The following is a 40,885-nucleotide window of genomic DNA, read 5'->3' on the forward strand; positions in this document are numbered from 1 at the left end:
TCGGCGTCGCGCAGCCGCATCAAGGACACCGACTTCGCCAAGGAAACCGCTGAGCTGACCCGCACCCAGATCCTGCAGCAGGCCGGTACGGCCATGCTGGCCCAGGCCAACCAGGTGCCGCAGGGCGTGCTCAGCCTGCTGCGCTGATCCACGGCAAGAAGGCGCCGCTACCGTCGGGTTGAACCGACGGTAGCGGCAACCCGACAGCCACGGCGTACTCAGGTGCCGGCCATGCCCGGCCCGGGAAGCTTCCCGAACCGGCTTGGCATCGCCCGCCCCTGCGGACCTCTCTTTCAGCGTTGTGCATTTTGACTGTACGTACCGGGCGGCTTCGTCTCCCCCCGATTGTCAGTAGCCTGATCCCTCCCCTGCATTGGGGGAGGGTTTTTTACAGACCCCCGGCAGCCCGCGGTGAACCCACCCGCACCCTGCCCCAGACCTCCTGCAACCGGCGTGCCAGAACCGCCCCACCAGCCAGTGGCACGGCGCGTGCATCAACGAAGTCCTCAAGACCCAGCGGCACAGGCCGCTATTTTCGTTGACGACGGGCCGCCGTACGACGGCCAGGCCCGTATACCAGGAGAAACGACGTGGCAGACTTTGGATACGGTGGCATTGGCTCAGGGCTGGACATCTCCAGCATCGTCAACCAGCTGGTCGCAGCGGACCGCAAGCCGGCCGACAATGCGCTGAACCTGCAGCAGTCCAAGACCAAGATGCAGCTGTCGTCGCTCGGCACGGTCACCTCGGCCTTCGACAAGCTGAAGACCGCCCTGACCGCATTGAAGGCCACCACCGCCTTCGACACCCGCACGGTAACCGCCTCCGGCAAAGCACAGCCAGGCAATACTGAGGATGTGCTGACGGCATCGGTGGCGCTGTACGACCTCGGTACCAGCAAGGCGGCCGCAGCCAACGGTACCCACAAGGTCGAGGTGAAGAACCTGGCGTCGGCGCACAAGCTGATTGCCGACACGTCGGTTCCCAAGACCGATACCTTCGGTGCCGGAACCTTGACGCTTACCGTCGGCGTGGGTGACAAGGCCAAGACGATGAACGTGCAGGTGGAGGAAGGCGACACGCTTACCACCGTCCGCAACAAGATCGACGCCGCCGGCCGCAAGGAAGGCGTGCAGGCCACGCTGATCAGCTCCGGCGACAACCAGTACCTGTCCATCGCCCAGGAAAAGACCGGCGCGGCCAGCGCGATCAAGCTGGAATACGCCGGCAGCGATCCCAAGCTGGGCGCGCTGGTCGGCAGCCTGAAGGAAAACAGCCCCGCCAAGGATGCGCTGCTGACCATTGACGGCGTGGAAGTGGTGAGTGCCAGCAACACCGTGACCGACGCGGTGCCAGGCCTGACCCTGAACCTGAAGGTGCCGGGCCTGAGCACGGTCGTCATCAGCACCGACACCACGGCCGCAACCAAGGTGATGCAGGAGTTCGTCACCGCCTACAACGCGGCCGTCGCGGCGATCAACACCGAAACCAAGTACGACCCGAAGACCAAGGAAGCCGCCGCGCTGACCGGCGATGCGCAGATGCGGGGTGCGATCGCCCAGCTGCGTTCGACGATGTCCGGTGTGCTCAAGGACCTGGCAGGCGACCAGCTGGATGCCAAGGCACTGGGCCTGCAGACCCGCGGCTATCCCAATGCCGATGGCACCCTGGTGCTGGACAGCACCAAGTTCGCCGCAGCCCTCGCCGCGCAGCCGGAGAAGATCCGCCAGGCGGTCACCGGCGATACCGGCGGTGCCGGCCGGCTGTATTCACTGGTGGACGGCTACGTCAGCACCACGGTTGGCAAGGAAGGCGCCTTCGTCGCCCGCACCAAGGGGCTGAACACCACGCTGGACAACATCGACAAGCGCCGCAAGGACCTGGACGCGCGCATGGTCGGTGTCGAGGCCCGTTACAAGAAGCAGTTCGTGGCATTGGACAGCCTGATGGGCAAGCTGCAGCAGAGCAACACCGCCCTGCAGCAGCAGCTGGCCCAGTTGAACCGCTGAGGAAACACGCACGGCGCTCAAGTTTGGCGCCGTACGCACCGATAACGGACGCAACAGCAATCATCGCAGTGCCGGCGTCAACGGTCCCTTCGACCGCACCCCGGCACCCCGCGCAAGGGAGAATCACGAATGTACGGTTCCAGCCGTCAGTACGCCGAGCAATACCGCCAGGTGGGTGTGACCAGTGCGGTCGCCGATGCCGATCCGCACAAACTGGTGGCGCTGCTGCTGTCTGGAGCGCTGGAGCGCGTGCGCCGTGCACAGGCCACCCTCGACCAGGGCGACCAGGCCGGCAAGGGCAAGGCGATCGGCGAAGCATGCGCGATCGTCGCCCACCTCAACGGCTCGCTGGACCATGAAGCCGGCGGCGAAATCGCCGGCAACCTGTCGGCGCTGTACGACTACCTGCTGCAGCGCCTGACCGAAGCCAACCTGCACAACGACCGCGCCGCGCTGGACGAATCGCTGCAGCTGCTGGGCGAGATCGACGGTGCCTGGAATGCCATTCCGCACGAACAGCGCCGTCCCGCGGCGATGGCGCCATGAGCCTGCTTGAACTCAACGCGCAGCTGGATGCCTTCGAGAAGGCCCTCGACGAAGAGGCCTTCGAACAGGCCGACAGCCTGCTCGATGGCCATGACAGCACCCTGCACGCACTGCTGAGCCAGCCGCTGGGCAGCGCCGACCACGCGCCGCTGTCGGCCCTGCTGGAGCGCCAGCAGAGCCTGCTCGGCCTGCTGCGCCAGCGTCGCGACGCAGTCTCCGTGCAGATGCAGGACGGCCGCCGCTCCCTTCGCGCCGCGCATGCCTACCTGCAGGCAGAATCGCTGGCATGACCGTGCTGCCGACCACGTCCCTGCACCACCCGGCTGAAAGCGAGCTGTTCGACGAAACGCTCAGCTGTGAACTGGCCCTGCCCGCCGAGTTCCAGGCCGGCAGTGCAGTGGGCCGGACCAGCAGTGCCGAAGGCCTGCTGCGCAGCTTGGCACTGGTCGAAGACAGCCGCATCGACGAACACGAGGAACGCAGCGAAGCCAGCTTGCAGCTGCAGCGCCTGGAAGCCAAGGTGGACCTGACCATGGTCCTGCTCGGCCGCCTGATCCGCCAGCAGGGCCAGGAACCAACGCTTCGCCCGGTGCGCTGGTCGCGCCGTGGCATCCGCCTGCAGCTGGGCCCACGCAGCGGCAGCACGCCCGGCCAGGCCGGCGTTGTCCGCCTGCAACCCAGCGACTGGCTGCCCGACCATATCGACCTGCCGGTGGAAGTCATCGCCGAAGCGGCCGATGGCGGTGGTGGTCACTATCTGTGGCTGCGCTTCCATCGCCTCGGCGATGGCCTGGAAATGGCGATGGAACGGCATCTGTTCCGGCTGCACCGCCGGCAGGTGGCCGAGGCCCGCCGCGCACGCTGAAATCTGCCACCATGCAGGCGGACGGACAGCCCTTGGCGTGCCCGTTCAGCTAAGTTAAGGTGGACCCCCCTCCCCAACCTCCAGCGTGCCTGTGCGAGTTCTCATCGTCGACGATCACACCCTGGTTCGCGCCGGCCTGGCGCGGCTGCTGCAGGGGTTTGCCGACGTGCAGCTCGTCGCCGAGGCCAGCAATGCCGAACAGGCACTGCAGATGGCCCTGCAGCACGCACCGGACGTGGTGTTGATGGACCTGTCGCTGCCCGGCCGCACCGGCCTGGAAGCGCTGAGCGACATCCGCCTGCGCGCACCCGGTACGCGCATCGTGATGATGACCATGCACGACGACGCCGCCCACGTGCGCGACGCTCTGGATCGGGGTGCCGTCGGTTTCGTGGTCAAGGATGCCGCACCGCAGGAGCTGGAACTGGCGCTGCGTGCCGCGCATGCCGGCCAGGTATTCCTGAGCCCGCAGATCTCGGCCAAGATGCTGGCGCCGATGCTCGGTCGCGAAAAACCGACCGGCATTGCCGCACTGTCGCCGCGCCAGCGCGAGATCCTTCGCCGCATCGGCAAGGGCGAGAGCAACAAGGAAATCGCCGCCGATCTTGGCATCAGCGTCAAGACGGTGGAGACCCATCGCGCACGCATGATGGAATCGCTGGGTTGCCGTCGCGCCAATGATCTGCTGCTGCTGGCCGCGCGCCACCAGCACGAACTGGAATGACGTCCCCGCGTCGGCGCTAACGCCGCAGCGCCACTGGCAGGGCTGGCGCCGAAATACCGTCACCCACACGCATCCCGACGGGATTCCGTACAGCACGCACGACCTGCCGCCGTGGCCGCTGACCATGAATCAATGACTTGGCGCGCATGATCGTCAAAATCCCGCGCTTGTGTAGGGGCTTTCCCTACACGGTGTCGGGAACACCACCAACACCTTCAGGAACCCCCCGATTCCGCCCTTGCCGGATCAAAAGCAAGATGTGTTCCACAAGGCGTCGGGGAGCGGCGCCGGGGAACCACGATGAAGGCTTCACTCTCGACCCAGCTGGGCCAACAACTTCACCTCACCCCGCAGTTGCTGCAGTCGATCCGGCTGCTGCAGCTCGACGGCCTGCACCTGGAACAGGAAATCCAGCGCCTGCTGGACTCCAATCCGCTGCTGGAAATCGAAGACGCCGAAGCGCCCGCCGCCGAAGCTACCGATCCGGCCACCACCACGCTGGATACGGCCGCGTTCGACGAACTGCCCGAATCCTCGATGTGGGAGGTGTCCGGCGCCAACTGGCAGGACGGCGACGACGACCGCATGGCGCGCATCGCCGCTGGCGAGTCGAGCGACCCGCAGCTGCGCGTGCTGCAGCGCCTGGCGCTGGACCTGGACGAGCACGAACTGGCCGTGGCCGCCTTCTGGCTGGAACACTGCGACGATGCCGGCTACCTGCAGGCACCGCTGGCGCAGCTGCAGCTGCTGGCCAGCGCGCAGTTCGACATCGATGCCGACGGCGTTGAAGCTGTCCGCCAGCACCTGCTGCAGGGCGAGCCGGCCGGCATGGCCGCGCAGGACCTGCGCGAATCGCTGCTGGCCCAGCTGTGCAGCCTGCACGGCGTGGTGCCGGCCCGGCATCTGGCTGCGCGCATCCTGCAGGGCGCGCTCGATGCCTTGGCCGCGCACGACTACCCCGCCCTCGCCCGCCAGCACGATGCCGAGATCGAGGACGTGCGCGAAGCCGTCCGCCTGATCCTGTCGCTGCAGCCGCGCCCGGGCGACAGCCTGCTGCCCGAGCGCAATGCAGTGGTGGTGCCGGACGTGGTCGCCTGGCACGCCGACGAACAATGGAAGGTGGCGCTGAACCCGGCCACCAGCCGCCGGGTGTCGATCAACAGCCAGTACGAACAGGCTCTGGCTGACAGCGGTGAGGCTGCGCCGGCCCTGCGCGAGATGCTGCAGGAGGCACGCTGGTTCAGCCGCGGCCTGTCGATGCGTTACGACACCCTGCTGCGCACCGCGCGGGTGATCGTCGAGCGCCAGGCAGCCTTCCTGGTGCGTGGCGAGGAAGCCATGGCACCGCTGACCCTGAAGGAAGTGGCCGAAGAAATCGGCATGCACGAATCCACCGTTTCGCGCATCACCACCGGCAAGTACCTGCAGACCCCGCGCGGCACCTTCGAACTCAAGCACTTCTTCGCCGTGCGCCTGGAAGGGGCCAGCGTGTCCGGCCAAGCGGTCAAGGCCATGGTCCGCCGCCTGATCGACGCCGAACCGGCCGGACGCCCGCTGGCGGACGAGGCCATCGCTGGCCTGCTGTCCCGCCAAGGGGTGAACATTGCCCGTCGAACCGTCGCAAAATACCGCGAACAACTGGATATCGCCCCGGCCCGCGAACGGCGCCGGGTCAACGCCAGGCAACCGCAGCTGGCCCGGGTGGGCTGAAAAGGATGTTGGACATGAACAAGCTCACAGTTCTGCTGGTCGATGACCACGAGGGCTTCATCAACGCGGCCATGCGCCACTTCCGCAAGATCGACTGGCTGCAGATCGTCGGCAGCGCCGGCAACGGCCTGGAAGCGATCGAACGCTCGGAAAGCCTGCGCCCGCAGGTGGTGCTGATGGACCTGGCGATGCCGGAAATGGGCGGCCTGCAGGCCACCCGCCTGATCAAGTCGCAGGATGATGCCCCGTACATCGTGATCGCCAGCCACTTCGATGACGTCGAGCATCGCGAGCACGCACTGCGCGCCGGCGCCGACAACTTCGTCAGCAAGCTGTCCTACATCCAGGAAGTCATGCCGATCCTGGAAGGCCTCAGGGAGGAACGGTCGTGAGCGAATCGCGCATCCTGGTACTGGACAACGACGCGGTGCGTGCCGAGCGCACCGTGGCCCTGCTGGAATTCATGGACTTCAACCCGCGCTGGGTTTCCGACGCGGCCGATTTCGACCTGACGCGCCAGCGCCAGAACGACTGGATGGCGGTGATCGTCGGCAGCCTGGACGACAGTGCCGCCAGCACCGCACTGTACGCCTGGCTGGGGGGCAGCAGCCTGCCGCCGCCGGTGCTGCTGGCCGACGGTGACGCGACTGCGTTCGCGCAGCGGCATGGCCTGCACGAAGCCAACATCTGGCCGCTGGAAGCACCGCTGCGTCACGCACAGATGGAAGCCCTGCTGCGCCGCGCCAGCCTCAAGCGCCTGGATGCCGAACACCAGGCCGGTGCCGTGCAGGACCAGGGCCCGACCGGCAACGGTCCGGCGGTCAGCGCACTGCGCACGATGATCGAGCAGGTCGCCGCGTTCGACACCACCGTGCTGGTGCTGGGCGAATCGGGCACCGGCAAGGAAGTGGTCTCGCGCAGCATCCACCAGCGCTCGCCGCGCCGCGATGGCCCGTTCGTGGCGATCAACTGCGGCGCGATTCCGGCCGAACTGCTGGAAAGCGAGCTGTTCGGCCACGAAAAGGGCGCCTTCACCGGCGCGCTGACCGCGCGCAAAGGCCGTTTCGAAATGGCCGAGGGCGGCACCCTGCTGCTCGATGAGATCGGCGACATGAGCCTGCCGATGCAGGTCAAGCTGCTGCGCGTGCTGCAGGAGCGCAGCTTCGAGCGCGTCGGCGGCAACCAGACCATCCGCTGCAACGTGCGGGTGATCGCCGCAACCCATCGCGACCTGGAAAGCCGCATTGCCGATGGCAAGTTCCGCGAGGACCTGTTCTATCGCCTCAACGTGTTCCCGATCGATGTGCCGGCCCTGCGCGAGCGTCGCGAAGACCTGCCGGCGCTGGTGGAAACCATCGCCACCCAGCTGGCCCGCACCGGCCGCGGCGAAGTGCGCTTCACCCCGGAAGCGCTGCAGGCGCTGGCCGGCTACGAGTGGCCGGGCAACGTGCGCGAACTGACCAACCTGGTCGAGCGCCTGGCCGTGCTGCACCCGGGTGGCTCGGTGCGCGTGCAGGACCTGCCGGCACGCTACCGCGGCGACGCCGCGCTGGCCGTACCCGCTGTGATCGCGGCCGCTCCGGTGGTCGCCAGCGAAGAACGCCTGGACCTGCGCAGCTTCTCGTTCCACACCCCGGGCAGCGGCAACCAGCCGTCGCTCGAGCATGGCATCGCCGTCAACCGCGCCGCAGCGCCGGCCGCGTTGCCGGACGACGGCCTGGACCTGCGCAACCACATGGCCAACATCGAACTGGGCCTGATCAACGAAGCACTGGAACGCACCCAGGGCGTGGTTGCCCACGCCGCCCAGCTGCTCGGCCTGCGCCGCACCACCCTGGTGGAAAAGCTGCGCAAGTACGGCATCGAACGCGAAGCGGCCGAACTGGCCAGCTGACACGCGTTACCAGCATGAAGGGGGCACGAACGCCTGGGCTTGCCCGGGCGTTGGTGTTTGTGGGGGTCCGCCTGATGCGCGGGCGGGCCCGACGGGTCCATGGCAGCGGCCGGATTGCTCAGTAGATCCACGCCATGCGTGGATGACGGGCGACGGTACCGAGAATATTTCGCTGCATTTGCACGTTTTCCTACAGACAACGCAACCGCACCGCGGAGCATGGCAAGGACGTCCCAACGAGGTTCCGCCATGCATCGCCTGACTCTGCTTGCCGCCCTGCTCTGCCCGGCCTTGGCCGCAGCATCCAACTGCACGCTGCCCACCACACTCGACCAGCGTCAGTTCACCAACCTCAGCGATCCGCTGTACCAGCCAGATAATCCGAATGCCGGACGCATGGTGCAGGTCAGCTTCGGCAGCAATCAGTACGTGCTGCACATCCTCGGCACCGACCTCCGCATCGGCGGCAGCTACCGTTACCAGCAACTGGCTCCGCACATTGCGGAAATCCAGATGACAGAAGCCCACCCCGCCGGCCCCGCCCGCTACACCCTGCTGCTGACCTGCCTGACCGACCACCAGGGCCGCTTCATCTACACCCAGCACGACGGCCCCATCGCCCCACGCCAGCGCCAGAATTCCGGCCGCTGGACCCTGCAGCCATAGGCCAAAAAACCGACGCCGGTGAAATGACGCGTCACGCATCCCAAGCGCCATCCACCCATGCCGCGGATCAAGCGTGTCGACCAAGGTCGACACCCACCAAGAGCAGCGTGCCGACCAACGGTCAGCACCCACCAACAGCAGCGTGTCGACCAAGGTCGACACCCACCAACAGCAGCGGGAACCTGTCGAAGGCGGGATGGGTCCGGTTGCGGGGGTGTCCGCGGCATGGATGCCGCGGCCAAGCCCCCATTGACGGGTTCACGGCGTCCCCCGCAACCGGACCCACCCCGCCATCCCTCAGGAGACCCGCTTTGGCTGTCGCTGTTGAGGTTGCCGGCCAGCGGCCGGCACTACCGCGGGGCGCGGGGTGCAACCCCGCAAAGCACCACCCCCTCACTTCACTGAACCGATCAGCCATTTCGGCACGGCACTTGCACTAGCTCCAGCAGACACCCCCATCCCTGTTTCTGGAACCGTTGCAGATGTCCCACTCCGTCACTTCGATCCTTTCCCAGATCCGCTCCTACCAGACCCAGGTGGGACAGCCCGCGCTCAACCCGCTGGCCGAAGCGCCGCGTAGCAATGCCCTGCCGGGCACGGTGCTGGATGCGCCGCAGGTCCAGCCTGCCAGCTTCACTGAAACCCTGCGCGGCGCCATCGCCGGCGTCAACGATGCGCAACAGAAATCCGGCGCGCTGGCCAAGGCCTTCGAACTGGGTGAACCCGGTGCCGACCTGGCCAAGGTGATGGTCGCCTCGCAGCAGTCCCAGATCGCCTTCCGCGCCACCGTGGAAGTCCGCAACCGTCTCGTCCAGGCCTACCAGGACGTGATGAACATGCCGCTGTAAGGATAGAACCGCATGGCCCTGTCGCTCTCCAAGGAATCCCTGAACGCCGAAAAGGCGGGCCAGTGGTTCGATCGGCTGCAAAGCCTGCAGATCACCCGTCGGCTCGGACTGATGGCGATGATCGCCGTGGCCGTCGCGGCCGGGCTGTTCGTGTTCTTCTGGTCGCAGAAGCCGGGCATGGTGCCGCTGTACACCGGCCTGGACCAGAAGGCCACCGCTGAAGCGACCGATCTGCTGCGTGCCGCACAGATTCCGTTCCAGCTGGACCCGGCCACCGGTGGCATCACCGTGCCGGAGAAGAACCTGCATGATGCCCGCCTGAAACTGGCGGGCTCGGGCCTGACCGACAGCGGCAAGCTCGGCTTCGAGCTGATGGAGCGCGACCCCGGTTTTGGTGTCAGCCAGTTCGTGGAAAGTGCGCGCTACCAGCACGCGCTGGAAACCGAGCTGTCGCGCACCATCAACACGCTGCGCCCGGTGCGCGATTCGCGCGTGCACCTGGCCATTCCCAAGCCCAGTGCGTTCACCCGCCAGCGTGATGTGGCCAGTGCCTCGGTTACCCTTGAACTGCGTGGCGGCCAGCAGCTGGAACGCAGCCAGGTTGATGCGATCGTGCACATGGTTGCTGCAGCCATTCCCGATCTGGCGCCGGAACGGGTGACCGTGGTCGACCAGAGCGGTCGCATGCTCAGCGTCAGCGACCCCAACAGCGAAGCGGCCGTCAACGCCGCCCAGTTCGAACAGGTGCGCCGCCAGGAAACCTCGTTCAACCAGCGTATCCGCGAGCTGCTGGAACCGATGACCGGCCCCGGCCGGGTCAACCCCGAAGTCAGTGTCGACATGGACTTCTCGGTGACCGAGGAAGCGCGCGAGCTGTACAACGGCGAGCCGCAGAAGCTGCGCAGCGAGCAGATGAGCGAGAACACCAGCAGCACGCCGGGCCCGCAGGGCGTACCGGGTGCCACCAGCAACAGCCCGCCGGGCCAGGCCGCCGCACCGGCCACCGCGCAGGCACCGACCGAAAGCAGCAAGAACGCGACCCGCAACTACGAGCTGGACCGTACCCTGCAGCACACCCGCCAGCCGGCCGGCCGCATCAAGCGCGTGTCGGTGGCGGTGCTGGTGGACAACGTGCCGCGCGCCGGCGCCAACGGCAAGGTTGCACCGCAGCCGCTGTCGGCGGCCGAACTGACCCGGGTCGAGGCACTGGTCAAGCAGGCCGTCGGTTTCAGTGCCGAGCGTGGCGACACCGTGTCGGTGATGAATGCCCCGTTCGTGCGTGACACCACGCCGGTGGAAGGCCCGGCCTGGTGGGAACTGCCGTGGGTGCACGATGCCGGCCGCATGCTGCTGGGTGCGCTGGTGGTGATGGCGTTGCTGTTCGGCGTGCTGCGCCCGGCACTGCGCGGCATCACCGGGCAGAACCGCAAGAACGAAGAACTGGCGCTGGAACCGCACACCGCGGACGTGCAGCTGGTCGATGACGATGGCACCCCGCTGCCGGCGCTGGGCGCCGACCGGGTCAGCCTGGGCGGGCCGGAAGCGCTGGCCCTGCCGGTGGATTCTTATGAGGAACGATTGCGGATGGCCCGTGAAGCCGTGAAGACCGACTCCAAGCGCGTGGCCCAGGTGGTCAAGGGCTGGGTGGCCAATGACTGAGGTCGCGCCCCTGACCGGCGTGCAGCGCGCCGCCGTCCTGCTGCTGTCGCTGGGTGAACTGGACGCGGCCGAAGTGCTGCGCCACATGGAGCCGAAGGAGGTGCAGAAGATCGGCATCGCCATGGCCACCATGTCCGACATCACCCGCGAACAGGTGGAACGGGTGATGGACCAGTTCAGCCAGGAACTGGGCTCGAAGACATCGCTGGGCGTGGGCTCGGACGACTACATCCGCAACATGCTGGTGCAGGCGCTGGGCAGCGAGAAGGCCGGCAACCTGATCGACCGCATCCTGCTGGGCCGCAACACCACCGGCCTGGACGCACTGAAGTGGATGGACCCTCGTGCGGTGGCCGACCTGGTGCGCAACGAGCATCCGCAGATCATCGCCATCGTGATGGCGCACCTGGAAACCGACCAGGCTGCCGACGCGCTGAAGCTGCTGCCCGAGCGCACCCGCGTGGACGTGCTGCTGCGCATCGCCACCCTCGACGGCATTCCGCCCAATGCGCTGAACGAACTCAACGAGATCATGGAACGCCAGTTCGCCGGCAACCAGAACCTGAAGTCGTCCAACATCGGCGGCGTGCAGTGCGCGGCCAACATCCTCAACTTCATGGACAGCGGCCAGGACCAGGCGATCCTGGGCGAGATCGCGCGCATCGACGCCCCGCTGAGTGGCCGCATCCAGGACCTGATGTTCGTGTTCGACGACCTGGTGGACCTGGACGACCGCGAGATGCAGCTGGTGCTGCGCGAAGTGAGCGGCGAGCGACTGGGCCTGGCCCTGCGCGGCGCCGACATCAAGGTGCGCGACAAGATCACCCGCAACATGTCCCAGCGTGCAGCCGAGATCCTGCTGGAAGACATGGAAGCGCGCGGCCCGGTCCGCCTGTCCGACGTGGAAGTGGCGCAGCGCGAGATCCTCGCCATCGTCAAGCGCATGGCCGATGAGGGTACTGTCACCATCGGCGGCAGCGCGGAGGCGATGCTGTGAGCAACGTCGTGCGCTGGCTTGCCCCGGACCTGCTGGCCCAGCCCGAACCGGTGCTGGACCACGACGAGGCCTTCGAACTCACCGAGCCGGACCCGGAGCATGAGCCCGAGCCGCCGTTGCAGCTGCCGACCCTGGAGGAGATCCAGGCGATCCAGGACAGCGCCGAGAAGGAAGGTTTCGACCAGGGCCATGCCGATGGCTTCAGCCAGGGCCAGGCCGAAGTGCGCCGCTTGGTCGCGCAGATCGAGGGCATCCTCGACAACTTCGGCCGGCCGCTGGCACGCCTGGAAAATGAAGTGGTCGGCGCCCTCGGCGAACTGGCAGTACGCATCGCCGGTGCGCTGGTAGGCCGTGCCTACGAGGCCGATCCGGCGCTGCTGGGGCAGCTGGTCGGCGAGGCGATTGACGCCGTCGGCGGCAGCAACCGCGAGGTGGAAGTACGCCTGCACCCCGATGACATCAACGCCCTCGCCCCGTTGCTGACCCTGTCGCCGCAGCAGCGCCTGGTGCCTGATACCAGCCTGAGCCGTGGCGACCTGCGCGTGCATGCCGAAGCGGTACGCATCGACGGCACCCTGGAAGCCCGCCTGCGCGGCGCGCTGGACGCCGTGATCCGCCAGACCGGAGCCATCGCATGAATACCAATACCGCTTCGCAGCCGTCGCCGCCGGCCGACTGGGCCGTGGCCCGCAACCTGCGCCTGGCCAACCGCCTCGACGGCCTGAAAGTCGACACCGCGCACGGTCGCGGGCTGATCCGCGAAGGCGTGCTGCGGCGGGCGGTCGGCCTGACCCTGGAAGCGGTCGGCTGCGAAGCGCCGCTCGGCGCCAGCTGCAAGGTGGAAGTGGTTGACGGCGGCTGGGTCGATGCCGAAGTGGTCGGCTTCGCCGGCGAACGCACCTACCTGATGCCCAGTGCCGAACTGCACGGGCTGCTGCCGAATGCGCGGGTGGTGCCCTCGGCACGTCGTGGCGGCGTGGAAGTGGGCGAAGGCCTGCTCGGCCGTGTCATCGACAGCGATGGCGTACCGCTGGATGGCAAGGGCCCGATCCGCGCTGAAGGCCACGTCGGCATGGCCGGCGTTTCGATCAATCCGCTGGCGCGCGAACCCATCACCCAGCCGCTGGACGTGGGCGTGCGCGCGATCAACGCGCTGCTGCCGATCGGCCGCGGCCAGCGTGTGGGCCTGTTCGCCGGCTCCGGCGTCGGCAAATCGACGTTGCTGGGCATGATGACCCGCTACACCGCCGCCGACGTGATCGTGGTCGGCCTGATCGGTGAGCGTGGCCGCGAAGTGCGCGATTTCGTTGAAAGCACGCTGGGCGAGGAAGGCCTGCGCCGCGCGGTGGTAGTGGCCAGCCCGGCCGACCGGCCGCCGCTGGCCCGCCTGCATGGCGCCTACCGTGCCACGGCCATCGCCGAATGGTTCCGCGACCAGGGCCTGAACGTCCTGCTGCTGATGGATTCGCTGACCCGCTTCGCGCAGGCGCAGCGCGAGATCGGCCTGTCGGTGGGCGAGCCGCCCACCACGCGCGGCTATCCGCCCTCGGTGTTTGCCAAGCTGCCGGCACTGGTGGAACGTGCAGGCAACGGCGCCAAGGGGCGCGGTTCGATCACCGCCTTCTACACCGTGCTGACCGAAGGCGACGATCCGCAGGATCCGATCGCCGATGCAGCGCGCGCGATTCTTGACGGCCACATCCTGCTCTCGCGCCGGGTGGCCGACAGCGGCCTGTACCCGGCCATCGATGTGGAATCGTCGGTCAGCCGCGTGGTCACGGAAATCGCCGACGAACCGTGGCGCCTGCGCATCCGCAAGCTGAAACGGCTGGTCTCGGCCTACTCGGCCAACCGCGACCTGATCGCCATCGGCGCCTATCAGCGCGGCAACGACGCGGCGACCGATGAAGCCCTTGAGCGCTGGCCGGAAATCATGGAATTCCTCGGCCAGGATGTGGCCAAGGCCGCAGATCTACCGCACAGCCAGGCGGCGTTGCAGCGCCTGGTGGAACAAGAGAACGAGAGGCTGACATGATCCAGTCCAAGCGCATCGACCCCCTGCTGAAGCGGGCCCAGGAACACGAGGACGCGGTCGCCCGCGACCTGGCGGAACGCCAGAACGTGCTCGACACCCATCTGTCGCGCCTGGACGAACTGCGGCGCTACGCCGAGGAGTACGCCAACGCGCAGATGGCCGCGACCAGCCCGGCGCAGCTGTTGAACCGGCGCGCATTCCTGGACCGGCTGGACAGCGCGGTGGAACAGCAGCAGCAGACCGTCAACGGCAACCTCGAAAAAGTGGAGGCCGAACGCGCGCGCCTGATCCTGGCCAGCCGTGACAAGGCCGTGCTGGAGCAGCTGGCCGCCAGCTACCGCGCGCAGGAAAAAGTGGTGACCGACCGCCGCGACCAGCGCGAGATGGATGACATCGGCGCACGCCGCGCGCGCCTGGCACAGACCGAAGACCAGGACGATGGCGAGCAGGGAGGCCGGTCGTGATGCCCTCCCCGTTGAGCAGCAACGCCAGCGCATCGACGCCCGGCGGCAGTGGCAATGCCGGCAGCGCACGCGCCTCGCGCAGCGATTCCGGCAAGGATTTCGGCCAGATGCTGCAGGGCGGCAGCGCCTCGACCGGCACGCCCGGTACCGCCACAAACGCCAGCAATCCGGCAACACCGGCCAACGCTGCAACACCACCCGACGGCAACCCGGGCAAGGCGACACCGCGGCCGACCGACGGCGAAGCAGCCGCCACGGACGCCAGCACATCGACACCTGCTGTACCGGCAACGTCGGCAGCCAGCGACGACAAGGGCACCCCGGCCAACGCGGACGACGCGCCCTGGCCGCCACTCGGATTGGCCGGCCTGATGCTGGCCGTGCCCACCGGCGTCGATCCGGCGCCTATGCTGCCGCCGCCAGCGGCCAGCGATGCCGAAGGCGGCGCGCTGCCCTCCGCTGCACTGGCACCCGCGGCCGCCGCAGTGGCGACCAACGCGAGCCAGGGCGCGGCAGCGCCGGCCGCCAGCGCTCCGGCATCCGCTGCCGGCGATGATGAGGCCAGTGGCCTGCCGTTGCCGGAGCTGGTGATGAGTGGCAAGGCATTGGATCGTGCCGACGACGGTGACAGCCTGCAGATCGGCGACCGCGCACCTCCGGCACCGCTGCAGTCCCCCCTGCCCGCCGCCCTGCAGGACCTGAAGGCCGCACTGGCCAGCAATGCCGTCTTCAATGGCGAACCGACTCCGAAGCCGGTGCTGGGCGATGATGGTTTCGACCAGGCCATCGGCGCGCGCATCGGCTGGCTGGCCGACCAGAAGATCGGCCATGCCCACATCCGCCTCAATCCGGAAGACCTGGGGCCGGTGGACGTGCGCCTGCAGATGAACGGTGACAAGGTCCATGCCAGCTTCAGCAGCCCGCATGTGGATGTACGCCAGGCGCTGGAAAGCAGCCTGCCGCGCCTGCGTGAACTGCTCGGCGAGCAGGGCTTCCAGCTGGCCCATGCCGATGTCGGCCAGCAGCACAGTGGCGACGGCACTCCGGGCAGCCCGGCGGGCGGCGGCGGTCGTGGCGGTGACGGAGAACCGTCACTGGGCGACACCACGGTGTCGGCGTCGCAGCTGATCCGCCAGCGCGGGTTGTTGGACGCGTACGCCTGACAGGCGTGCCAACCAAGGTTGGCACCCACCAGAGCGGGACGGTTGGCACCTGGCAGTACACGGGTAGCGCGGGCCATGCCCGGCGGATTCCCGACATTCCGCCGGGCATGGCCCGGCGCTGCCGATATGAACACCCGACGGAATTCCGTCACCGCCCTCCCCGGCAGCTCCGGCACACCCCTTGCATATCCCGGTGAAGCAACCCTCAGGAGCTTCACCCCGTGGCCGCAGCCGCTGACAAAACCAAGAAGACCGCCGACAAGGACAAGACCGCCAAGCCGCGCAGTCCGATCCTGATCACCGCCATGGTCGCCGTACTGGCCGCCGGTGCCGCCGGTGGCGGCGTCTGGTTCTTCACCCAGTCCAAGCACGAAGACAAGACCGCGCAGGCGCCGAAGAAGACCACCACCCCGGCCCCGGCCCAGTACTTCGCGCTGGAACCGGCATTCGTGGTCAACCTCAACGGCTCGATCGACGGCCCGCGCTACCTGCAGGTGGAAGTGCAGCTGATGACCCGCGATCCGGCCGCGCTGGAAGCGATCAAGACCCATGCCCCGGCCATCCGCGCGCGCCTGCTGATGCTGTTCTCGCAGGTCAGCCCGCAGCAGATCGCCGACATCGCCGGCAAGCAGAAGCTGCAGGCCGATTCGTTGGCCGAAGTGCAGAAGGTGCTGAAGGCCGAGACCGGCAGCAACGGTGCCGACGACCTGCTGTTCACCAGCTTCGTGACCCAGTAAGGGCTCCCCGATGAATGACCTGCTGTCCCAGGATGAGATCGATGCCCTGTTGCATGGCGTGGACAGTGGCGCGGTCGAAACCGAGCCGGACGCCCCCAGTGGCGAAGCACGCTCCTACGATTTCGCCAGCCAGGACCGCATCATCCGCGGTCGCATGCCGACCCTGGAAATGGTCCACGAGCGCTTTGCGCGCCTGTGGCGGATCGGCCTGTTCAACCTGATCCGGCGTTCGGCCGAACTGTCCGTGCGCGGCATCGAGCTGATCAAGTTCAACGACTACATGCACTCGCTGTATGTGCCGACCAACCTGAACCTGATCCGCTTCAAGCCACTGCGCGGTACCGGCCTGATCGTATTCGAACCGACCCTGGTGTTCGCCATCGTCGACAACTTCTTCGGCGGCGACGGGCGCTACCCGACGCGTATCGAAGGCCGCGAGTTCACCGCCACCGAAATGCGGGTGATCCACCTGCTGCTGAAGCAGACCTTCGCCGACCTGCGTGAAGCGTGGGCACCGGTGATGGACGTGGAATTCGAGTACATCAACTCGGAGATCAACCCGCACTTCGCCAACATCGTGACGCCGCGCGAATACGTGGTGGTGTGCCGCCTGCATGTCGAACTCGACGGCGGTGGCGGTGACATCCACGTGACCCTGCCCTACTCGATGCTGGAGCCGATCCGCGAACTGCTCGACGCCGGCATCCAGAGTGACCGCAACGACCGCGACGAGAGCTGGGGCCGCACCCTGCGCGAGCAGCTCAACGTGGCCGAAGTGACCCTGTCCAGCGTGCTGGCCAGCAAGCGCATGACCCTGCGCGACCTGACCCGGCTGAAGGTCGGCGACATCCTGCCGATCGACCTGAGCCCGCAGGTGCCGCTGTGCGTGGAGAACATCCCGGTGTTCACCGGTGAGTTCGGCGTCGCCAACGGCATGAACGCCGTAAAGATCACCGCTACCCATCCGCCGGGCACCCGTCCGCGCGTACCCGTCATCCAGGAAGACCCGCAATGAACGATATCGACGCCCTCGAACCGACCCCGGCCCAGTTCAGCAACCTGCAGGCCGATGAAGCGACCGGCCCGGATTTGAACCTGGACGTGATCCTCGATGTGCCGGTGACGCTGTCGCTGGAAGTCGGCCGCGCCCGCCTGCCGATCCGCAACCTGCTGCAGCTCAACCAGGGTTCGGTGGTTGAGCTGGAACGGGGTGCCGGCGAATCGCTGGACGTGTTCGTCAACGGCACGCTGATCGCCCATGGCGAAGTGGTGGTGATCAACGACCGCTTCGGCGTGCGCCTGACCGATGTGGTCAGCCCCAGCGAGCGGATCCGGAGACTGCGTTGAGCCTGCTCGCCACCACTCTGGCCGTCGCCAAGACGGCCCCGCAGGTCGGCCAGCATGCGCCGGCCGCACCGAGCCTGTTCGGTGCGGTGCTGGCCCTGCTGGCAGTGCTGGCCCTGGTCATCGGCCTGGGCTGGCTGCTCAAGCGCCTGCCCGGCAGCGGCTTCCGCCCAGCCGAGGGCATGAAGCTGGTGGCGAGCCTGAATGTCGGCGCCAAGGAACGCGTGGTGGTGGTCGAGGTCAATGGTCAACAACTGCTGCTGGGCGTCACCGCCGGCGGCATCAACGCCCTGCACACCCTGCCCGAACCGCTGCCACCGCCTGCGCCGGTACGCGTACCCGACCTGAAGAACCTGCCGAATTTCGCCCAGCTGCTGCAACAGCGGCTGCGCAAGGACCCCTGACATGCGTGTGACCCGTTCCCGTCTTGCCACCCTGCTGCCGTGGCTGAGCCTGATCGCCCTGTGCCTGCTGCCTGCGTTGGCGTTCGCCGCCCCGGGCGCGCCGACCACGCCGCTGCCGGACATCAACGTCGGCAAGATCGGCGGTGCGCCGGTCAGCCTGCCGTTGCAGACACTGCTGTTGATGACGGCGATCACCCTGATCCCGTCGATGCTGCTGGTGCTGACCTCCTTCACCCGCATCATCATCGTGCTGGGCCTGCTGCGGCAGGCGCTGGGCACCGGCCAGACGCCGTCCAACCAGGTCCTGCTGGGCCTGGCCCTGTTCCTCACCGCGATGATCATGCTGCCGACCTGGGACAAGGCCTGGAGCACCGGCATGGCGCCGTACCTCAATGGCGAGATCGACTTCCAGACTGCCTGGACGCTGACCACCACGCCGCTGCGCGCCTTCATGCTGGCGCAGATCCGCGAGACCGACCTGATGACCTTCGCCGGCATCGCCGGTCACGGCACCTACGCCAGCCCTGATGCGATTCCGTTCCCGGTACTGGTTGCGTCGTTCGTCACCAGCGAACTGAAGACCGCCTTCGAGATCGGCTTCCTGATCTTCATCCCGTTCGTGATCATCGACCTGGTCGTGGCCAGCGTGCTGATGTCGATGGGCATGATGATGCTGTCGCCGATGCTGGTCTCTGCGCCGTTCAAGATCCTGCTGTTCGTGCTGGTCGATGGTTGGGTGCTGACCGTCGGCACGCTGGCGGCCAGCTTCAATCCGGCCTGATCCGAAGGTCAGCCGAGCATGGCTCGGCTCTACAGAGGCGACGCCGGGCAATACCGGCTGCCGCATTGACCACCGCCGGGCATGGCCCGGCGCTACCGATGGAACCATGATGTCTCCCGAACTTGCCTTGACCGAACTGCGTGGTGGCCTGATTACCGTGCTCTGGGTGGCCGGCCCGCTGCTGCTGACCGTACTGGTGGTCGGCGTGGTGGTGGGCGTGGTGCAGGCGGCGACCCAGCTCAACGAGCCGACCATCGCCTTCGTTGCCAAGGCTGCGGCCCTCACAGCGGTGTTGTTTGCACTGGGCAGCCTGCTGATCGGCCATCTGGTCGAATTCACCACGCTGCTGTTCCAGCGCATCCCGCACCTGATCGGCTAGACGGACGCGCACGCAGATGGACGCCGCCACCCAGATGGCTGCCGACGGCCTGAATGCCTTCGGCATGATCGGCACCGTGCTGTGGACCATGCTGCGCATCGGCGCAGTGGCCATGGCAATGCCGATGATCGGTACCCGCGCGGTGCCCGGCCGGGTGCGGGTGATGCTGGCCGGCACGCTGGCCATTGCGTTGGCGCCGCTGCTGCCGCCGGTACCGGACTGGACCGGTTTCGACGCTGCTACCGTGCTGACCATCGCCCGCGAGCTGGCGATCGGCGTGGCCATCGGTTTCATGCTGCGGCTGGTGTTCGAGGCCGGCGCGATGGCCGGCGAGCTGGTCGCCCAGGGCACCGGTCTTGCATTTGCGCAGATGAGTGACCCGCTGCGCGGCGGCACCTCCGGTGTCATCGGCCAATGGTTCTATCTGCTGTTCGGCCTGCTGTTCTTCACCGCCAACGGCCACCTGGCGCTGATCTCGCTGGTGGTGGACAGCTACCGCGCCCTGCCCATCGGCGCGCCCCTGCCCGACCCGCACGCCTTCTTCAGCATCGCCCCGACCTTCCTGCTGACCGTGCTGCGCGGTGCGTTGACCCTGGCCATCCCGCTGACCGTGGCGATGCTGGCGGTCAACCTGGCCTTCGGCGTGCTGGCCCGCGCCGCGCCGGCGCTGAATCCGATCCAGCTGGGCCTGCCGGTCTCGCTGCTGCTGGGCCTGTTCCTGCTGACCCTGCTGGTCGGTGAAATGGGGCCGCCGGTGCAGCGCCTGTTCGATGCTGCCTTCCAGGCCGCCGGTGCGGTGACCCGCTGACGTGGTCGTCACGTTCTGCTGCTTGCCGTCCCCCCCGGTGCCCGCGTTAGAGTGAATGCGCAGCGACCGGGGGGACGCTGCAACCGGCGGCTCTGGTCGCCCGCCTTGCGCATGCCCCACCGTAGTTTTTCCGTTGACAGGCAGGTCCGGGAGACTGACGAATGCTGGTAGGCACGTACAACCCGTGGCTGGTGGCGACCTCATTGCTGGTTGCAGTGATGGCGTCCTACACCGCACTGGCGATGGCCGGGCGCACCGTCACCGCGCCCGGCAAGGGCGCGACCTGGTGGTGGCGCCTGGGCGGCGGCTTTGCGATGGGGCTGGGCATCTGGTCGATGCACTTCATCGGCATGCTCGCCTTCGACCTGCCCATTCCACTGGGCTACGACCTGCCCATCACCCTGCTGTCGCTGGCACTGGCAATCGGCTCGTCGGTGTTCGCGCTCTGGCTGGTATCGCTGCGCACCCTGCCCCATCCTCGCCTGGCCGGCGGTGCGCTGCTGATGGGCAGCGGCATCGCCAGCATGCACTACGTGGGCATGGCCGCGATGCGCATGCAACCGGGCATCGACTACCAGCCGGTGTGGCTGCTGCTGTCGCTGCTGGTCGCGGTGGCCGCGTCGTGGACTGCCTTGTACGTGGCCTTCCGCCTGCGCGCGCAGCACACCCGCATCGGCGACCGCCTGGCCGCCGCCGGCCTGCTTGGCCTGGCCATCGTCGGCATGCACTACACCGGCATGGCTGCCGCCCGTTTCCCCGAGGGCAGCGTCTGCGGCGCAGCGGTGGGCGATGGCCTGCAGAACAACTGGCTGGCGATGCTGGTGGTGGTGCTGACCGTGGCGATCCTGGCGGTGGTGCTGGTGGTGTCCTGGCTGGACCAGCGGGTGGAGGCGCAACTGTTGCGCCTGCGCAATTCGCTGCTCAGCACCTCCTTGACGGACGCCCAGCAGGAACTGACCCAGGCCGCGCTGCACGACCCGCTCACCCGCCTGCCGAACCGGCTGCTGCTGCAGCGGCGCATCCTGCAGGCGCTGGCCGAGGCCGAACAGGGCGGCAGCCGCTTCGCGGTGATGTTCATGGATCTGGATGGCTTCAAGCAGGTCAACGATGCCTATGGCCACCAGGCCGGCGATGCGCTGCTGGTAGCCGTGGCAGAACGTACCCGCCAGCTGCTGCGGCCGCACGACATGCTGGCACGGCTGGGCGGCGACGAATTCGTGCTGGTGGTGCGCATCGAACAGGACGAGGACCTGCCGACCCTGGCCCGGCGCATCCTGCAGGCGGTGGGTAGCGGCCCGCTGCTGCCGGACCACGAGCTGCAGGTGAGCGCCAGCATCGGCATCGCGATCTGCCCCGACCATGCCGCCAGCGAACGCCAGCTGATGGCCTTCGCCGATGCAGCGATGTACCAGGCCAAGGAATCGGGCCGCAATGCGTTCGTGCTGTTCGCCGACTGGATGAACGACAGCGCCGAGCAGCAGTTCCGCCTGCTGGCCGACCTGCGCCGGGCAATCGGCAGCGAACAGCTGTTCCTGCATTACCAGCCGAAGATCCGCGTGGCTACGCAGAAGGTGGCCGGTGCCGAAGCACTCATCCGCTGGCGTCATCCGGAACAGGGCCTGATTCCGCCGGACCGCTTCATCCGCCTGGCCGAGCGCAGTGGCGCGATCAACGAGATCGGCCGCTGGGCGCTGGACCAGGCCTGCCAGCAGCTGCGCCACTGGCACGATGCCGGCCATGAAAGCTGGACGATGTCGGTGAACCTGTCACCGGTGCAGTTCAGTTCGCCGCACCTGCTGCAGGACGTGCGCGAGGTGATCGAGCGCTACGCGATCGCCCCGCGCAACCTGGTGCTGGAGATCACCGAAAGCACGGTGATGCGCGATACCGATACCAGCCTGCGCCTGCTGCAGAGTTTCTCCGCCCTGGGCGTGGGCATCTCGATCGATGATTTCGGCACCGGCTACTCCAGCCTGCTGTACCTCAAGCGCCTGCCGGCCACCGAAATCAAGATCGACCACGCGTTCGTGCGCGACCTTGAGCACAGCGCCGAGGACGTGGTGATCGTCTCGGCAATCGTGGCGCTGGGCCACGCGCTGGACATGGACATCGTGGCCGAGGGCGTGGAGACCGCCGCGCAGCGCGCCTACCTGGAGCGCCTCGGCTGCGACTACCTGCAGGGCTTCCTGCTGGGCCGGCCAGTGGACGCGGCCCGCTTCATGCAGCTGCACGACCTGCCGCGGCCACGGGTGGAACTGGCACAGAGCCCGCAGGACCGGCCCCCGGGGTAGCGCCGGGCCATGCCCGGCGGATGCATTGATCCAGGCTGCCCGCTCGCCGGGCATGGCCCGGCGCTACCGGTACCTGCTCCGGCAGGCGCCAACTGCGGTTGGCACATGCACCCGTAACGGAACGAATCTTGCACGCACTCCGGCATCCCCTGCTGCAGTGCCTGTGATGTCCGAGAACGAATCCGCCGGCGAAAAAACCGAACAACCGACAGAAAAACGCCTGCGCGACGCCCGCGAACAGGGCAACCTGCCGCGCTCGCGTGAACTGGGCACGGCCGCCGTGTTCGGCGCCGGGGTGATCGCGGTGATGGCCATGAGCGGCTCGATGGCCAGCGGCGCCAGCGCCTGGATGCGCCATGCGCTCAGCCCCGAACAGAGCCTGCGCCAGCACCCGAAGGCGCTGTTCGGCCACTTCGGCGACCTGCTGCTGCAGCTGATGTGGGTGATCGCCCCGCTGGTGCTGGTCTGCCTGCTGGCCAGTTTCCTGGCGCCGGTGGTGATGGGCGGCCTGCGCTGGTCGGCCAAGGCGATGATGCCTGACATCAACCGCATGAACCCGATGAGCGGGCTCAAGCGCCTGTACGGCCCCGAAGCCATCGCCGAGTTCATCAAGTCGCTGCTGCGGGTGGCCTTCGTCGGCGTCGCCGCCGGCATGGTGGTCTGGACCAGCTTCAACACCCTGCGCGGGCTGATCCACCAGCCGCTGGAAACGGCCATCGGCGACGGACTGGGCTTCACCCTGCGGCTGCTGCTGGCCACCGCCGGGGCGATGCTGGTGCTGGCCGCCATCGACGCGCCGTACCAGCGCTGGAACTGGATGCGCAAGCTGAAGATGACCCGCGAGGAGCTGCGCCGGGAGATGAAGGAAAGCGAAGGCAGCCCGGAAGTGAAGGGCCGCATCCGCCAGCTGCAGCAGCAGATGGCCAACCGCCGGATGATGGAGGCGGTCCCCACTGCCGACGTGGTGGTGGTCAACCCCACCCACTACGCGGTGGCCCTGAAGTACGAAGGCGGGGCCATGAATGCCCCCACCGTGGTCGCCCTGGGCGTGGATGAAACCGCCCTGCGCATCCGTGAAGTGGCCGACGGCAACAAGGTCGCCATCGTCTCTGCCCCGCCTTTGGCACGCGCCTTGTATCGGGAAGGCCAACTCGGCAAGGAAATCCCCGTGAGACTGTATTCAGCCGTCGCCCAGGTCCTCTCTTACGTCTACCAGCTGCGCAGCTGGCGGACCGGCCCGATGCCGTCCACGCCGCACATCCAGGTTGATGAGTTCGGCAACGGGGGCCGTCCATGAGCGCCCAGGCATCCAGCTTCAATACCCGCCGCGCGCTTGAAATGATCCGCCAGGGCCTTGGCGCACCGCTGATCGTGCTCGCCCTGCTGGCCATGGTCGTGGTGCCGCTGGCCGCGCCGGTGCTCGATGCGCTGTTCACCTTCAACATCGCCATCTCGCTGATGGTGCTGCTGGCGGTGGTCTACGTGAAGCGCCCGCTGGACTTCACCATCTTCCCGATCGTGCTGCTGATCACCACCATGCTGCGGCTGGCGCTGAACGTGGCCTCCACCCGCGTGATCCTGCTCAACGGCCAGAACGGCCACGAAGCGGCCGGCAAGGTGATCGCCGCATTCGGTGAGTTCGTGATCGGCGGCAACTACGCCGTCGGCATCGTGGTGTTCGCGATCCTGACCATCATCAATTTCGTGGTCATCACCAAGGGCGCCGGCCGCGTCTCGGAAGTGACCGCGCGCTTCATCCTCGACGCCATGCCCGGCAAGCAGATGGCGATCGACGCCGACCTCAACGCCGGTTTGCTGACGCGCGAGGAAGCCAAGCTGCGCCGCGAGGAAGTACGCGAGGAAGCCGACTTCTACGGTGCGATGGACGGTGCCAGCAAGTTCATCCGCGGCGACGCGATCGCCGGCATCCTGATCCTGTTCATCAACATGCTGGGCGGCCTGGCCGTGGGCGTGCTGCAGCATGGCATGCCCTTCGGCGATGCCGCCGCCACCTACACCCTGCTGTCGATCGGTGACGGTCTGGTGGCGCAGCTGCCGGCGCTGCTGGTCTCCAGCGCGGTGGCGATGCTGGTTACCCGTGCCTCGCGCTCGCAGGACATGGCGCAGGCGATGACCGGCCAGGTGTTTGGCCAGTACCGTGCGCTGGCCATCACCGCCGGCATCCTCGGCGTGGTCGGCCTGGTGCCGGGCATGCCCAACGTCGCTTTCCTGACGCTGGCGGCCATCCTCGGCTTCATCGCCTGGAAGGTGTACCGCAAGGGCCTGGTGCCGGCGCAGGCCGACACCGCTGCAGGCGACGCCAACGCACTGAACGCGCTGGGCCGCCCCGCTGCCCCCGCACCTACTGCGGAACTGAGCTGGGACGAGCTGCGCCCGGTCGATCCGCTGGGCCTGGAAGTGGGCTATCGATTGATTTCGCTGGTGGACAGCAACCAGGGCGGCGAGCTGATGCCGCGCATCAAGGGCGTGCGCCGCAAGCTGACCCAGGACGTCGGCTTCCTGATTCCCTCGGTCCACATCCGCGACAACCTGGAACTGCCGGCCAACGGCTACCGGGTACTGGTGCACGGCGTGCCGGTGGCCACTGCCGAGATCCATCCCGACCGCGAACTGGCGCTGGACCCGGGCAGTGCCCTCGGTCCGCTGGAAGGCATCGCCGGCAAGGACCCGGCCTTCGGACTGGACGCGACCTGGATCCAGCCACACCAGCGCGCCCAGGCCGAAACCCTGGGCTATACCGTGGTCGACCCGGCCACGGTGGTGGCCACCCACCTTTCGCACCTGATCCGCGAGCACGCACCGGAACTGCTCGGCCACGAGGAAGTGCAGCACCTGCTGGCCAACCTGGCCAAGAGCGCGCCCAAGCTCGTCGAAGATCTGACGCCGAAGGCGCTGCCGCTGTCGGCGGTGGTGCGCGTGCTGCAGAACCTGCTGGTCGAGCGCATTCCGATCCGCCAGCTGCGCAAGATCGCCGAAGCACTGGTCGAACACGCCCCGCACAGCCAGGACCCGGCCACGCTGACCGCCGCCGTGCGCACCGCACTGGGCCGCTTCATCGTGCAGGAGATCGCCGGAATGTCGGCGGAGCTGCCGGTGTTCACCCTCAACCCGCAATTGGAACGTGTCTTGCAGGAGTCCACGCAGGGCAACGGCGCCGCGCTGGAACCCGGACTCGCTGAGCGACTGCACCAGAGCCTGGCCGAATGTGTCAGCAAGCAGGAAGCCCGCAACGAGCCCGCGGTGGTGCTGGTACCTGGCCCGGTGCGAGCCGCGCTGGCCCGCCTGGTCCGCCACAGCGTTCCGTCGCTGTCGGTCCTGGCCTACAGCGAGGTGCCGGAGGACAAGCGCCTGAAGCTGGTCGGAACGATCAGCTGACGCCGCCCTGCAACGCGCCAGAAAACAGACACCACTTTCAAACACCCGCAACAGACAGATTCCAAGGGGAACCCGAACCGTGCAGACCACCGACCATCCGCGTTCTCCGACCGCCACTCCGCCGACTTCGTCCCGTGACCACAGCATGAAAATCAAACGATTCGTCGCCGCCGACATGCGCTCGGCCATGAACCTGGTGCGCAAGGAACATGGTCCTGATGCCGTGATCCTGTCCAACCGCCGGATCGAGGAAGGCATCGAGATCGTGGCCGCCGCCAACTACGATGAGAGCGCCGTGCAGCGCGCCCTGGAAGCGTCGCGCCGCGACGTGGCACCGCCGCCCGCGCCGAAGCCGCGCAGCGCCGCCGACGCAGTGATCGCCGCGGTCACCCGCCGTCGCAGCGGCACCCCGGCACCGGAGCCGGTGGCCGCCACCACCTCGGCCGTTGCCGCCCTCGCCCGCGCCGCCGTCGGCGCGACCGGCCGCACCCTGGACAGCGCCGACGAGATCGTGCCGACGCGTGGCAGCACCGGTTTCGCCGCCACCCTGGCGCGCGCCGCCGTCAATGAATCGACGCTGCCGGAACAGATCTTCGCCCCGTTCGCCGACGCCATCGTGGCGCCCTCACCCTCGCCTGCGGCAGCCGCGCCGGTGAACCGCGCCCGCTTCCAGATCGACCCGCCGCTGGAAGACAGCGCGCAGCTGCCGGCAGTGACGCCGCCGCCGTTGCCGGTTGCCCTCCAGGCCACCACGGCACCCGAAGACCAAGCCTCACACGCGCAGGTTGCCGTGCAGCCGACCGAGGCTGCACCGGCACCGATGCCGGCGCTGGCGCCAGCACCCGCGCTGACCCTGGTCGCCGATGACGCCGAGATCCGCCACCTGCGCCAGGAAGTGGCCGGCATGCGCCAGGTGATCGAGCGCGAGATGAACCGCTTCACCGACGAGCGCCTGCGCGGCAGCCCGGTGCGTGCCACCGCGCTGGACCTGATGGACGAGTACGGCTTCGATGCCGGCATCGCCCGCGACGTGGCCATGCAGATCCCGCTTGAAACCGAAGCGCATCGCGGCCGCGGCCTGATGCTGGGGCTGATCTCGCGCAAGCTGCCGATCGCCCCGGTCGATCCGCTGGAGGAAGGCGGTGTGATCGCCCTGGTCGGCCCGACCGGCGCCGGCAAGACCACCACCATCGCCAAGCTGGCCTCGCGCTTCGCCGAAGCCCATGCCGCCCGCGACGTCGCCCTGGTCACCACCGATACGATGCGCATCGGCGCCCGCGAACAGCTGTACGGCTACGGCCGCCAGCTCGGCATCGCCGTGCACGAGGCCAACAGCGGCACCGACCTGGACCAGCTGCTGGAACGCCTGAAGGACTACAAGCTGGTGCTGATCGACACCGCCGGCCTGGGCCCGCGCGACCGTGCGCTGGCCGCCCAGCTGCAGTGGCTGCGCGCCGCCCGCCAGGTCCGCACCCTGCTGGTACTGCCGGCCAACACCAGCTTCGGCGACATGGACGAGGTGGTCCGCCGCTTCGGCGCGGCCAACCTGCAGGGCCTGGTGCTGAGCAAGCTGGACGAGACCGGCCGCTTCGGCAACGCCCTGTCGGTGGCGGTGGACCACAAGCTGCCGATCACCTGGGTGACCGATGGCCAGGACGTCCCGGACGACCTGCACCGGGCCAGTGCAGCCAATCTTGTACTTCGCCTTGAAGATTTGCGCCGCGCGGCCGATATGCCCTGCAACCCGGAGTTGAACCATGCCGTCGCGTGAGTACGCCAAGCTGACCACCACCTTCCCGCTGACGGCGACCCGCAGCGAGCCGCTCGGCCCTGTGCGCACGATTGCCGTGACCGGCGGCAAGGGCGGCGTCGGCAAGACCAACGTATCGGCCAACCTGGCCGTGGCGCTTGCGGGAATGGGCAAACGCACCCTGTTGCTGGACGCCGACCTGGGCCTGGCCAACATCGACGTGATCCTGGGCCTGAGCCCCACCAACACCCTGGCCGACCTGGTCGCTGGCCGCTGCAGCCTGGATGACGTGATCATCGAAGGCCCGAACGGCGTGCTGGTGGTACCGGCTGCGTCCGGCCGCCGGCACATGGCCGAGCTGGCCCCGGCCGAGCATGTCGGCCTGGTCAACGTGTTCTCCGAGCTGGAGCGCGAGCTGGACATCATGGTGGTGGACACCGCCGCCGGCATCACCGATGGCGTGCTGACCTTCTGCCAGGCCGCGCAGGACACCGTGGTGGTGGTCTGCGATGAACCGGCCTCGATCACCGACGCCTATGCGCTGATCAAGGTGCTGTCGCGCGAACGTGGCGTGGACCGCATCCAGGTGGTGGCCAACATGGTGCGCGACCCCAACGAAGGCCGCGTGCTGTACGAGAAGCTGACCCGCGTCTGCGAGAAATTCCTCGCCGATGTCTCGCTGAACTACCTGGGCTGCGTGCCGCAGGACGACTGGCTGCGCCTGTCGGTGCAGCGCCAGCAGCCGGTGGTGAAGGCCTATCCGTCCAGCCCGTCGGCACTGGCGATCACCGAGATCGCCCGCCGCACCGCCCGCTGGCAGGCACCGACCGAGCCGCGCGGCGGCGTCGAGTTCTTCCTCGAACGCATCATCAAGCAGCGTGGGGTGGCCGCATGAAAGGCGCCGCCCAGTACAGAGAGGTCCAGCGCACGGCGGCCAACGAGGTCATCGCCCAGCACTCAGACCTGGTGCGGCGCATCGCCCACCATCTGGCCGCACGCCTGCCGGCCAGCGTTGAGGTGGACGACCTGATCCAGGCCGGCATGATGGGCCTGATCGAAGCCTCGCGCAGCTACGACGCCGACCAGGGTGCTTCGTTCGAGACCTACGCCTCGATCCGCATCCGCGGTTCGATGATCGATGAGATCCGTCGTGGCGACTGGGTACCGCGTTCGGTACACCGCCGTGCACGTGACGCTGCGGCCACCATCCGCCGCCTGGAGCAGAGCACCGGCCGCGCCGCCAGTGCCACCGAAGTGGCCGCCGCGATGGAGATGCCGCTGCCCGAGTACCTGCGCCTGATGGAGGACGCCTCGCGCGGCCAGGTACTGAGCCTGGAGTCGCGCATTGAAGACCAGGGCGAGCTGGACACCGTCGCCCAGGGCGGCCCGACCCCGCAGCAGGTACTGGAACGTGGCGAGTTCGGCCGCGAGCTGGGCAATGCCATCGGCCACCTGCCCGAGCGCGAACAGCTGGTGCTGTCGCTCTACTACGAGCAGGAACTGAACCTGAAAGAGATCGGCGCAGTGCTCGGCGTGAGCGAGTCGCGGGTCTGCCAGATCCACGGCCAGGCGGTCCTGCGCCTGCGTGGCCGACTGAAGATTTTCGAGGCGGCCGACGCCGGCCTCGAGAGCTGATCAACAAAGGAACTCTGCTTTGAACAAGAACATGCGCATCCTGATCGTCGACGACTTCTCGACCATGCGTCGTATCGTCAAGAACCTGCTGGGCGATCTGGGCTTCACCAATACCGCCGAAGCCGAGGACGGGCATGCCGCGCTGTCGCTGCTGCAGAGCCAGCCGTTCGACTTCGTGGTCACCGACTGGAACATGCCGGTGATGACCGGCATCGAACTGCTCAAGGCCATCCGCGCCGATGCCAAACTGAAGACCCTGCCGGTGCTGATGGTGACTGCCGAAGCCAAGCGCGAGCAGATCATCGAAGCGGCGCAGAACGGCGTGAACGGTTACATCATCAAGCCGTTCACCGCACAGACGCTGGAAGAGAAGCTCGGCAAGATCTTCGAACGCCTGGCGGCCAGCGCTTGATGGATACCACGGTCGACAAGAGCGCCCTCGCCCTGCGCCTGCAGGAAGCCCTGGATGCACTGGAATCCGGCGACGAGGCGGCATGGCGCCAGCGCATCGACGGCCTGGTCGCGCTGCGCACCCAGCCGATGATGAGCGGCCTTTCGCGGCTGGCCCGCGAGCTGGGCCAGGCGCTGGGCGAACTGCCGACCGTGCCCGATGAAGCCGGCGAGCTGGACGATGCCTGCGCGCGCCTGGACCACGTGGTGGCGATGACCGAACAGGCCACCCACCGCACCCTGGACCTGGCCGAAGAGTGCCGCAGCCTGACCGAACAGCTGCGCGCCGACGGCCTGCAGCCGGGCCAGGACGTGCAGCTCGACCGCATCCGCCACAACCTCACCGAGATCGCCCTGACCCAGAGCTACCAGGACCTGACCGGGCAGATCATCCGTCGCGTGGTGGGCATCGTCCGCCGCGTGCACGAAGGCTTCGGCGCGCTCGGTCTGCCGCCGGAACAGCATCGCACCGATCCGGAACTGGCTGGGCCGGCACTGAAGGGACTGGACCGCCATGCGGTCTCGCAGAACGACGCCGACGACCTGTTGTCGGATCTGGGGCTGTAACCATGGGCGCAGTAGCCGACGACATCACTGCCGATTTCATCATCGAGGCCCAGGAGATCCTGGATCGCCTCGGCGAACAGCTGGTGTCGCTGGAACAGGCACCGCAGGACAATGAACAGCTCAACGCGGTGTTCCGTGGCTACCACACGCTGAAGGGCGGCGCAGGTTTCCTCGGCATCACCGCAATGGTCGAGCTGTGCCACGCCGCCGAGGAAGCGCTGGGCGCCGCACGCGCCGGCCAGGCCGTCCTGCAGGCGCATCACTTCGATGCCGCCCAGCAGTCACTGGACTACCTGCAGTCGATGCTTGACGCGGTGTCTTCGGGCACCGAGCCGGGCTTTGCCCCGCCCGAACTGGTCGCCCAGTTCGACGTGCATGGCGGCGGCGCTACCGCGCCTGCGGCCGCGACGCCGGGTGCGGGCGGCGGCGACTTGATCACCGACGACGAATTCGAGGCCCTGCTCGACCAGCTGCATGGCGGCAAGGCGCCGACAACCGTGGCGGCGGCGAAGAAGGCCGACGACATGATCAGCGAGGACGAGTTCGAGGCATTGCTCGACCAGCTGCATGGCGGCGCCGCCCCGGGCAGCAACACCACCGCAGCGGCTGTTGCGGTACCGGCACCGCGACCGGCGCCCTCGCCGGCCCCGCCCGCTGCCAAGCCCGCACCCAACAAGCCTGTCGCCGAAGCCGAACACACCGTGCGCGTGGACACCAAGCGCCTGGATGCCATCGTCAACCTGATCGGCGAACTGGTGCTGTCACGAAACCGGTTGAAGACGCTGCGCGCGCGCCTGCGCGATGAAGAGCTGGACCGCGCCGTGTCCACGCTGGATATCGCCACCGCGCGCCTGCAGTCGGCGGTGATGCGCACCCGCATGCAGCCGGTCGGCAAGGTGTTCTCGCGCTTCCCGAAGGTGGCGCGCGACGTTGCGCGTTCGCTGAAGAAGGAAGTGGACCTGGAACTGATCGGCGCCGAAACCGAGCTCGACCGCAACCTGGTCGAAGCGCTGGCCGACCCGCTGGTGCACCTGGTCCGCAACGCCATCGACCATGGCGTGGAAATGCCTGACCTGCGCGAAGCGCAGGGCAAACCGCGGATGGGTCACGTGCGCCTGTCGGCACAGCAGGAAGGCGACTACGTCAGCATCGAAGTGCAGGACGATGGCGCCGGCATCGATCCGGAAAAACTGCGCGCCAAGGCGCGCGAGAAGGGCCTGATCGATCCGGAAGCCGCCGCCCGCCTGAGCAGCGAGGAATGCCTGCACCTGGTGTTCCTGCCAGGGTTCTCGACCAAGCAGCAGGTCACCGACATTTCCGGCCGCGGCGTCGGCATGGACGTGGTGCAGTCGCGCATCCGTGAGCTGAGCGGGCAGATCCAGATCCAGTCGGAACTGGGCCGCGGCAGCCGTTTCATGATCCGCGTACCGCTGACCCTGGCGATCCTGCCGACCCTGCTGGTGCAGGCCGGCGAAGACGTCTACGCACTGCCGCTGGCCCGTGTGATGGAAGTGCTGCATGCGCCGCGCACCTCGTTGGGCTGGTTCGACGGCCGCGCCGTGCTCGACCGCCGCTCGCACACGCTGGCGCTGGTCGACCTGCGGCAATGGCTGGATGTGACGCCGGCCACCTCGCCCCTGCTGACCATCGTCGTGCTGCAGGCCGGTGAAGCACGCTTCGGGCTGGTGGTGGACCAGGTGCGCGGGCGTGAGGAAGTGGTCATCAAGCCACTGCCCAAGGCCCTGCGCGGCCTGCGTGGTTATGCCGGTGCAACCCTGATCGGCGATGGTCGCATGGCGCTGATCCTGGACGTGGACGGGCTGCGCTGAAGCCCGCCGGGCATGGCCCGGCGCTACCGGAAACGGCCCCGCAGGGTAGCGCCGGGCCATGCCCGGCGACCCGAAAACTGTGACTACCGTCTGTACACGACCTACCGGTGTCTCAAGTCCCATTCATACAAGCCGATACCGGACCCATGGATAGACTCAGCCTCATTGGACTTTTCCTCGCCCTGGCCTCGCTGGTCGGTGGCAGCATCCTCAAGGGCGCCGGCCTGGCGTCGTTGTGGTCGCCTGCGGCGTTCGTGATCGTCATCGTCGGCACCATCGCCGCCATCCTGCTGCACACCTCGCCAGCGGTGTTCAAGCACGCCTTCAAGATCGTGCGCTGGGTCGTGCGGCCGCCGCACAGCGACCGTCGCGAACTGATCCAGCAGATCGTGGAATGGAGCAACATCGCCCGCCGCCAGGGCCTGCTCGGCCTGGAATCGCAGGTGGAAGCGCAGCAGGACCCGTTCCTGCGCAAGGGCCTGCAGCTGCTGGTGGACGGCGTTGAACCCGAATCGATCCGGCACATGCTGGAGATCGAACTGGGCAGCCAGGAGCACCAGGACCAGGCCGCCGCCAAGGTGTTTGAAAGCATGGGCATCTATGCGCCCACGCTGGGCATCATCGGCGCCGTGCTCGGCCTGATCGCGGTAATGAAGAACCTCGCCGACCCGAGCAAGCTCGGCCACGGCATCGCCGCCGCGTTCACCGCCACCATCTACGGCATCGCCTCGGCCAACCTGCTGTTCCTGCCCATCGCCGCCAAGCTGAAGGGCGTCATCGCCCATTCCAGCCGCGACCGCGAAATGGTCATCGAAGGCCTGATCTCGATTGCCCAGGGCGAGAACCCGCGCAACATCGAAACCAACCTCTCCGGCTTCCTGCACTGACATGGCCCGCCGCAAGCACCACGAAGAGCACGCCAATCACGAGGCATGGGCCATCCCCTATGCCGACCTGATGACGCTGCTGCTCGCCTTCTTCGTGGTCATGTACGCGATCTCCTCGGTCAACGAGGGCAAGTACCGGATCATGGCCGACGCCCTCACCGATGCCTTCGGTGGTGCGCCGCGCACCATCAATCCGGTGCAGGTGGGCAACAAGCAGGTGCAGGGCGGCGGCTGGGACAGCCCGTCGGTGATCAAGTCCGGCACCAAGATCGGGCCGTCCGCTCCCGCGCCCTCGCACGACCCCACCCTGCTGCCGGCGATGGCCTCGCAGATGCGCATGCCGGTGTCGGTGCACAACCAGGAACAGATCGCGCGTGCCGAGCGCCAGCTCAACAGCATCGCCGACCGCCTGACCGCCGCGCTGGCGCCACTGATCGACCGCGGCATGATCAGCGTGCGCCGCACCGAGCTGTGGATCGAAGTGGAGATCAACAGCGACATCCTGTTCCCGACCGGCTCGGCGGCGCTGGACGTGCATGCGCGCGACACCCTGGCCAGCCTGGCCGGCGTGCTGCGCGACGTGCCCAACAGCGTGCGCGTGGAAGGACACACCGACAACGTGCCGATCGCCACCGCCACCTTCCCGTCCAACTGGGAGCTGTCGGCCGGGCGCGCGGCCAGCGTGGTGCATCTGTTTGCCGACCAGGGGCTGCAGCCATCGCGGCTGGCGATGGTCGGCTACGGCCAGTTCCGCCCCCGCGAAGACAACGACAGCGCACAGGGCCGCAATCGCAACCGGCGGGTGATGGTCATCATCCTGGCCGACACCAGTCATTCGGTGGACCCGCTCGGCGAACGCCTGAATGCCGCCACCGGCACTGCCCGCGGCGCCAGCGAACAGGCCACCGCAGCACCGGCCACCACCCCCACTTCCCCCATCGCACCGGTGCAGTTGCCACCGGTGCCGGCTGGCAGCCGTGTCGGCGCCGCCGTTCCCCCGGCAATGAAGGAGTAATCCGATGCGCATCTGGGCAGTCGCCAACCAGAAGGGCGGAGTCGGCAAGACCACCACCACCCTCGCCCTCGGTCGCGGCCTGGCCGCGCTCGGCCACCGCGTGCTGCTGATCGATCTCGATCCGCATGCCTCGCTGACCCGCGCCTTCGGCGTGCCGATCGAGCCGGCACCGGCCGGCGTGCTGGAACTGTTCGCCGCACCGCCGGCCGACCTGTCCGCGCTCAGCCATGCCAGCAACATCGGCGGACTCGATTACGTGTGCGCGCAGGCCTCGCTGGCCACGCTGGAACGACGCAGCGCCAACCAGCCCGGCCTCGGCCTGGCCCTGCAGAACGCGCTCGCCCGCCACCAAGGCCAGCACGACTACATCCTGCTGGACTGCGCACCGACCCTGGGCCTGCTGATGATCAATGCGCTGGCCGCGGCCGATCGCCTGATCATTCCCACCCAGGCCGAGCCGTTGGCCCTGCACGGCCTGGATGGCATGGTCCGCACCGGCGAGATGGTCGAGCGTTCGCGCCGCCGGCCGCTGCCGATCTCGATCCTGCCGACACTGTTCGACCGCCGCACCCGCACCGGCAATGAATCGCTGCGCGCCATGCAGGACCGCCACGCAAGCCGCGTCTGGGAAGACGCGATTCCGATCGACACCCGCATCAGCAACGCGGCCGGCCTGACCCTGCCGAGCATCGGCGAGGACTACCCGGGACGCGGCCTGGCGGCCTATCGGCGCGCGTTGAACTGGATCCTCGGTGAGGACGCACGTGCCCTGGAGCAGGCGGCATGAACACCACCGGCATGCTGGACGACTATCTGGACGAGCTGCTCGGCGACATTGCCGTCGCACCGGTCGCCGCTGATGCCGCGCCACGCCCGACGAGCGCAGCAGCCGACGGCGAGCGCGAGCCGACCTGGGATGATCTGCCGGCCGAAGTGATCTACGAAACCGACGCCGTCGCAGTGGCCCCGGCCAACGACGATGCTTCGCTCGAAGCCGCATTCGACGCGGCTGCCACGCCTGCGGCCGACACCGGGCGCGAGCCGACCTGGGACGATCTGCCGGCCGAAGTGATCTACGAAACCGACACCGTCGCAACCGCTCCGGCCAATGATGATGCGGCGCTGGAAGCCGCCTTCGACGCCGTTGCCACGCCTGCGGCCGATACCGGGCGCGAGCCGACCTGGGACGATCTGCCGGCGGAAGTGATCTACGAAACCGACGCCGTCGCAGCCGCTCCGGCCAACGATGATGCGGCCTTGGAGGCTGCTTTCGACGCCGCCAACGTGCTTGCGATCGACACAGAGCGCGAGCCCACCTGGGACGACCTGCCGGCCGAGGTCGTCCATGAAACCGCGCCGGTGGCCAATGCCGCTGTCGCACCGCCCGCGCCGGAACCCACCTGGGATGACCTGCCGGACGAAGTGATCTACGAAACCGACGCCGCCGACAGCCTGGCGCACACCGACAGCCCCGGGTTGCAGGCCGCCTTCGAAGCCGCCGCCGACGGCGAAGTGGTTGCTGCCATCGCTGCGCCGGCCGTTGCCAAGGCCGCCGCGCGCCCCGCACCAGCACCGATGCCATCGATGACCCGCGCCGCCGTCGCATCGCCGCCACGGCTCGCGGTGGACACCCCCTCCAGCAACCGCCCCGGTTCCTGGCAGGAGCTGCAGGCCCAGGCGCATCAGCCCGCCAGCAGCCCGCATCCGCAGAACCGCCGCGCCGGCGAACGCACGTCGCGTTGGCTGCGCCTGCGCTGTGGCACCCAGGCCTACGCGCTGGAACTGCTGAAGGTGCAGGAAGTGGTGCTGCCGGTGCCGTTGCTGCCATTGCGCGGCACTGCCCCGGAAATGCTCGGCATCATGAACCTGCGTGGCCAGGTGGTGCCGGTGATGGATCTCGGCCTGCACCTGGGTGCGGCCTCCGCCGAGGATGACGCGCAGACCCGCATCGTCGTGCTTGAAGAGAACGGCGAGACCTTGGGCCTGCGTGTGTCGGCCGTGGAGGACGTCGCCAACCTGACCGACTCGCAGATCGAACCACCCGATACCGCCCGCATCTGCCAGATCTCCAATGAACTGTTCCGTGGCGTGGCCCGCATCAGCCAGCGGCCGATGATCCTGCTCGACGCCACGCAGCTGCTGGGGTGAATCCGTGCTCTGAATCGGCGCGCAGCGCCGATACCCCTAAAGAACCGCCCCACGGTGCCGTTATGAATGCTGGAACCGTTTGTCCGGAGCAACGATGAGCACTGTCGAACTGGGTGAGGATCTCGGCATCGAGAGCAGCACCGAGCTCAAGAACCGCCTTTCGCCCTTGGTGGCGGAAGCAGGCGAGCTGACCCTGGATGCAAGCCAGGTCGGCCGCATCCACACCGCCAGCATGCAGGTGCTGTGCGCCTTCGTGCAGGCCCGCCGCGAGGCAGGCCTGGGCACCGGCTTCCACGGTTGCACTGCAACCTTCCGTGACGCTGCACGCCTGTTGGGCGTCACCCAGGCCCTGGGCCTGGACGTACCCCATGACAACCTGAAATCTGTGGAGAACGCTGCATGAGCGCACGTATCTTGGTGGTGGACGATTCGGCGTCGATGCGCCAGATGGTTTCCTTCGCCCTCACCTCGGCCGGTTTTGCCGTCGAAGAAGCTGAAGACGGCGCGGTCGCGCTCGGACGTGCCAAGGGCCAGCGCTTCAATGCGGTGGTCACCGACGTCAACATGCCGAACATGGACGGCATCGCGCTGATCCGCGAACTGCGCCAGCTGCCGGACTACAAGTTCACGCCGATGCTGATGCTGACCACCGAGTCGGCAGCGGACAAGAAGTCCGAAGGCAAGGCCGCCGGTGCGACCGGCTGGCTGGTGAAGCCGTTCAATCCCGAACAGCTGGTCGCCACCGTGCAGAAAGTGCTGGGCTGATCGCCCCGCACTGCTCCCCCTCTTCGCTTCCGGATTGCCACTGCCATGAGCATGGACCTGCAACGCTTCCACGCCACCTTCTTCGAGGAGAGCCGCGAAGGCCTCGACGCCATGGAGGCTGGCCTGCTGGCCCTGGAATCGGGACAACAGGACCCGGAGATCATCAACTCGGTGTTCCGTGCCGCCCACTCCATCAAGGGTGGCGCAGGCACGTTCGGCTTCGATGCCATCGCCGGGCTGACCCACGTGCTGGAAACGCTGCTCGATGAGCTGCGGGCCGGCAAGCGCGCACTGGAAGGCAACGCCGTCGATGCGATGCTGTCGTCGGTGGACGTACTGCGCGCCCTGTTGCGCGAGGCCGAGCACGGCCAGCCCGCCGATCCTGCAGCGGTCGCTGCGGTGAAGGCGCGCCTGGAAGCGGTGCTGTCCGGCCAGACACCCGCCGCCGCTGCACCCGCTGCCGCCAGCAAGGTGGACGACACGCCGGAAGCCTGGCAGATCGGCTTCACCCCGGCGCCGTCACTGTTCATGAGTGGCAACGACCCGTTGCGCATCATCCGCGAACTGGAACACCTGGGTTCGCTGCAGGTGGCCGCGCGCATGGATCGCCTGCCCGGCTTCGCCCAGCTCGACCCGCTTGAAGCCCACCTGGCGTGGGACCTGGGCCTGGTCGGCAAGGTGCCGCGCAGCAAGATCGAAGACACCTTCGCCTGGGTGCTGGACGACTGCGAACTGGACATCCGTCCGGCCGCACCACCAAGCCTGGCCACCCAGGCACCGGCTGCCGCGCCGGTCGCTGCCCCTGCGCCCGCCGCTGCCGCACCGACGGCCAGCACCGGGGCCAGCCAGGAAGCAGAAACCTCCATCCGTGTCAGCGTCGACAAGGTCGATGCACTGATCAACCTGGTCGGTGAGCTGGTCATCACCCAGGCCATGCTCAAGCAGGTCTCGCACGCGCTGGACCCGGTGCATGCCGAGAGCCTGTTCGCCGGCCTGGACCTGCTTGAACGCAATACCCGTGACCTGCAGGAGGCTGTGATCGGCGTGCGCATGCTGCCGGTCGACGCAGTGTTCCGCCGCTTCCCGCGCCTGGTCCGCGACCTGTCCGGCCGCCTGGGCAAGCACGTGCGCCTGCGCACCATCGGCGAAGGCACCGAGCTGGACAAGGGCCTGATCGAGAAGATCGCCGATCCGCTGGTGCATCTGGTCCGCAATTCCATCGACCACGGCCTGGAAATGCCGGACGTGCGTCGCGATGCTGGCAAGGACGAGACCGGCACGATCACCCTGGCGGCCTCGCACCAGGGCGGCCACATCGTCATCGAAGTCAGCGACGACGGCCGCGGCCTGAACCGCGAGAAGATCCTGGCCAAGGCGCAGGAACGCGGCCTGGCCGTACCGGACAACCCCACCGACTCGCAGGTCTGGGACCTGATCTTCCAGCCCGGCTTCTCCACCGCCGATGCGGTCACCGACCTGTCCGGTCGTGGCGTGGGCATGGACGTGGTCCGCCGCAACATCCAGGCGCTCGGTGGCGAGGTGCAGATTGAAAGCGGCCTCGGCACCGGCACCCGTACGCTGATCCGGCTGCCGTTGACCCTGGCCATCCTCGACGGCATGACCGTGGCGGTGGCCGGCGAAACCCTGATCCTGCCGCTGGCCTACGTGCTTGAAGCACTGCAGCCGCAGCCTGACGACATCCGCAGCATGGCCGGCGAAGGCCGCGTGCTGCGCGTGCGTGGCGAATACCTGCCGATCCTGTCGCTGAGCGAGTACTACGGCTATGGCCAGCGTGCACCCGGCAGTGAATCGCTGGTGGTGGTGGTTGAAGGCGATGGCCAGAAGATCGCGCTGGAAGTGGACGAACTGGTCGGCCAGCAGCAGGTCGTGGTGAAGAACATCGAGAACAACTACCGCCGCATCGGCGGGGTCTCCGGTGCCACAATCCTCGGCGATGGCCGCGTCGCCCTGATCGTCGACATCGGCGGCCTGGTGCGTTCGCTGCGGGTACCGCAGGCCGCCTGAGCTGCGCTACACGTTGTACCTGACCGCCGCCCTCCGGGGCGGCGGTTTTCGTTTGCGCGCGGGCGCAGGCCGCAATCGTACCCACGCGCAACGCGGCGGCGCCCGCAACTGTGAACTCCGTCGTCCTGTGTCGTGAACCTGATCGGGCGCATGGTTTCGCCTGAAACCACGCCGCCACGGCGAAAGCCCCGCCACTGCTTGCTTTCCGTTGGTTTCCCCTACGCCAGCGAATGTGACATCGGTCCATAAAGTACGGCGCAGCTGCGCCGCTATCTCGGGTTGACGGCAGTCACCGATCCTTCACCCGGCACCACCGTTCCCTCCTGCAACGACCTTTTGCCCGCGGCGCCGCCGCCGGTATTCTGCCCACCTTGGAGCACCCTGCATGAAGTGGTTCCACGATCTGCCCATCGCCCGCAAGCTGGCTGTGGGATTCACCCTGACCACCCTGATGACCGTCGTGCTGGGTGCGTTCGCCCTGGTCCGCCTGTCCGAAGCCAACGCCAAGCTGACCTCGATGGCGACCAACGACATTCCATCGGTGCAGTACCTCGGTGAAGTGCGCTCGCAGCTGGGTGAGTTCCGCACCTATGAGCTGGCCCAGATCAGCATGCTGGACCAGCCGGAGAAGGTCGCCGACTACAACAAGCGCATGAACGACACCGCTGCGGTGGTGCGCGAGCAGCTGGCGGCCTATGCCAAACTGCCGGCCGGCGACAAGGAACGCGCGCTGTACCAGGCCGTGCAGGCCGACGTCGATGGCTACTTCGCCGCCAATACCAAGCTGCGCGAAGCGGCCACCGCCGGTGATGGCGAAGCGGCCCGGCAGATTTCCGATGAGCAGTCGCGCCCCCTGCGCCGCAAAGCCTTTGAAGACCTGAAGGCGCTGGGTGCGCTGCTGGGAACCCAGATGCAGGGCAAGATCGACGACGCCAACGCGACCCACCGCAACAGCATGCTGGCCATCATCGCCGCCATCGTGCTGCTGGTCGTGGTCGCCGCCACCCTGGCCGTGATCATCTCGCGCGCCGTGGTCGGCCCGCTGGGCAAGGCCGTGCACGCCATCCAGGCCGTCGCCCGCGGCGATCTCAGCGTCACTACCCAGGCCACCGGCAAGGATGAGGCGGGTCGCATGTTGGCGGCCACCGCGGAGATGACCGCGATGCTGCGTCGCTTCTCCGAGCAGACCCAGCTGATGGCACAGATGCATGCCGGCCCCGATATCAGCCACCGCATTCCGGAAGACTTCCCGGGCGTCTATGGCCAGCTCGCCGGCGGCATCAACACGGTGATCTTCGAACACCTCGATGCGATCCGTGATGCCATCGATGTGCTCAACCAGTACGCCACCGGCAACCTCACCCCCGATGCGCGCCGGTTGCCGGGCAGCCGCGCGATCCTGCACGAATCGATGGATGCGGCCAAGGCCAGCCTGCTGGCCATCAACACGCAGATCCAGCAGCTGGCATCGGCCGCCGCCGCCGGCGACTTCAGCCAGCGCGGCGATGCGCAGCGCTTCGATCACGATTTCCGCGTGATGATCGAGCAGCTCAACAGCATGATGGAGGTCGCCGACGGCAATCTTGGCCAGCTGTCGCAGCTGCTGCAGTCCATCGCCGCGGGCGACCTGACCGCACGCATGGACGGCCAGTTCCACGGCGTGTTCGCCCGCATGCGTGACGATGCCAACACCACCGTCGCCCAGTTGACCCAGATCGTCAGCCAGATCCAGGCCAGCACCTCGAGCATCACCCTGGCCTCAGGCGAAATCGCCTCGGGCAATAGTGACCTGTCACGCCGTACCGAACAGCAGGCGGCCAACCTGGAAGAAACCGCCGCCTCGATGGAGGAACTGACCTCCACCGTTCGCCAGAACGCCGAACATGCGCGCCAGGCCAACCAGCTCGCCATCGGTGCGCACGGCGTGGCCTCGCAGGGCGGTGAAGTGGTCGGCCAGGTGGTCACCACCATGTCGGCCATCGAAGCCTCCTCGAAGAAGATCGCCGAGATCATCTCGGTCATCGATGGCATCGCCTTCCAGACCAACATCCTGGCGCTGAATGCCGCAGTGGAAGCGGCCCGTGCCGGCGAACA

General features: G+C 67.7%; 41 protein-coding genes. All 41 read left to right on the forward strand.

Annotated elements, in window-relative coordinates:
• Window positions 1-147: flagellin (locus tag AC1DCU_RS20650; RefSeq protein ID WP_442252401.1), on the forward strand; the 147-nt coding region annotated here is incomplete at its 5' end.
• Window positions 148-590: 443 nt separating this feature from the next.
• Window positions 591-2,009, forward strand: coding sequence for a flagellar filament capping protein FliD (fliD, locus tag AC1DCU_RS20655; protein ID WP_025879006.1), 1,419 nt, complete (start codon window positions 591-593; stop codon window positions 2,007-2,009).
• A 129-nt stretch (window positions 2,010-2,138) separates the two neighbouring features.
• On the forward strand, window positions 2,139-2,555 hold the full coding sequence (gene fliS, locus AC1DCU_RS20660) for a flagellar export chaperone FliS (protein ID WP_442252400.1): 417 nt from the start codon (window positions 2,139-2,141) through the stop codon (window positions 2,553-2,555).
• Window positions 2,552-2,845 carry a hypothetical protein gene (locus AC1DCU_RS20665; protein WP_025879004.1) on the forward strand — a complete coding sequence of 98 codons (294 nt, stop codon included), beginning with the start codon at window positions 2,552-2,554 and terminating at the stop codon, window positions 2,843-2,845. The genes fliS and AC1DCU_RS20665 overlap by 4 nt, the downstream gene beginning before the upstream one ends.
• Window positions 2,842-3,420 carry a PilZ domain-containing protein gene (locus AC1DCU_RS20670; RefSeq protein ID WP_025879003.1) on the forward strand — a complete coding sequence of 193 codons (579 nt, stop codon included), beginning with the start codon at window positions 2,842-2,844 and terminating at the stop codon, window positions 3,418-3,420. Before AC1DCU_RS20665 ends, AC1DCU_RS20670 begins: the two co-directional genes overlap by 4 nt.
• A 91-nt stretch (window positions 3,421-3,511) precedes the next feature.
• Window positions 3,512-4,144 (forward strand): response regulator, encoded by a 633-nt coding sequence (locus AC1DCU_RS20675; RefSeq protein ID WP_025879002.1) that lies wholly within the window; start codon window positions 3,512-3,514, stop codon window positions 4,142-4,144.
• 300 nt (window positions 4,145-4,444) lie between these two features.
• The gene (rpoN, locus tag AC1DCU_RS20680) at window positions 4,445-5,854 is read left to right on the forward strand and encodes an RNA polymerase factor sigma-54 (protein WP_025879001.1); all 1,410 of its coding nucleotides are present in this window, start codon (window positions 4,445-4,447) and stop codon (window positions 5,852-5,854) included.
• Window positions 5,855-5,868: 14 nt separating this feature from the next.
• Window positions 5,869-6,246: a response regulator gene (locus AC1DCU_RS20685; RefSeq protein ID WP_025879000.1), complete on the forward strand. Its 378-nt coding sequence runs from the start codon at window positions 5,869-5,871 to the stop codon at window positions 6,244-6,246.
• The gene (locus AC1DCU_RS20690; protein ID WP_442252356.1) at window positions 6,243-7,748 is read left to right on the forward strand and encodes a sigma-54 dependent transcriptional regulator; all 1,506 of its coding nucleotides are present in this window, start codon (window positions 6,243-6,245) and stop codon (window positions 7,746-7,748) included. The genes AC1DCU_RS20685 and AC1DCU_RS20690 overlap by 4 nt, the downstream gene beginning before the upstream one ends.
• A gap of 249 nt (window positions 7,749-7,997) precedes the next feature.
• Complete coding sequence (locus AC1DCU_RS20695) at window positions 7,998-8,414, forward strand: hypothetical protein (protein ID WP_080148827.1); 417 nt, start codon at window positions 7,998-8,000, stop codon at window positions 8,412-8,414.
• A 482-nt stretch (window positions 8,415-8,896) separates the two neighbouring features.
• Window positions 8,897-9,262 (forward strand): flagellar hook-basal body complex protein FliE, encoded by a 366-nt coding sequence (fliE, locus tag AC1DCU_RS20700; RefSeq protein WP_025878997.1) that lies wholly within the window; start codon window positions 8,897-8,899, stop codon window positions 9,260-9,262.
• Window positions 9,263-9,274: 12 nt separating this feature from the next.
• Entirely contained in the window at window positions 9,275-10,921 is a 1,647-nt protein-coding gene (fliF, locus tag AC1DCU_RS20705) for a flagellar basal-body MS-ring/collar protein FliF (protein ID WP_025878996.1), read from the forward strand.
• A gap of 10 nt (window positions 10,922-10,931) precedes the next feature.
• Complete coding sequence (fliG, locus tag AC1DCU_RS20710) at window positions 10,932-11,918, forward strand: flagellar motor switch protein FliG (RefSeq protein WP_025878995.1); 987 nt, start codon at window positions 10,932-10,934, stop codon at window positions 11,916-11,918.
• Window positions 11,915-12,556 carry a FliH/SctL family protein gene (locus AC1DCU_RS20715; protein WP_032974835.1) on the forward strand — a complete coding sequence of 214 codons (642 nt, stop codon included), beginning with the start codon at window positions 11,915-11,917 and terminating at the stop codon, window positions 12,554-12,556. The genes fliG and AC1DCU_RS20715 overlap by 4 nt, the downstream gene beginning before the upstream one ends.
• Window positions 12,553-13,953 carry a FliI/YscN family ATPase gene (locus AC1DCU_RS20720; protein WP_025878993.1) on the forward strand — a complete coding sequence of 467 codons (1,401 nt, stop codon included), beginning with the start codon at window positions 12,553-12,555 and terminating at the stop codon, window positions 13,951-13,953. Before AC1DCU_RS20715 ends, AC1DCU_RS20720 begins: the two co-directional genes overlap by 4 nt.
• Window positions 13,950-14,417, forward strand: coding sequence for a flagellar export protein FliJ (gene fliJ, locus AC1DCU_RS20725; RefSeq protein ID WP_025878992.1), 468 nt, complete (start codon window positions 13,950-13,952; stop codon window positions 14,415-14,417). Before AC1DCU_RS20720 ends, fliJ begins: the two co-directional genes overlap by 4 nt.
• Window positions 14,417-15,580: a flagellar hook-length control protein FliK gene (locus AC1DCU_RS20730; RefSeq protein WP_442252358.1), complete on the forward strand. Its 1,164-nt coding sequence runs from the start codon at window positions 14,417-14,419 to the stop codon at window positions 15,578-15,580. Before fliJ ends, AC1DCU_RS20730 begins: the two co-directional genes overlap by 1 nt.
• Window positions 15,581-15,801: 221 nt before the next feature.
• The gene (locus AC1DCU_RS20735) at window positions 15,802-16,317 is read left to right on the forward strand and encodes a flagellar basal body-associated FliL family protein (protein ID WP_442252385.1); all 516 of its coding nucleotides are present in this window, start codon (window positions 15,802-15,804) and stop codon (window positions 16,315-16,317) included.
• Window positions 16,318-16,327: 10 nt separating this feature from the next.
• Window positions 16,328-17,332 carry a flagellar motor switch protein FliM gene (gene fliM / locus AC1DCU_RS20740; protein WP_025878989.1) on the forward strand — a complete coding sequence of 335 codons (1,005 nt, stop codon included), beginning with the start codon at window positions 16,328-16,330 and terminating at the stop codon, window positions 17,330-17,332.
• Window positions 17,329-17,664: a flagellar motor switch protein FliN gene (fliN, locus tag AC1DCU_RS20745; protein ID WP_025878988.1), complete on the forward strand. Its 336-nt coding sequence runs from the start codon at window positions 17,329-17,331 to the stop codon at window positions 17,662-17,664. Before fliM ends, fliN begins: the two co-directional genes overlap by 4 nt.
• A complete protein-coding gene (gene fliO, locus AC1DCU_RS20750) occupies window positions 17,661-18,065 on the forward strand; it encodes a flagellar biosynthetic protein FliO (RefSeq protein WP_032974839.1) in 405 nt (134 codons plus the stop codon). Before fliN ends, fliO begins: the two co-directional genes overlap by 4 nt.
• A gap of 1 nt (window position 18,066) precedes the next feature.
• The gene (gene fliP / locus AC1DCU_RS20755; RefSeq protein WP_025878986.1) at window positions 18,067-18,846 is read left to right on the forward strand and encodes a flagellar type III secretion system pore protein FliP; all 780 of its coding nucleotides are present in this window, start codon (window positions 18,067-18,069) and stop codon (window positions 18,844-18,846) included.
• A gap of 109 nt (window positions 18,847-18,955) precedes the next feature.
• Window positions 18,956-19,225, forward strand: coding sequence for a flagellar biosynthetic protein FliQ (locus AC1DCU_RS20760; RefSeq protein ID WP_005413254.1), 270 nt, complete (start codon window positions 18,956-18,958; stop codon window positions 19,223-19,225).
• Window positions 19,226-19,241: 16 nt separating this feature from the next.
• The gene (fliR, locus tag AC1DCU_RS20765; protein ID WP_032974840.1) at window positions 19,242-20,033 is read left to right on the forward strand and encodes a flagellar biosynthetic protein FliR; all 792 of its coding nucleotides are present in this window, start codon (window positions 19,242-19,244) and stop codon (window positions 20,031-20,033) included.
• Between the two features lie 161 nt (window positions 20,034-20,194).
• Complete coding sequence (locus AC1DCU_RS20770; RefSeq protein ID WP_025878984.1) at window positions 20,195-22,324, forward strand: putative bifunctional diguanylate cyclase/phosphodiesterase; 2,130 nt, start codon at window positions 20,195-20,197, stop codon at window positions 22,322-22,324.
• 166 nt (window positions 22,325-22,490) lie between these two features.
• Window positions 22,491-23,621, forward strand: a complete 1,131-nt coding sequence (flhB, locus tag AC1DCU_RS20775) for a flagellar biosynthesis protein FlhB (RefSeq protein ID WP_033831035.1) — start codon at window positions 22,491-22,493, stop codon at window positions 23,619-23,621.
• Window positions 23,618-25,720, forward strand: coding sequence for a flagellar biosynthesis protein FlhA (gene flhA, locus AC1DCU_RS20780; RefSeq protein ID WP_032974843.1), 2,103 nt, complete (start codon window positions 23,618-23,620; stop codon window positions 25,718-25,720). The genes flhB and flhA overlap by 4 nt, the downstream gene beginning before the upstream one ends.
• Before the next feature lie 145 nt (window positions 25,721-25,865).
• The gene (gene flhF / locus AC1DCU_RS20785) at window positions 25,866-27,491 is read left to right on the forward strand and encodes a flagellar biosynthesis GTPase FlhF (RefSeq protein WP_442252364.1); all 1,626 of its coding nucleotides are present in this window, start codon (window positions 25,866-25,868) and stop codon (window positions 27,489-27,491) included.
• Entirely contained in the window at window positions 27,478-28,365 is an 888-nt protein-coding gene (locus tag AC1DCU_RS20790) for a MinD/ParA family ATP-binding protein (RefSeq protein ID WP_025878980.1), read from the forward strand. The genes flhF and AC1DCU_RS20790 overlap by 14 nt, the downstream gene beginning before the upstream one ends.
• Window positions 28,362-29,105 carry an RNA polymerase sigma factor FliA gene (locus AC1DCU_RS20795; RefSeq protein ID WP_025878979.1) on the forward strand — a complete coding sequence of 248 codons (744 nt, stop codon included), beginning with the start codon at window positions 28,362-28,364 and terminating at the stop codon, window positions 29,103-29,105. Before AC1DCU_RS20790 ends, AC1DCU_RS20795 begins: the two co-directional genes overlap by 4 nt.
• A 19-nt stretch (window positions 29,106-29,124) precedes the next feature.
• On the forward strand, window positions 29,125-29,517 hold the full coding sequence (cheY, locus tag AC1DCU_RS20800; protein ID WP_005413247.1) for a chemotaxis response regulator CheY: 393 nt from the start codon (window positions 29,125-29,127) through the stop codon (window positions 29,515-29,517).
• A complete protein-coding gene (locus AC1DCU_RS20805) occupies window positions 29,517-30,122 on the forward strand; it encodes a protein phosphatase CheZ (RefSeq protein WP_025878978.1) in 606 nt (201 codons plus the stop codon). The genes cheY and AC1DCU_RS20805 overlap by 1 nt, the downstream gene beginning before the upstream one ends.
• A 2-nt stretch (window positions 30,123-30,124) precedes the next feature.
• Entirely contained in the window at window positions 30,125-31,951 is a 1,827-nt protein-coding gene (locus AC1DCU_RS20810) for a chemotaxis protein CheA (protein WP_442252365.1), read from the forward strand.
• Window positions 31,952-32,097: 146 nt separating this feature from the next.
• Complete coding sequence (locus tag AC1DCU_RS20815) at window positions 32,098-32,838, forward strand: flagellar motor protein (RefSeq protein WP_025878976.1); 741 nt, start codon at window positions 32,098-32,100, stop codon at window positions 32,836-32,838.
• A 1-nt stretch (window position 32,839) separates the two neighbouring features.
• Complete coding sequence (gene motD / locus AC1DCU_RS20820) at window positions 32,840-33,853, forward strand: flagellar motor protein MotD (RefSeq protein WP_032974846.1); 1,014 nt, start codon at window positions 32,840-32,842, stop codon at window positions 33,851-33,853.
• Window positions 33,854-33,857: 4 nt separating this feature from the next.
• Window positions 33,858-34,640 (forward strand): ParA family protein, encoded by a 783-nt coding sequence (locus AC1DCU_RS20825; RefSeq protein ID WP_059064121.1) that lies wholly within the window; start codon window positions 33,858-33,860, stop codon window positions 34,638-34,640.
• Window positions 34,637-36,001, forward strand: a complete 1,365-nt coding sequence (locus tag AC1DCU_RS20830) for a chemotaxis protein CheW (protein ID WP_442252371.1) — start codon at window positions 34,637-34,639, stop codon at window positions 35,999-36,001. The genes AC1DCU_RS20825 and AC1DCU_RS20830 overlap by 4 nt, the downstream gene beginning before the upstream one ends.
• A gap of 94 nt (window positions 36,002-36,095) precedes the next feature.
• Window positions 36,096-36,404, forward strand: coding sequence for an STAS domain-containing protein (locus AC1DCU_RS20835; protein WP_032975458.1), 309 nt, complete (start codon window positions 36,096-36,098; stop codon window positions 36,402-36,404).
• A complete protein-coding gene (locus AC1DCU_RS20840) occupies window positions 36,401-36,766 on the forward strand; it encodes a response regulator (protein ID WP_025878971.1) in 366 nt (121 codons plus the stop codon). Before AC1DCU_RS20835 ends, AC1DCU_RS20840 begins: the two co-directional genes overlap by 4 nt.
• A 45-nt stretch (window positions 36,767-36,811) precedes the next feature.
• Entirely contained in the window at window positions 36,812-38,791 is a 1,980-nt protein-coding gene (locus AC1DCU_RS20845; RefSeq protein WP_282280120.1) for a chemotaxis protein CheA, read from the forward strand.
• A 385-nt stretch (window positions 38,792-39,176) separates the two neighbouring features.
• Window positions 39,177-40,885 (forward strand): HAMP domain-containing methyl-accepting chemotaxis protein (locus AC1DCU_RS20850; protein ID WP_442252373.1); only part of this gene is annotated, 1,709 nt, incomplete at its 3' end.

It is taken from the genome of Stenotrophomonas sp. 10L48 (assembly GCF_056395105.1).

Bases quoted from the DNA above. Each gene is read 5' to 3' on its own strand.
- AC1DCU_RS20835 (WP_032975458.1), top strand. From the start codon at position 36,096: ATGAGCACTGTCGAACTGGGTGAGGATCTCGGCATCGAGAGCAGCACC.
- fliR (WP_032974840.1), top strand. From the start codon at position 19,242: ATGGACGCCGCCACCCAGATGGCTGCCGACGGCCTGAATGCCTTCGGC.
- AC1DCU_RS20760 (WP_005413254.1), top strand. From the start codon at position 18,956: ATGTCTCCCGAACTTGCCTTGACCGAACTGCGTGGTGGCCTGATTACC.
- AC1DCU_RS20795 (WP_025878979.1), top strand. From the start codon at position 28,362: ATGAAAGGCGCCGCCCAGTACAGAGAGGTCCAGCGCACGGCGGCCAAC.
- AC1DCU_RS20815 (WP_025878976.1), top strand. From the start codon at position 32,098: ATGGATAGACTCAGCCTCATTGGACTTTTCCTCGCCCTGGCCTCGCTG.
- fliE (WP_025878997.1), top strand. From the start codon at position 8,897: ATGTCCCACTCCGTCACTTCGATCCTTTCCCAGATCCGCTCCTACCAG.
- fliJ (WP_025878992.1), top strand. From the start codon at position 13,950: ATGATCCAGTCCAAGCGCATCGACCCCCTGCTGAAGCGGGCCCAGGAA.
- AC1DCU_RS20770 (WP_025878984.1), top strand. From the start codon at position 20,195: ATGCTGGTAGGCACGTACAACCCGTGGCTGGTGGCGACCTCATTGCTG.
- AC1DCU_RS20670 (WP_025879003.1), top strand. From the start codon at position 2,842: ATGACCGTGCTGCCGACCACGTCCCTGCACCACCCGGCTGAAAGCGAG.
- motD (WP_032974846.1), top strand. From the start codon at position 32,840: ATGGCCCGCCGCAAGCACCACGAAGAGCACGCCAATCACGAGGCATGG.
- AC1DCU_RS20840 (WP_025878971.1), top strand. From the start codon at position 36,401: ATGAGCGCACGTATCTTGGTGGTGGACGATTCGGCGTCGATGCGCCAG.
- AC1DCU_RS20720 (WP_025878993.1), top strand. From the start codon at position 12,553: ATGAATACCAATACCGCTTCGCAGCCGTCGCCGCCGGCCGACTGGGCC.
- AC1DCU_RS20810 (WP_442252365.1), top strand. From the start codon at position 30,125: ATGGGCGCAGTAGCCGACGACATCACTGCCGATTTCATCATCGAGGCC.
- rpoN (WP_025879001.1), top strand. From the start codon at position 4,445: ATGAAGGCTTCACTCTCGACCCAGCTGGGCCAACAACTTCACCTCACC.
- AC1DCU_RS20685 (WP_025879000.1), top strand. From the start codon at position 5,869: ATGAACAAGCTCACAGTTCTGCTGGTCGATGACCACGAGGGCTTCATC.
- fliN (WP_025878988.1), top strand. From the start codon at position 17,329: ATGAACGATATCGACGCCCTCGAACCGACCCCGGCCCAGTTCAGCAAC.
- AC1DCU_RS20665 (WP_025879004.1), top strand. From the start codon at position 2,552: ATGAGCCTGCTTGAACTCAACGCGCAGCTGGATGCCTTCGAGAAGGCC.
- AC1DCU_RS20805 (WP_025878978.1), top strand. From the start codon at position 29,517: ATGGATACCACGGTCGACAAGAGCGCCCTCGCCCTGCGCCTGCAGGAA.
- flhA (WP_032974843.1), top strand. From the start codon at position 23,618: ATGAGCGCCCAGGCATCCAGCTTCAATACCCGCCGCGCGCTTGAAATG.
- flhB (WP_033831035.1), top strand. From the start codon at position 22,491: ATGTCCGAGAACGAATCCGCCGGCGAAAAAACCGAACAACCGACAGAA.
- fliS (WP_442252400.1), top strand. From the start codon at position 2,139: ATGTACGGTTCCAGCCGTCAGTACGCCGAGCAATACCGCCAGGTGGGT.
- fliF (WP_025878996.1), top strand. From the start codon at position 9,275: ATGGCCCTGTCGCTCTCCAAGGAATCCCTGAACGCCGAAAAGGCGGGC.
- fliP (WP_025878986.1), top strand. From the start codon at position 18,067: ATGCGTGTGACCCGTTCCCGTCTTGCCACCCTGCTGCCGTGGCTGAGC.
- AC1DCU_RS20825 (WP_059064121.1), top strand. From the start codon at position 33,858: ATGCGCATCTGGGCAGTCGCCAACCAGAAGGGCGGAGTCGGCAAGACC.
- flhF (WP_442252364.1), top strand. From the start codon at position 25,866: ATGAAAATCAAACGATTCGTCGCCGCCGACATGCGCTCGGCCATGAAC.
- AC1DCU_RS20730 (WP_442252358.1), top strand. From the start codon at position 14,417: ATGCCCTCCCCGTTGAGCAGCAACGCCAGCGCATCGACGCCCGGCGGC.
- AC1DCU_RS20695 (WP_080148827.1), top strand. From the start codon at position 7,998: ATGCATCGCCTGACTCTGCTTGCCGCCCTGCTCTGCCCGGCCTTGGCC.
- AC1DCU_RS20830 (WP_442252371.1), top strand. From the start codon at position 34,637: ATGAACACCACCGGCATGCTGGACGACTATCTGGACGAGCTGCTCGGC.
- fliM (WP_025878989.1), top strand. From the start codon at position 16,328: ATGAATGACCTGCTGTCCCAGGATGAGATCGATGCCCTGTTGCATGGC.
- AC1DCU_RS20790 (WP_025878980.1), top strand. From the start codon at position 27,478: ATGCCGTCGCGTGAGTACGCCAAGCTGACCACCACCTTCCCGCTGACG.
- AC1DCU_RS20845 (WP_282280120.1), top strand. From the start codon at position 36,812: ATGAGCATGGACCTGCAACGCTTCCACGCCACCTTCTTCGAGGAGAGC.